The sequence below is a fragment of the Janthinobacterium sp. GW460-12-1-14-LB5 genome, assembly GCF_059423585.1.
Genome location: NZ_JBWKYD010000019.1, coordinates 1 through 56,491, shown reverse-complemented (window position 1 = coordinate 56,491; position 56,491 = coordinate 1). Strand labels below are relative to the sequence as shown.

Below are 56,491 nucleotides of genomic sequence, written 5' to 3'. Positions count from 1 at the left end.
CCAGGCGCGCCCACATCGGCCCCTTCTTCGGCTGGCTCAGCACGCGCCTGCCTGCCTATCCCGACACCCTGAACCTGAAAACCCGCGTGCACCTGCGCGACGACGGCCTGCGTCCGGCGATCGAGCTGGAGCCGACGGACCATCCGCTGGCGGTGGAGCAGCGCGACGGCATCACCGCCGAGCGGGTGGCCGGGCTGTATGCGCAGCTGATGCATGGCAGCTGACCGCCCGCCAGGTGCCGCTGCGGAGCTCACCGACTGCGCCAGGGGCTCATCGCGACGGCAGAAGCCGCCATGCATGCGAATGTGACAATGTGTGACTTTTTTTGCATGGCATTTCGTTATGCTCTCGTGCCGCCATCCCATACGGTGAATCATCCGCCACGCTGACGACCAGCCTGGCGGTACAGACATGCATGCAACTACAGGCGGAGAGCGATATGCTAGTGTTAAAGGGTATCTTGTTGTTGTTTATCATCTTTTTTGGCATTCCCAATCAGATCATCGACTACAAGCACCGCAAGAAAAAAGCCTATGAGCCAGGAGATGCGTGGGCTTATTATTCCAGGCTGAGCAAGGAGGGCAGCGCCGAGGGCAAGTTCATGATGTGGTCAACCTACTGCGGCATTGCCTTCATCGTAGTCGTTCTGGCGTATCTCGCCTTGGGTCTGTTTGGGACCCACCGGTGACCGCCTGCGGCCGGCAAGGCCCGGCCGCCCCGTGGTTCGACCAGCACGGCCCCGCCTGCCGTGGCGTTGCCTGCACGCGCATCGGGCATTTACCGCTTCTATACCCCCCTACGGCAAGCAGGTCATCCGCAAGAAGTACAACTCCGCTGCCCAGCTCATCATGCCGGGCATGACGGCGGCCGTTGCGCTGGAAGAAAAGAAGGAGTGCAAGCGGGCCGCGTACGTGCCGGCGAGCACGGAGCTGCGGGCCAGTCTGCCTTGCAGTATGGATAGTAGGTTCTTCCGACGGCATGCAAGCCGCCCTCGGCAACGAATGGGATGCCATATGATGATGCGAAATGTCTTGACCTTGCTGCTGGCGGCAGGGGTGATTGACGTGCATGCGCAGGGCGACAGCGGCGCGGTGACGGCCCGCAAGGCGCGCGTTGAGAGCGGCTTGCTGCAGCCCGTTGCCGTGCGCGGGGCGCCTGTCCATGCCATGCGGCTGGCCGAGCGGATGCAGGCCCTGAACGTGCCGGGCGTGAGCCTCGCCGTCATTAATGCCGGCGCGGTGGAATGGAGCGGCTCCTACGGCGTTGCCGACGCGCGGACGGGCCGCCCCGTCACCTCCGGCACGCTGTTTCAGGTAGCCTCGATCGGCAAGCCGGTGGCCGCCCTGATGGCGGTGCGGCTCGCGGCCGAGGGAAAGATCGATCTTGATGAAGACGTCAACCGGCGGCTGCGCCAGTGGCAGGTGCCCGGCGCGCAGCCGGCCGTGACGGCCCGGGCGCTGCTCAGCCATACCGCTGGCATGCCAACATTCGGCTTGCCAGGCTACGGCAGCGATGCACCGCAGCCGACGCTGCTGCAGGTATTGGCCGGCTCGCGCCCGGCGACGAATCCGCCCGTCACGGTAGATGCCCGCGTGGGCAGCCGCTACGCGTATTCCGGCCTTGGTTATGTTGTGCTTGAGCAATATCTGAATGACGCGACTGGCCGGCCGTTCGGCGTCCTGGCCGGTGAAACGGTATTTGCCCCGCTCGGCATGCGCGATACGCTCTATGCGCAGTCGCTGCCGCCAGCGCTCGCCACGCGCGCCGCATCTGGCCATGCGGCGGACGGCAGCGTTGTAGCGGCAAACTGGCGCGCCTATCCGGAACTGGCCGCAGCGGGGCTATGGAGCACGGCTCATGACCTGGCGCTGTTTGCGCTCGCCGTCCAGCGTGCTGCATCGGGACAGGATGGGCAACTGATCACGCCGCAGCAGGCAAGGGCGATGCTGACGCCCGTGCGCGGCAGTTATGGCCTCGGTTTCGAACTCGATCATGCGGCAGCTGAACCGGCATTCCATCACAGCGGCTCGAATGCCGGCTACAAGGCGCTGCTGTTTGCGTATGAGCGTACGGGGCAGGGCGCGGTCATTCTCGCCAATGGGGATAACGGCTGGATGCTGATAGAAGAAATCGCGCGCAGCATTGCTGCCGAGTATGGATGGGAAGACTATCGCCCGAGGGAACGCGTCGCCGCCCAGCCGAATGCCGCCTTATTCGCCCGGTTTGCCGGTGATTTTGGCGTGTCCAACACGACGCTGCGCGTCAGCCACGAGAATGGCCGTCTGTATATCGCCGGGCCGCCGGTCGGTCCGGTGCCAGTGGAATTGATCCCGGCAGGGGACTACGATTACTTCATGCGTGAAAAGGATGCTACATTGCATTTCGATAAGAATGGCGACGGCAGGATCCAGACCCTTATCTTTGTCGATGGCCGGCCGCGCCAGGGTACGCGGCTTGCCGAGGCAGTGCCGCGCGTCGATTAGCGGATCCAGGGCCAGGGCGGCCGTGCGGCAGGCGCCGCGAAATTGCCGCAACGCCATGTTGCTGCGGCCGCTCCCTGTCGGTACGGCCCCGTTTCCGGTATCATTCGGCATGAATAAGATTTCTTTCCAACCATTTGTCATCGGTGTCGCAGGCGGTAGCGGCAGCGGCAAGTCCACCGTATCCCAGCAAGTGCTCGCTTCGTTCGGCGCCGACATGGTCTCTGTCGTGATGCAGGACGACTACTACCGCGACCAGACCCACCTTTCCCCGGAAGTACGCCGCCAGCAGAATTACGACCATCCGCAGGCGTTCGAGTGGCCATTGCTGGTACAGCACATCCAGGCCTTGCGCAACGGCGAATCGATCGAGATGCCGGAGTACGACTTTACGCTGCACAACCGCTCCGACAGGACCATTCTGGTCAAGCCGGCCCCGGTGATCGTCATCGAAGGCCTGTTTGCCCTGTATGACGAAGACCTGCGCGACATGATGTCGCTGAAGATCTTTGTCGACACGGCCTCCGACGTGCGCTTCATCCGCCGCATGCAACGCGATATCACGGAACGCGGCCGTTCCGTGGAAAGCGTCATCGAGCAGTATCTGGAAACCGTGCGCCCCATGCACAAGCAATTCATCGAACCGACCAAGCGCAATGCCGATGTCATCTTGCCGCACGGCGCGAATGGCCCCGCGGTCGACATGATTACCGCTAAGGTGGCGAGCGTCATCGGCCGCCTGAAGCCGGCCGGCTGAAATTGGCCAGTTGCGGTAGCCCGCTGCCTTACCGCTCCCCCAGCGACTCCGAAAACGTCTTGGTGATCGGTTTTGTGAGGTAGCGCAAGACCGTCTTGCGGCCCGTGTTGATTTCGACGGTGGCCGTCATGCCGGGCTGGATCAGGATCGGCTCGCCATTCTTGCCCATCAGATTGCGCCCGCTGGTCTTGATCTGCACGCGGTAGTAGGGCTGCTCGTTGCCCTTGTTGTCTTCGCTCAAGGTGTCCGCGCTGATGTAGCTGACGGTGCCGCGCAGGCGGCCGTAGATGCCGTAGTCGTAGGCGTCCAGTTTCACGGCCGTGGGCAGGCCCGGCTTGATGAAGGCGATGTCGGCCGGTTTCACTTTCGCCTCGATGATCAGGTCGTCGTCCGTCGGCACGATCTGCAGGATTTCCTCGCCCGGCTTGGCCACGCCGCCCAGGGTGGTGAGCCGCACGTTGCGCACGATGCCGTCCGTGGGCGCGTAGATGTCGGTGGAACCCAGCTGCTCCTTGCGCTGCGTCACCGTCTGCAGCACGCCGGCCAGGTCTTCCTGGGCTTTCACCAGGTCCGTCTGGCTGTCCTGCAGGTATTTGTTGCGCCGGTTGGTGATCTGCGCCTGGATATCGACCACTTGCCGCCGCAGTTTCAGCACCTCGGCGCGGCTGACGTCCCCCGTTTCCAGCAGCGGCAGATTCATTTCCAGCTCTTCCCTGATCAGCTTCATGGCGCTGTCCAGCGAGCCCACTTCGGCCTGCACGGCGCCCTGGCGCTTGCTGAACAGGGCCAGCTGGTTGGCGCGAAATTCCGGAAACGCCTGCAGTTCGGGCGGGAACTTCGGCGCGCCGCCAAACACCTCCGCCTGCAGGCGCGCCACGGCCGCCTTCAGCCCGGCCGCCTTGGCCGTGCTTTCCAGGTAGCTCGTCTCGGCCCGCGTGCGGTCGAAACGGGCCAGCAGTTCCCCTTTTTTCACGACGCTGCCTTCATGCACGCGCAGCTCGGCCAGCACGCCGCCGTCGGCCACCTGGATGATCTGGTTGCGCGAACTGGCGATCACCTGGCCGTTGGCGCGCGTGACCTGGTCCAGCTCCGCCCACGACGCCCAGGCGATGACACCCGCCAGCGCCGCCGTGCAGCTCCAGATCAGCACCCGGCCCCGTTTGGCTTCTTCCCGCGCTTCGACCTTGGCCAGTTTCATGCGACGGCTCCTTGCGCCACGGGCGCAGTTGCGGCACTGGGTACGGCCTGCGGCTTGCCCGACAGCTTGGCCAGGACAAAGTCGCGCGGCCCGTCGAGCAGTATCCGGCCCGCCTGCAGCACCACCAGGCGGTCGAGCAGGGGCAAGAGGGCGTTCTTGTGCGTGGTGGCGACCATGGTCACGCCTTCGGCCGCCAGTTCGCCCAACAGTCCGACGATGCGCGCCTCCGTCTTCGCGTCCATGGCGCCCGTCGGCTCGTCGAGCAGCCAGATTTTCGGCTTGGCCAGCAGCAGGCGCGTGACGGCGATCAATTGCCGCTGGCCGCCCGATACGCCGCGCCCGCCCTCGGTGATGGCCAGCGCCAGGCCCCGTGGCTGGCCCAGTATCAGCTCGATCAATCCCGTGCGTTTGGCGGCCGCCAGGATCGCTTCCTCGCCCGGGTCGGCCAGCCCCAATAGCAGGTTGTCGCGCAGGGTGCCGCTGAACAGCCGCGTCTCCTGCGGCAGGTAGCCGATCATTTCGCGCACCACGGCCGGCGCCAGCAGGGCCATGTCGACGTCGCCCAGGTACACCTTGCCCTCGGCCGGCTGGTACAGCCCCGAGGCCAGTTTCAGCAAGGTGCTCTTGCCCGAGCCGATGGCGCCCACCAGGCCGACTCTCTCGCCGGGGCGGATGGCCAGGTTGTCCACTTCCAGCGCCACCTTTTGCGCACCGCCATACGTAAAACGGATGCGTTCGAAGCGCAAGCCCGTATCGAGGCTGCGCGGCGTCAGCGCGAACTGCGCGTTGTCCGCTTCATTGGGCAGGCTGATGACCTGTTCCAGGCCGTCGATCGAGGCGCGCGCATGCGCCCACTGCACCATCACGGCGGGCAGCTGCACGATGGGCATCAGGGCGCGGTTGCTGATGATGGTGCACGCCATCAGGGCGCCCATGGTCATCTGGTTCTCGGCCACGAACCACGCGCCCATGGAGATCAGCGCCACGTTGGTCAGCTGCTGGAAGGCGGCCGTGATGTTTTGCGACAGGGCCGCATAGTCGCGGATATTCTGCTCCGCGTGGCTGGTCTCGGCCACCAGTTCGGCCCAGCGCGCCTGCATCATCCATTCCGCGCTGCTGCCCTTGAGGGTTTCCACGCCATCGACGGCTTCCACCAGCAGGCCCGCCTTGCGGTTGCTGGCGTTGAGGTTCCTGCGCGTGTGATTCTCGATGGCGCGCTGGAACATCAGGCCGCACGCGAGGGCCAGCGGCAGGGCCACCAGCGGCACCACCACCAGCGGCCCGCCGATGATGGTGATCATGGCGAGAAAAATCAGCGCGAAGGGCACGTCCGTGAGCACGAACAGCGATGTCGACGTGAGCACGCCGCGCACCATTTCAAAGCCTTTTACCTGCGCCGCCAGGGTGCCGACCGAGGCGGGGCGCGCTTCCATGCGGATGCCCAGCATGCGCTGGAAAAACCACTCGGACAGTTCATGGTCGACGTCATTGCACGAGTGGTCGACGATGCGGCTGCGCACCTGCTTGAGGATGAATTCCAGGCCGATCGACAGCGCCACGCCCACCACCAGCACCCACAGGGTGCTGAAACTCTGGTTCGGGATCACGCGGTCGTACACCTGCATGGAGAACAGCGACGTGGCCATGGTCAGCAGGGTCACCAGCGTGGTGGCCAGCACGGCGTCGACAAACACGCTTTTCTTCAGCCACAGGGCGTTGCGCACCAGCCCCAGTGCGCCGGGACGCGCGGTGCTCTTTTCGGGACGGCGCGGCAGGCCCACGCAATCCAGGCCAGCCAGCGATGCCAGCTGCAAGGCGCGGCCATCGATGCCTTCGCCGCGCCAGGCGCCGTCGGCGCCGCGCGATTGCAGCAAGCCCCAGCCCGTGCTGGCGCTGTAGACGGCGAACGGCAGCTCGCCCGGCGTCGGCGCGTGCAGCGCGCGCGCCGCGCCCTCCAGTCCGGCCGCCTGCCAGATGGCGGTAAGGATCATCGCGGGCGCGCCGTTGTCGTCGACGTCATTGAGCTGGCGCTGCAGGTCGGCCAGGCGTGCGGCGGGCACGTGCTGGCCCTTCAGGCGGGCGGCCCGCTCGATGAGTGTCAGCAAGCCATGTTTGAGGGGGGTATCCACGCTGTCTCCCGGTTAGATTCTGCGGCGTCAGTTGACGCGCATCGACGCGGCGGGCGCCGTGCGCCCGGCCAGGGTGCCCGTTTGCGCCGCCAGGCGCAGGCTGGCGGCGATCGCCTGCGCGCGCGTGTCTTCCAGCGAAAATTGCGCCTGGGTCGCTTCGCGCACGGCGTTGAGCACATCGTTCCAGCTCTTGCGGCCGATCACGTACTGGCGCGCGTACGATTCGAATACCTGCGTCGAGGTGGCGCTGGCCTCGCCCGCGTTGCCCAGGCGCTGGCGGCTGGCCTCGGCCTCGTTCCAGTCCAGCGTGAAACGTTCGCGCACATCGCGCTCGGCCGCATCGTGCGCGGCGCGCGCGCCTTCGCGCCGGGCCACGGCGGCATCCACGCCGGCCTTGGCCGACAAGCCGGCGCCCGGCTGCGCCTGCAGCACCAGCATGGCGCGCGTGCGGTTGTCGGCATTCATGCCGCCCGTGGGCTTTTCCATGCGCAGCACTACTTTCGGCATGTAGGCCGAGCGCTGCAGGGTGATGTCCGAGTCGGCGGCCTGCGCCTCGAAAGCGAGGCGGTGCAGGGTGGGGGAGTAGTCGATGGCCTGGCGCATGACTCGCTCCAGGCTGGCGTCGGGCAGCGGTTCGCCCACGCCGATGCCGGTGGCGCTGACGAGGCGCACGGGTTTGCCGGCCAGTTGCGACAGCTGCGCCAGCGCGTTGTCCAGCGCCTGGCGCGCATTCGACACGTCGTTGGCGGCCTGGTAGGCGCGCGATTCGGCCAGGCGCTGATCCGTCTGCGAGCTGACCGACTGCGCCACGCGGCGCTTGATCATGTCCAGCAGGCGCTGGTGCTCTGCCAGGCCCGCTTCCGCCGAGCGCACGCGCGCCGTCTGGCGCAGCGCTTCCGTGTAGGCGGCAATCACGCGCAGGGATAGGCTCAGGCGTTCTTCCTCGATGGCCGCGCCCGCCGCGTCGACCCGGCTGCCGGCGGCATCGATGCCGGCGTCGATGCGCCCGCCGCTCCACAGCGGCTGCTCGATGCGCACCACGCCGCCCGTTTCCTGCGAACCGGCAGGCACTTCCGCCGACAGGCTGGGAAAGCGCTGCCATTGCGCGCCATCGAGCTCGGCGCGCGCGGCCGCCTGCGCCGAGCGCTTGCCCTGGACGGCCGGATGGCTTTGCAGCGCCTGCTGCAAGACCTGGTCGAAGCTCCAGGCGGTGGCGCCCTGGGCGCCGGCGAAAGGGGATGCCGATGCCATGGCCACGGCCGCCAGCAAGGCCGCGATGCGTGGCAGAGAGAATAATGCTGCGGAACCGCTTGATCTCATCCCGTATTTTTCCGGCACCAGGCCTGACGCATTTCAAGGTATGGGCGGGAGCGCGCTGCCGTGCGCTCCCGCTGCCGTGCCAGGCGCGGCGCCTGGCGTGGAACCACGGCGTCAGACCACGAAGTTGGCCGCCGTCAGCTGCGTGATGTTCACCCCGCTCAGCAGCACCAGCGCCGTGTCGATGGCGTTGGCGTTGCTCAGGTCACTCGAGTGATACACCGTCACGGCGCCGCTGTTTTGCGCATCGGCGATGACGATGTAGCCCTGGCCGGACAGGACGCTGTTGTCGGCCGCGATGGCGCTGGCGGCCGCGCCGATCGACACGGACGTGCCGTCGAAGATGAACAGGTTGTCGTTGCCAAAGTCGGTGCCCACGTTGACGTTCACCGCCACCGATGCCGTCAGGTGGGCGATGGCCGACATGTCGATCACGTCGCCGCCGGCGGCCGGCAGGCCCGTGCTGAAGTCGGCCACCGTCAGCGGGTTGTGCAGGGCGTTCTGGCTTAGCACGAACAACTGGCTCGCATCGGTCAGGTCGGCCTGGGCCTGGGCTGCCGCTGCCGCTGCGGCATCGGCGTTTGCCGCCGCCGTCAGCGCGTTGGCGTCCGTCAGGTCCGCCTGCGCCTGCGCTTGCAGGGCGGCGTTGGCGGCCGCGTCGGCTGCCAGGTGCAGGGCGTTGGCGTCCGTCAGGGCTGCCGTCTGCGCCGCCGCCAGCGCCGCTGCCGCTGCCGCATCGGCGGCCTGGGTGAGCGCCAGTGCGTCGGTCTGGTCGGCCAGCGCTTGCACGGCGGCGGCGTGGGCGGCGTCCGCATTCGACACGACGGCCAGGGCATTGGCGTCCGTTTGCGCGGCGATGGCATTCGCTTGCGCCAGGGCGATGTCGGCCGCCTGCGCGTCGGCATTGGCCTGGGCCGCCGCCGCGTCGTCCGCCTGCGCCGCGTTTGCATTGGCATGCGCTTGCGCCGCAGCCGCTGCCGCGCTGGCGGCGGCGGCATCGTCGGCTTGCGCCGCTTGCAGGGCCAGCAGGGACGCGGCTGCCTGTGCCTGCGCCAGCGGCGTGGCCGCATCGGCTGCATGGGCGGCCAGCGCCGCTGCCGCGGCGTTATTGGCGTTGAGGGTGGCCGCCGCCGCGGCCGCGTCGTCGGCCTGCGCCTGCTGCGTGAGGGCCAGCGAGGCGGCGGCCTGGGCGGCAGCTGCCGCGGCGGCGTCATCGTCGTTCTGTGCAGCGGTGGCCGCTGCCAGTGCGCTGGCCGCCGTCGCTGCCGTGCTGACGGCAAGGGCGTCGGCGGCGATGGCTGCCGTGTGCGCGGCGGCGGCGGCGGCGGCATTGGCCGCAGCCTGGTTGGCCGCCGTATCGTCGGCTTGCGCTGCCTGCGCGGCGAGCAGTGCGGATGCCGCTGCCGCGGCGCTGGCGGTGGCGGCCGCATCGGCGGCTGCTGCTGCCGTGGCTGCCGCTTGCGCGAGGGAGGCGGCAGCTGCGGCATCCGCTGCAGCCTGGTCGTCGGCGACGGCGGCGTTGTGCGCGGCCTGGGCGTTGGCGGCGTTGGCCGCTGCCAGCGCTGCCGCCGCGTCATCGGCTTGTGCCGCCTGCGTGGCGGCCAGGGTAATGGCGGCGGCCGTCGCTGCCGCTGCTGCAGCGGCATCGTCGGCATGCGCATTTTGCGCTGCCTGCTGGGCGGCGGCTGCCGCGGCGGCGGTGGCGGCGACGTTGGCGTCGGCGGCGAGGGCCGCGTCGAGCGCCAGTTGCGCATTCGCCGCTGCCGTGGCGGCCGCTGCCGCCGTGGCGTCGTCGGCCTGGGCATTGAGGGTGGCGGCAAGGGAAATGGCCGCTTGCGCCGCCGCGGCTGCCGCGGCGGCATCGGCATTTTGCGCCGCCACCGCCGCCGCATGCGCCGCAGCCGCATTCGTGGCAGCGGTGGCGGCCGCCGCATCGTCGGCCTGGGCCGCTGCCAGCGCCGCATGGGCCGCTGCCGCATTGGCATTGGCCTGGGCCGCGTCATCGGCCGCGCTCTGGGCGGCGAGGAGGAGGTTCAATTTCAGGGTCTTGTCATTGTCGGCATCCGTGGCGTTGGTATCGGCCGTCACGGCGGCGTTCAGGTTGGCGATGGCCGCGTTCAGCGCGGCATGGGCATCGAGGGCTGCCGTGTCGGCCAGTTGCGCGGCCAGGGTGGCGGCCGCCGAGAGGGCTGCCGTATGCGCGGCATTGGCGGCGGCATCGTCGGCGGCCAGCGCCGCGCTGGCGGCTGCCAGTGCGTTGTTGGCCGTCGTGGCAAGGGCCGCCAGGGCGCCATCGGCCAGCAAGGCCGCATCGGAAAGGAGCTGGGCCGCCGCTGCTGCCGCCGCCGTGCTTGCCGCCGTGGCGTCGTCGCCCAAGGCGGCATTGGTGGCAGCGAGCGAGGCGCTGGCAGTCAGTATCGCCGCGTTGAGCGTCGTCGTGGCGGCAGTCAGGGCCGCTTGCGCGTTGCTGGCCGCCGTCGCTGCGGCGCTGGCGGCGTTGTCGTCGGCCAGGGCCTGGTTCAGCGCGGCCAGCGCGCTCGCTGCCGTCGCCGCGGTCGTGCCGACGGCGAGATCGGCCGCCTGCGCGGCTTGCGTGGCTGCCAGCGAGATGGATGCCGTGAGGGCGGCCGCGGCGGCCGCGGCATCGTCCGCTTGCGCGTGCTGCGTGGCGGCGGCCGAGATGGCGGCCACGGCGGCGGCAGTGGCGGCAGCCGTGTCGGCGGCGGTAGCGGCGGCGGCGGCGGCCGTTGCATTGGTGGAGTTCAGCACGGCCGCGGCGGCGGCCGCATCGTCGGCCAGGGCCGCATTCAGCGAAGCGAGCGCGTTGGCGGCGATGGTGGCGGCGCTGGCGGCGGCATTGTCGGCGTTTTGTGCGGCCTGCGCAGCGGCCAGCGAGGTGGCGGCCAGGGTCGCTGCCGTCGCTGCCGCCAGGTCGTCGGCGATGGCGGCGGCGGTGGCTGCGTTTGCCGTCACGGCGGCAGCGGCCGTGGCGGCCGCATTCGCGTCAGCGGCCAGTGCCGCATTCAGGGCGGCCAGGGCATTGGCGGCCGTCGCGGCTGTCGCGGCGGCGGCCGCATCGGCCGCCTGCGCGGCCTGGGCCGCTGCCAGCGAGGTGGCGGCCACGCCGGCCGCTGTCGCCGCAGCCGTATCGTCCAGTTGCGCCGCCGTGGCTGCCGCCTGGGAAGTCAGGGCCAGGGTGGCCGCGGCGGTGGCGGCATTGTCGGCTGCCACCGCATTGTTCAGGGCCGTCAGCGAGGCGGCCGCCGTGGCCGCCGCCGAGGCGGCTGCCGCATCGTCCGCTTGCGCCGACTGTGCGGCGGCGAGCGACAAGGATGCCGTGGTGGCGGCAACGGTGGCGGCCAGCGCGGCCACCAGGTCGAGCGGGTGGGCCGCCGAATAGGCTGCCAGGGCAGTGGCATTCGCGGCGTCGTTGTTGGCAACGGTGGTCAGCGCGGCCGCATCCGTCAGGGCGGCCTTGGTGGCGGCCACGGTGGCGGCCGTGACATTGAGCGTATGTTGCGTGCCCAGCAAGACGGCGTCGGTGAGGCCGGCGACGCTGGCGGCGGTCGCGGCGGCGGTGGCATTGACGGTCGCCACCAGGCCCAGGGCGACGGCATCGGTCAGGCTGGCCGTGGTTTGCGCGGCGGTAGCGGCAGCCGCGTCGACGGTTGCCGTCAGCCCCAGGGCGACGGCGTCGGTCAGCGCGGCGGTGGCGGCAGCCGTGTTGGCGGCGGCCGTGGCGGCCGTCGAAACGGTGCCCAGGGCAACGGCATCGGTCAGGTTGGCGGTGGTGGCGGCCAGGCTGGCGGCCGTGCTGGCGGCCGTCGAGACGAGGCCCAGCGCAACGGCATCGGTGAGGTTGGCCGTCGTCTGGGCCGTGGCGGCGAGGGCGGCATTGGCCGTGGCGACCAGGCCCAGGGCCGTGGCATCCGTCAGCGCGGCGGTCGCCGCAGCCGTGTTGGCGGCGGTGGTGGCGGCCGTCGAGAGGGTGCCGAGGGCCACGGCGTCGGTCAGATTGGCAACATTGCTTGCCGTATTGGCGGCCGCAGCGGCAGCGGCGGCGGCCAGGCCCAGGGCGGCGGCATCCGTCAGGTCGGCCGTTGTCTGCAAGGCGGCAGCGGCGGCCGCATCGGCCGTGGAAGCAAGTCCCAGCACCGTGGCGTCCGTCAGCGCCGCCAGGCTGGCGGCCGAGGCGGCGGCCAGGCCATCGGCGGTGGAAATGAGGCTCAGCGCGGCGGCATCGGTCAGGCCGGCCGTCGTGACGGCCGCGGCGGCGGCCACATCGGCGGCCGACGATACCGCGCCCAGGGCCACGGCGTCGGTCTGGTTGGCAACAAATTGCGCCGTGGCCAGGGCGTTTTGCGCCAGCGTATTGGCGGCCGTCAAGGTGGTGACTGCTGTCTGCGCAGCAACTTCAGCGGCGGCGTCGGCAGTGGAGATGATGCCCAGCGCGCCGGCGTCGGTCAGCGCGGCCGTGGCGGCGGCGCTCGTGGCGGCGGCCTGAGCGGCGGCAGCCGCGCTGACGGCGGAGATATCGATTCCGCCCAGCTGGGCGGCCAGTTCCGCCGCCGAGACGGCGCTGGCGGCGGTGGCGGCAAGCGCTGCGGCGTCGGTCAGGTCGGCGGTGGCTTGCGCGATGTTCGCCGTCAGCGCATCGGCGGTGGAAATGCCGGCAAGGATGGTCGCATCGAACAGCGCGGCAGTGATATCGGCATTGTCGGCATCGAGCTGCAAGGTATTGACGGTGGCCGTCAGGTCGACGACGCTGGTCTGGCCAGCCGTGACGTTGGCGGCCAGGGCGGCGAGGTTGGCGAGATTGAAGGCATTCAATGCGACGTTGACGTCCAGCAGGCTGGCTTGCATATTGGCGGCGGCCGCATCGGCATCGGCCTGGTCGGCGGCTTGTTGAAGAGCAACGACATCGGTCTGGCCGGCAACGGTTTGTGCATTGGCGGCATCGCTGGCGGCCGCCGCATCGGCAGCGGCCAGGGCCGCCGCATCCGTCTGGTTGGCCGTCGTTTGCGCCGTCAGCGCGGCGGCGGCATCGGCGTCGGAAATCACTTGCAGCGCGGCCGCATCGGTCAGCCCCGCTTGCGTGGCGGCGCTGGCGGACGTGCTGGCGGCCGCATCGGCCGTGATTTGCAGGGCGGCCGCGTCGCTCAGACTGGCGGCGGCGACGGCATTCGCGGCCACGGTGGCGGCTGCTGCTGCGGCGGCGTCGAGTACGGCGGCATCGGTGGCGTTGGCGGTGACGGCCGCTGCAGCCGCGGCGGCGGCGTCGGCATCGGAAATCAGGGCCAGTGCCGCAGCATCCGTCAGGCCGGCCTGGAATTGCGCGGCGTCCGACGCCAGGGTGGCGGCATCGGCGATCAGCCCCAGGGTTGGCGCGTCGGTCATGTTCGCCTGCGTCTGCGCATTGGCGGCGTCCGTCGCGGCCGCATTGGCGGCGGCCTGCAGGGCGACGGCGTCCGTGGCGTTGGCGATCGAGGCGTCCTGGGCGGCGACGCCGGCAGCGGCGTCCGCTGCCATGCTCAAGGCGACGGCATCGGTCAGGCCCGCTTGCGTGCTGGCCGCGGCGGCGGCACTCGCTGCGGCGGTGGCGGCGATGCCCAGTGCGGCGGCGTCGGTGGCGGCGGCGAGGAGGGCGGCATTTTGTGCGGCGGTCGTGGCGGCATTCGAGGCGGCGGCCAGGGCGGCGGCATCGGTGGCGGCGGCCACGCCGGCGGCTGCGGCGGCATTGGCGGCATCGGCATCGGAGACGAGCGCCAGGGCGGCGGCATCCGTCAGGCTGGCCTGGATGCCGGCGGCGACGGCAGCGTTGGCGGCGGCGTTTGCCGCCAGGTCCAGCGCGGCGGCGTCCGTGGCATTGGCCAGCGCCGTGGCGGCGGCGGCAGCGGCGGCATCATTTGCCGAGATGACACCGAGCGCCGCCGCATCGGTCAGCGCTGCCTGGGTGTTGGCGGCGTTGGCGACGACGTCGGCCGCATCGGCGATGGCTTGCAGCGCCGGGGCGTTGGTCTGGTCCGCTTGCGTCTGCGCCGCATCGGCGGCGGCGTGCGCGGCGGCGGCGTTGGCGGCGGCCGTAGCGGCAGCCGCATCGGCGTTTTGTGCCGAGGTGGTGGCGGTCTGGGACGCGGCGGCGGCGTTGGTGGCAGTAGCGGCAGCAATGTCGTCATTCGTGGCGGCGGTAGCGGCCGCTTGTGCGCCGGGTACGGCGGCGGCCGTGCTGGCCGCCAGCATATCGTCGCTGGTGGCGTCATTGGCGGCGAGCAAGGCTGCCGCCGCGGCGGCGGCGGCCTGCGCCGCCAGCTGGTCTGCCTGGATGGCGGCATTCGCCGCGGCCAGCGATGCTGCTGCCGTGGCAGCTGCCGCGGCGGCTGCGGCGTCATCGGCCAGGGCATTGGCGGCGGCGGCGGCCGCTGCGGCGGCGGCCAGCACGGCGGCGTCGGTCACGACGGTGGTGCTGGACTGATTTCCTGTGCCGCCCTGGCCGCCGGTGGAGCCGCCCGTGCCCGTGCCCGTGCCACCGGTGCCGCCCGTGCCCGTACCCGTACCGCCGGTGCCGCTACCTCCTGTCCCCGTGCCACCCGAACCGGCACCGCCGGCCGCGGCACCGCCTCCGCCGCCCGCTGCCGCGGCAACCAGGCCAAGGCCGCCGAGTACGCCCAGCACGCCAAGTCTGCCCTGCCCATCTGTAACGCCGGCTCCGGCTCCGGCACCCGCGCCAGCCGATGTTCCGGCGACATCGACGACACTGCCGCTGGGGATGCCGGCGGCGCCCGCGCCAGTGCCCGCCGCGCCCGTGGCAGCACCGTTGTTATCGCTTTGCGGCGTGCCGAGGTCGGCGCCAGCCTGACCTGCGGCCGCGCCGCTGCCGCCTGCGGCCAGGGCCGCCGCTGTCACGGCCGCGGCCGTGCCCAGGGCGGCGGCATTGCCGTTATCGGCGCTTTCCGTGACTTCCACGACATTTTCAGGCGGCATGGTCGCACTGGCATCGGCCCCTTTTATCAGTTCATCTTCGTCATATTGCTTGCGGTCGCCATTTTTTGGATTGACGGCCTTTTTTGCGGGTGTCGCGATCTTGGCGGCAGCGCCTTCGGCATTGACGGGAACTTGTGCTGGATTCGGGGTGGTGGCCATTTGAAATTCTCCGGAATAGGTTATGTGTTCGTTCAATTTTTTAGGATATTAAAAATCAATAATGAAATTCTTTTCCTTGATTACTCCGGCGAGGCTTGGGCCGTGGTCGAACTTGGGTATTGCTGATGTGGGTGATGAAAGTAAAACATAACTGGAAAAAAAGCGCTGGCACAACAGAACACTTATCCAGAGATATTAAAAATATCATTTTTATAGTTGTTTCGCATGGTGCCATTTTTTCGTATGCTGTTTCGCCTGCAACTGGCTGGTCAGGCGATACTCAGCGGCAGGGAGCGGTGTTGGCATGTGGTCCCTAGCTGTATTCCCCTCTGATGATAGTTTTAATTTTGAAACTTTCAATTTCATTTTGATCACTTTTCATGCCACTATTTTGTCAAGCTTTGCGCAAGTGAATAATCACGAATTGTCACGAAATGGGACTTTGCGGCTGAATCTGCTGACATGCTCCGGTATTTCCGCATTGTTTGTTAAAAAAACATATCGCTATCGAATTGCAAGCTGTTGCTTTTTTGTATGGAAATTGTCAAATGTAATTGGGAATAAAATACGATAGAAATAATTATTTGTAATTTTTATATCGTATTATTGCTATCAATTGAATAGCCTGAATGCGGTAAGGGATCTTTCATAATAACTATCAGTGCGGTAGTTATTCTTTCAGGACGGGGATTGGGGCGGAAATGGAAAACGCCCCGACGGGCGGGGCGTTTTTTTTACGGGGCAGTGATGTTGCGCCGTCAGCCTTCCTCGCGCCAGCGGCGCAGGCGGATGGCGGCGTAAATCAGCGCGGCGCCCGCCGCCGCACCGAGCCAGACGGCTGGCAAGGCCAGGCTGGACCAGGAATTGCTGAATACATCGATGCGCGTCATGTGCGAGCCCCCCTCTGCCAGCGCGTGCATGTGCGGCAGCAGTTCCGGTTCGAACAGGTACCAGCTGCCGGGAAGAGTGCCCAGCAGGGCGCGTCCGATGACATTCATCTGTATCCACTCGACGCCGCTTTCCGTCTGCGTCAGCTTGCCGGCCCAGACCGTCAAGACGAGCAGCAGCAGCGGCACGCCGACGGCCCAGAGGAAGACTTTCGACCTGGCCCAGCTCGACACCATCAGCAGCCAGCCGACCGTCGGCAAGGCCCACAGGCAATACACGGGCAGCAAGCCGAACACGCGCAGCGGTCCCAGGTACAGGCCGGGCGAGGCCAGCAGTTCGGCAAACACGTGGATGCCGTTGGCCGCCAGCACGCCGCTGAGGATCAGGATCAGGGCCAGCGACGTCAGGCTGGCGGCGGCGGCCACGAGCAGCGGCGCGACCAGCAGGGCGATGGCCGCCTTCGACAGCACCGTCTGCGCATCCGAGACGGGCAGCGATTTCCAGAACAGCACGCTGCGGTCGCGGCGGTCGTCATGCAGTGCGCTCAGGCAATAGAAAAACACGAGGAATCCCAGTGCCAGGAACAGCGGCGCGGCCGCGTACGTGTAGTTATTGGCGACGGCGTCGATGATTTCCGCGCGGCGCGGGCCGAAGGTGCGGGTATTGAAGACCGTGCTCCAGGAAATTTCCTCGCCATTGACGATGAGCGCCGTGTGCATCTTGGTCCTGGCGACGGTCGCGGCCGCCATCAGGGCGCCCAGCACCGTCATGACGATGCCGATGATGGCGGGCGTCCACACCAGCATGCCCTTGTGTTCCCACAATTCACGCCGGAGCAGCCATTGCATCTTGTTCATGGGGGAAATACTCATTGGTACGATCCTTTCATGGTCGCGACAAACAGGTCCGCCAGGCTGGGCGTGCGGACTTCGCCCAGGGCGGCCAGCTGGGTGCGGGCGACGCCGTCGAACAGCATCACCGACTTGCCGAACACGCTGCGTTCACTGATCGGCTGCAGGGCGCGCGCGGGATTGACGTGCTGCGGGCCCACCATCACTTCGATGTAGCGCTCGCCGACTTCTTCCATGCTCGAGGCCAGCACGATCTGGCCGTCGCGAATGAACATCAGGTCGCTGAGGATGTGCTCCACTTCCTCGATCTGGTGCGTGGTGATGACGATGGTCTTGTTTTCATCGAAATAGTCTTCCAGCAAGTTCTGGTAGAACTGCTTGCGGTACAAAATGTCCAGGCCCAGAGTCGGCTCGTCGAGCACCAGCAGTTTGGCGTCGATGGCCATCACCAGTGCCAGGTGCAGCTGCACCACCATGCCCTTCGACATGGCCTTGACCTTCATTTTCGGCGACAGCTTGGTGTGCGCCAGATAGCGCTCGGCCTTGCTGCGGTCGAAACGTGGATGCACGCCGGCAACGAAATCGATGGCGTCGGCCACGCGCAGCCAGCCCGGCAGGATGGCCACGTCGGCGATGAAGCACACGTCTTCCATCAGCGCGTCGCGCTGCACGCGCGGATCGCGCCCCAGCACCGACAAGTCGCCATCGAAGCCCGTCAGGCCCAGAATAGCTTTCAGGGTGGTGGTCTTGCCGGAACCGTTAGGCCCGATCAGGCCGACGATGCGCCCCGGCGCGATATCGAAGCTGATGCCGGCGATGGCCGTCTGCTTGCCATACTGCTTGCGCAGGCCGCGCGCGCTGATGACGTTGTCCTTGTTCAATGCATTCATGCGCTCTCTCCGTGTGCGCCGCTGTCGCGGCTTGCTTGCAGTAGTTGATCGAGGTCAAGGCCCAGGCGGGTGATGTGTTCCAGCAAGGCCGGCCATTCTTCGCGCAGGAAGCGCTCGCGTTCGCTGGCCAGCAATTTGTCGCGGGCGCCTTCCAGTACATACATGCCGAGTCCTCTGCGTTTTTCCACCAGGGCATCGTCGACCAGTTCCTGATAGGCGCGCGAAACCGTGATGGGATTCAATTGATAATCGGCCGCCACCTGGCGCACCGACGGCAAGGCGTCGCCGGATTGCAGCACGCCATCGAGCATCATGCCCACCACCCTGGCCTTGAGCTGGCGGTAGATGGGGCTATTGTCGTTCCACTCCGCGCTCATGGGATGCGCTCCGACAAGGGCGGGGCGGTGCGGCGCGTAAAAAATGCTGTCGGCATGGTGGCTCCGTGATGTATTGAGTTGGTGTTGTAGTTAACTATAACAGTGAAAATGCAAATGTCAACATTTTGATGCTTTTCTATCCATGAGGAAACTATAATGTTGCGTGTTTGAGAATCTTACTTGATAACTTTTGGCGCAAACCGGCGCCAGCAACCATGAAAGCAGAAATGTTAAATTGCTTTGAAGAAGTGCAAAACCTGTTCAGGCGTGCCGGCTGCGGCGCCGCCCTGTTGGCGCTACTGAGCGCCTGTGGCGGCGGTTCCGGCGGTGGCGCGGCCACGCCCGTAGCACCTGTCGAAACGCCACGATACCTGCTGGGCGGCACGGTCAGCGGCTTGCTGCCTGGCACCAGCGTCGTGCTGGCGAACGGCGCGGATAAAGTGACCGTCACGGCCAACGGTCGCTTCAGCTTTGCCGGCAAGCTGGCGGCGGGCACTGCGTATCAAGGCAAGGTCGACAGCGCCTCCGCCGGCCTGGGCTGCAGCATCGCCCCAGGCGCGGCGACCATGGGCAACGCGGATGTCGATACCCTGGCCGTGCGTTGCCTGCCTGTCTTGCTGGCCGGGGTGCAGGAACAGATCCAGCGTGTCGATGGCATGGTGCAGGATGGCGCGGGCAATTCTTACTTCGCCGATTCGTCCACGCAGGTGATCCACAAGCTCACCCCTGACGGCAACATGAGTATCTACGCCGGCATGCCGGGCAAGGCTGGTGCCGTTGACGGGCCTGGGGCCAGCGCGACTTTCAACATGGGCGGCGGCCGTGCACCGCTGGCGATCGACGGCCAGTCCAATCTGTATGTGGCCGATAGCTGCAATGGCCTGGTGCGAAAAATTACGCCGGCCGGGGTGGTCAGTACACTGGCCGGCAAGCGCCGCGCCAATTGCGGCGCGACACCGGTCGCGCCGAATGGCACGCCTGTGTATGCCGATGGGCCGGCAGCGCAAGCGGGGTTCGGATGGATAAGCAGCATGGCCGTGGAGCGTAACGGCGATCTGCTGCTCGCCGATGATGGGCAGTCCACGCTTCGCCGGGTGACGCCAGATGGCGTGGTCAGCTCCATGTCTGTCATGTTTTTCGAACCGAACAGCCAGCCGCGGGCAGGGCAGGTAGGTCAGATAGCGGTCGATGCCATCGGCGTCATTTACTTGAGTAACTATGGCGGCAGTAAGATATATCGCCTTGACAATGGCCAGGCTTTCCTGATTGCTGGCAATGCGAGAACGACTGGCTATGATGGCAAGGGCGTCAATGCCAGCTTCAGGGGCGTGCGCAGCATGGTGTTCGAGCGCAGCGGCAATTTGTTGCTGGTCGACCGCGACGCCATCCGCCGCATGGCGCCCGATGGCGAGGTGACGACGATCGTGGGGCGCCTGGTGCCTGATGCTGCGGGGAAACCTGTCGACTGGAAAAACCTCGCGCTGATATTGCGCGAGGAGTCAGGCGCCATGCTGGTCTACGATGCCAGTCTGCCGCGCTTGAGCCGGGTGGATGCCGGCAACAGGATTGTGACCGTGCCTGTCATGCTGAGCGAAGCCGGGCCGGCGGACGGCGTGGGCGCTGCGGCCCGCGTGGGTACGGTCAGGGCGTCGGGCATGTGCGGCGACCCTGCAGGGAATGTCTATCTGCTCGATGCGGCCAACAAGGTATTGCGCCGGCTCGCGCCAAACGGCAAGCTTGAGGTCCATGCGGGGATTGCCGGCCGCGCCGGCAGCGATGACGGGCCACGGCTCAGCGCGACCATGTTCAGCCCCGTGGCCATTGCTTGCGGCGCGGATGGCGCCGTGTATGTGGCGGACAGGGCGCCGAATTCTGCTTCATTTAATTTGCGCAAGATCAATGCCGACGGGGTCATGTCCACCGTTGAGCCATTGCCAGCAGACGGTTTTGGCCTTCAGCAGTATATCCTGGCGGTTGACAAGGATGGCTATATCACCTGGACGGAGGCTTTGGACGGGGGGATTTACCGGCGCCCGCCCGGTGGCGTATTTTCCTTGTTTGTGTCCTTTGAGACCCTCGCGCGCTCCTTCAGCGACAGTGAGCTCGGCTTGCAAGATATTCTGCCCTACAGCATGGTATTTGACAGCAAGGGGAATCTGTATTTTGATGACTATTATCATCAAGTGATCTTCAAGGCGGATCGTTCCGGCGCCGTGACCGTGTTTGCCGGCACCCTGTACTCGACTAAAAATGCCGACGGTGCGCCTGGCGTGGGCAGCCTGTCCTTTGCCGGCATGCCCAGCCTGGCCATCGACAAGGCCGACAACCTGTACCTGAGCGGCCAGGATGGCGTGCGCAAGATCGATGCGGCCGGGGTCATTTCTACGCCACAACTGGCATGGGGCAATCCTATCGTGGAGGTTTTGGCTTTTGGCAACGGAACCTTGTATGGTTATACCGCCCGCGCCATCGTCCAGGCGCCGTTGCCTTAGGCGGGACTTTGGTCAGGCGCGGTTGGCAAGCCCATCAGCCGCGCCTGCAAGTCCAGTGCATTGAACAGGGCGGCCCCGGCCGCCGTATTGTCGAAGATGCACCAGCTGTTCGCTGGCGCCCGTGCGGCCAGTTCATTGGCCAGGGCCGCCAGGTAGTCGGCAGGGTAGTCCGAGTAGTAAATCCGCGGGCTGCCGTGCAGGCGCACGTAGGCGGCCTCCGTGGTCGGCACGTGCGGCCCCGGCTGGCCGGCGGGCGGGTCGGCGCGCACGCGCGTGATGCGCTGTATCGTCAAAAGCGTGGTCGCGGCTTCCTCGAACCAGCTGGGATGGCGCGCCTCCCAGGCCAGCATGCCGTCGAAGCGTTGCCTTAGCGCAGTCAGGAAGTCAAAGGCCACGTCCGCCTCGAAACGCAGGCTGGGCGGCAGCTGCACCAGCACGCAGCCCAGTTTATTCCCCAGTTGCATGACTTCCCCCGCAAAGCGTTCCAGCTCGGCAGTGCCATCGTGCAAACGCCGGTCGTGCGTGATGCTGCGCGGCAATTTCACGCTGAAGCGAAAATGCCCGGGTACGCTGTCGGCCCAGCGCGCGTAGGTTGACGGCTGGTGTGGGCGGTAGAAAGAACTGTTGATTTCCACGCAGTCCAGCACCTGGGCATAGCGCTGCAGGTGGCTGCCGTCGAGGGGGAAGTGGCGGGTGGCGGCGCTGGAAATACTCCAGCCGGCCGTACCGATGTAGCGAGTGTGCATGGCGCCATTACAGCGCAGGCCGGCCTATGGCGCTATCGGACTAAACCCCGTGGCGGAGTCAGCTTTTGCCTAGTCGACGATGTCGCCGTTCAGGTCGTGGCGCGTGATGTTGCCGCGTGCATCGATGGCGATCCAGCCGCCGCGTTGCGGCTCCACGTCGCATTCCCAGTCCGGCAAGACATAGCGCAAGGTTTCGTCAACTTTATGCAGGGCAGGGCGGTGCGTATGGCCGTGGATCATGACCGTGCTGGCGTTTTCGGCAAATACTTGGGCGACAGCGTTGGGCGTGACATCCATGATGTCCATGGATTTTTCGCCATTGTGCTCGCGGCTGCTCTTGCGCAAACCGTCGATGATGGCCTTGCGCTGCGCCAGCGGCATGGACAGGAACTGCTTTTGCCAGGCGGGCTGGCGCACCATGGCGCGAAACTCCATGTAGCTGACGTCTTTCGTGCATTCGGCGTCACCATGCAGCAAGACGATGCGCCGGCCGGCAATTGTGGCCACGTGCGGTTCGCTGAGCAGGGTAGCGCCGGCGGCGGCGGCAAAGCCGGAGCCGACGAGAAAGTCGCGGTTGCCGGCGATCCAGTAGACGTGCACGCCAGCATCGCTGACGGCGCGGATGGCGGCCGTCATGCGCGCATTGAACGGGTCTTCCAGGTCATCGTCGCCGGCCCAGTATTCGAACAGGTCGCCTAATAGATACAGCGCTTGCGCATATTGCGCATGGTGTTCCAGGAAAGAAAGAAACGCCGCGCTGGTGCGCGGATGCGAGCTCTGCAGATGCAGGTCGGAAATAAAGAGTGCGGCAGGCATTGTCATCGTTCAACGCTCCCAAAAAGTGAAGTGCATGGAGAGGCGCAAACGCTGCAATGCCTGTTATTCATGATGCAGTAGCCGAATTAAACTGCTTCGACTTTTTCGATGATGACATCGGTTACTGGCACATCGGCGAACATGCCGGCGCGCGAGGTTTTCACGGCGCGGATGGCGTCGACGACTTCCTTGCCTTCGGTGACTTTACCGAATACGGCGTAGCCCCAGCCGTCCTGGCCTGGGTAGTCGAGGAAGCTGTTGTTCTTGATGTTGATGAAGAACTGGGCCGATGCCGAGTGCGGATCCGACGTGCGGGCCATGGCCAGCGTGTACGTGTCGTTTTTCAGGCCGTTCTTGGCTTCGTTTTCCACGGTGGTGTCGGCAGGCTTTTGTTTCATGCCTGGCTCAAAACCGCCGCCCTGGATCATGAAGCCGTCGATGACGCGGTGGAAAATCGTGTTGTCGTAGTGACCAGCTTTCATGTAGGCCAGGAAGTTGGCAACCGTTTTCGGCGCTTTCTCGGCGTCCAGTTCAGCGGTGATCTTGCCCAGATTGGTGGTGATGATGACGGAGGTCATGATGATCCTTAATAAATTGGATGAATAATTGATTCAGCGGTGCCAGCCAGGCCGGCGCCGCAAAAACGCTATTTTACAGTTTTGCGGGCGCTGTCTTGAGTAAAGTCGCCGATTCGATCACCACGGGGGTGACCGGCACGTTCTGGTGCGGGCCCTTGTCGGCCACGGGCACGGCCTTGATCTTGTCGACCACATCCATACCACTGACGACTTTGCCGAATACCGTGTAGCCGAAGCCGTCGCGGCCAGGATAGTCGAGCGCGCCATTGTCGTTGACGTTGATGAAGAATTGCGCGGTGGCCGAATGCGGGTCGCCCGTGCGCGCCATGGCGATGCTGTAGGTGACGTTTTGCAAGCCGTTTTGCGCTTCATTCCTGATCGGCGCCTTGGTGGCTTTCTGTTTCATGTTCTTGTCGAAGCCGCCGCCCTGTATCATGAAGCCGTCGATGACGCGGTGAAACACCGTGCCCTTGTAGTAACCGCTGTTGACGTACTGCAGGAAATTGGCCACGCTTTTTGGCGCTTTTTCCTGGTCCAGTTCCAGCACGATCTCGCCCATGCTGGTTTTCAGGGCCACGTGGGGCGTCGGGTCGAGGGCGGTCGCCGGAGCGGCTGCCACGACGGCGCTGCCCAGGGTCAGGCCGGCAAACAGGGTGCAAAAGCGGGCCAGGAAAGACAGGCGTTTCGATTTGATTACTTGCATGAAGGCGTCCTTAATCGTTATTTTTCTTTAAACTTGCTTTAATTGTAAATAAATGAAAATTCGGTTGAACATCGTAAAAACCTGATTCATATCGGGCCAGTATGGTTTTTATCAATGTTATACTTGACCGCTAACGCCCTAATTCTAACAAACAAGAACAACAATATAGCGGGTCGTACAGTCTCGGCGCACACGGCAGTTCAGTGGCGCGGCACCCCTGGTGTCCGCGCCTGTCTGTCGTTTTGCCAGGCTGGCGGCCGCTCCACTTGCAAAGTACGATGAGCAATCTAAAGATTTACAACACCCTGGCTCGCGAGAAGCAGGTATTCGTCCCGATGGAAGCGGGCAAGGTACGCATGTACGTCTGCGGCATGACCATCTACGACTATTGCCATATCGGCCATGCGCGCATGATGATGGCCTTCGACGTCATCTACCGCTGGTTGAAGGCGTCCGGTTTCGACGTCACGTATGTGCGCAACATTACGGACATCGACGACAAGATCATCCGCCGCGCCGTGGAAAACGGCGAGACGATTTCCCAGCTGACGACGCGTTTCACCCAGTACATGGATGAAGACACGGCCGCGCTGGGCATCCTGACGCCCGACCACACGCCGCGCGCCACCGAATACGTGCCGCAGATGCTGCGCCTGATCGAGCAGCTGGAAGCCAAAGATTTGGCTTATCAGGGTGCGGATGGCGATGTGAACTATGCCGTGCGCAATTTCCCCCACTACGGCAAGCTGTCGGGCAAGTCGCTCGACGACCTGCGCGCGGGCGAGCGCGTCGATGTGAACACGGGCAAGCGCGATCCGCTCGACTTCGTGCTGTGGAAGTCGTCGAAGGAGTCCGAGCCGGAAGAAGTCAAATGGGACTCGAAGTGGGGCAAAGGCCGCCCGGGCTGGCATATCGAGTGCTCGGCCATGTCCTGCGCCTTGCTCGGCGAACAATTCGACATCCATGGCGGCGGCGCGGACTTGCAATTCCCGCACCACGAAAACGAGATCGCCCAATCCGAAGGCGCGTTCGGCCACACCAGCGTCAATTACTGGATCCATAACGGCTTCGTACGCCTGGACAATGAAAAAATGTCCAAGTCGCTCGGTAACTTCTTCACCATCCGCGAAGTGCTGCAAAAGTTCGATGCCGAAGTGATCCGCTTCTTCATCCTGCGCGCCCACTACCGCAGCCCGCTCAATTATTCCGACGTGCACCTGGACGACGCGCGCCTGTCGCTGACCCGCCTGTACACGGCGCTGGCCGACGTGGCGGTGGAAGCGGGCGCCATCGACTGGAGCGAAGCCCATGCCGTGCGCGTGCGCGACGCGATGGACGACGATTTCAATACGCCGCTGGCCGTGGCGGCCCTGTTCGACCTGGCGACGGAAGTCAACAAGAGCAAGTCGCCCGCGCTGGCGCGTCAATTGAAGGGCCTGGCGGGCGTGTTCGGCTTGCTGGAACGCACGCCGCAGCAATTCCTGCAGGCAACTGTCGGCGCGGCCGGCGGCCAGGACGAGGCGGCCGGCATCGAAGCGGCCATTGCGGCGCGCAGCGCGGCGAAAAAGGCGCGCGACTTTGCCCAGTCCGACAAGATTCGCGCCGAATTGTTGGCCGCAGGCATTATTCTTGAAGACAAGCCTGACGGCTCGACCAACTGGCGCCGCGCATGATGGCTACGTCCAGGGAAAACGGGGAAGCGCCCAAGGTGACGGACCTGGCGCAAGTGATCCAGGTGCCGCACTACTGGGAAGAGGCGAAGATCGAGCTGATGAAGCGCGACCGCATCATGAAAAAGCTCATCCCGCAATTTGGCGACCTGCACCTGGTCGGCCATAGCGACCCGTTTACCACCCTGGCCCGTTCGCTGGTGGGCCAGCAGATCACGCCCAAGGCGGCTGATGCCGCCTGGAAAAAGCTGCTGCTGGCTTGCCCGAAATGCACGCCTTCACAAGTCTTGAAGGCGGGCGCCGAGCAACTGTCCGCCTGCGGTTTGTCCAAACGCAAGACCGAATACATCCTCGACCTGGCCGACCATTTCAAGGCCAAGCGCGTGCATGCGAGTCAGTGGGACCAGATGGATGACGAAGCCGTCATCGCCGAACTGGTGCAGATCCGCGGCATCGGCCGCTGGACAGCCGAGATGTTTTTGATATTTAATCTGCTCCGGCCGAATGTCTTGCCGCTCGACGACCCGGGTTTGATCCAGGGCATCAGCGTCAATTATTTTTCCGGCGAACCAGTTTCCCGCAGCGATGCCCGCGAAGTTTCCGCCAATTGGGAACCGTGGCGCACCGTGGCGACGTGGTATCTGTGGCGCAGTCTCGACCCTGCAGCCGCCCCTGCCGCACCCGATGCAGCCCCCGGCGCACCAGCCGGTACGGTAAAATAAACATAGATGACGCCGCGCGCCCTGGCGCCGTGGCCGGTAAAACCTGGAGGTACAATGACTAAAACGACTTTCCTCAATTTTGAACAGCCGATCGCGGAACTCGATTCCAAGATCGAAGAGTTGCGCTTCGTGCAAGACGATTCGGCCGTCGACATCTCGGAAGAGATCGACCGCCTGGCCAAGAAGAGCCAGCAGCTGACCAAGGATATCTACGCCAAGCTGACGCCTTGGCAAGTGGCGCAGATCGCGCGCCACCCGCAGCGCCCCTACACCATGGATTACGTGAATGAAATCTTTACCGATTTCCACGAATTGCATGGCGACCGCAGCTACGCGGACGATCTGTCCGTCGTCGGCGGCCTGGCCCGCTTCAACGGCCAGCCGTGCATGGTCATCGGCCACCAGAAGGGCCGCGACACGAAAGAGCGCGCCATGCGCAATTTCGGCATGCCGAAACCGGAAGGCTACCGCAAGGCCATGCGCCTGATGAAAGTGGCTGAAAAGTTCAACTTGCCCATCTTCACTTTCGTTGACACGCCAGGCGCCTTCCCCGGCATCGACGCGGAAGAGCGCGGCCAGTCGGAAGCCATCGGCCACAACCTGTACGTGATGGCCGAGCTGAAAGTGCCGCTGATCGCCACCATCATCGGCGAAGGCGGTTCCGGCGGCGCGCTGGCCATTGCCGTGGGCGATGCCGTGCTGATGCTGCAATACTCGACCTATGCCGTGATCTCGCCGGAAGGCTGCGCCTCGATCCTGTGGAAGAGCGCCGAGCGCGCCTCCGACGCGGCCGAAGCGCTGGGCTTGACGGCGCACCGCCTGAAAGCCATGGGCCTGATCGACAAGATCATCAACGAACCGCTGGGCGGCGCCCACCGCGATCCGAAACAGATGGCCACCTTGCTCAAACGCGCACTGGCCGACACCCTGCGCCAGTTCCAGGGCATGAAAACCAAGGATCTGCTGGCCGCGCGCCATGAAAAACTGCTGAGCTACGGCAAGTTCAAGGAAACCACGCCGAGCGAGTAATTTGTTGAAACCCAACGGCAGAGTCTGGGGTCAGACCCTTAGGGTCTGACCCCGGCAGTTAAGGTCTTGGGTTAAAGCAAGCATCACACACCAGGGACAGGCAGGTAGCCGAACACATTCGGCTATCCACCTGTCCCTCTTTGCATTCCCGGAGTCCACATTGAAAAAGCAACAAACCGCCACCGTCGTCGACATCTTCGCCAGCGCGCTGGAAACCTGCGGACCGCAAGCCGGCGAGACGGTCGGCATCGCCCTCAGCGGCGGCCTCGATTCCGCGGCCCTGCTGCACCTGGCACATGCCTGGGCGCTGGAGCAGGGCGTGGCCTTGCACGCGTTTCACGTGCACCACGGCCTGAGTCCGAATGCGGATGCCTGGCTGGCGCACTGCGAGCAGGCGTGCGCCGGCATGGGTGTCGCCTTCGAGGCGCGCAAGGTCACCCTGGAAAAGAATGCGAAGACGGGCACGGAAGAGGCGGCCCGCAAGCGCCGCTATGCGGCCCTGGGCGAGCTGTGCGCCGCGCACGGCGTGCGCCTGCTGCTCACGGCTCACCACCAGGACGACCAGGCCGAGACGGTGCTGCTGCAATTGCTGCGCGGCTCCGGCACGGCAGGGCTGTCCGGCATGGATGGCGCCAACAGCGCGCCCGAACTGCTGGGCAACCCGGACCTGGTGATGGCGCGCCCCTTGCTTTCCGTGTCGCGCAGGCAACTCGAAGCGTATGTGGCGAGCCATGCGATTGCGCACATCCATGACGAGTCGAACGACGATCCCCGCTTTGCCCGCAATGCCCTGCGGCACCAGGTGATGCCCGTGCTGGCGCAGGCGTTTCCCGGCTTCCAGGAGCGCTTCGCCCGCAGCGCCCAGCACGCGCAGTCGGCGCAGCGCCTGCTGACGGAACTGGCGACACAGGATATGGCCGCTTGCCTCGACGGCGATTGCATCGAACTGGCGAAATTGCGGGAATTGAGCGCGGACCGCTGCTACAACCTGCTGCGCCACTGGTTCGGCACGCGCGGCTTGCGCATGCCGTCGACGGCGTGGCTGGCGGAAATGCTGGCGCAACTGCTGGAGGCGCGGCCCGATGCGCAACTGCTGGTCACGCATCCCGAATGCCACGTGCGGCGCCACCGCGACCGGCTGTACCTGACGCCCAAGCTGAATGACCTTGCCGGCATGCGCGACAAAAGCGATGCGGGCATTCCCGGCCTGGAAAAAGCCGGCCAGCAATTTACGTGGCAGGGCGAAGCCAGCCTGGCCTTTCCCGCGTATGGCGGCGTACTGCATTTCGATGCGGTGGAAGAAGGCGGGCAGGGTATCGATATTGCCTGGTTGCAAGCTCAAACCTTGACGATCGACTTCCGCCAGGGCGGTGAGCGCCTGAAACTGGCCCTGAACCGTCCCACGAAGAGCTTGAAATACCATTACCAGGCGTTCGACGTGCCCGCCTGGGAGCGCGAACGCCTGCCCCTTGTCTGTGCGGCGCAACAATTGCTGTTTGCGGCCGGTATCGGCCTCGATTGCCATTGCCTGAGTCTGCTGGACCGTCCCCGCGTGACTTTGCGCTGGGTCTCCTGCTGAGCGCAGGGGCAGCCGCCACGGCCACTCTCGGGGTGGCCGGCAAGTGGCTGCTCAAGCCGGCTGGACTGCATGGATTGGTTATTTCCATATGCGCAATCGGTATGAGCTAATGCGCTTTTTAGCTTGTTATTTTGCATTGCGGCATGTAGAGTAAAGCCCTCCTTTTTTATTCTTCTTGAGCGGAAACTTCACTCTTATGGCTTTAATCGTCCACAAATATGGCGGTACGTCGATGGGCTCGACTGACCGTATCAAGAATGTCGCCAAGCGCGTTGCCAAGTGGCACGACGCCGGGCATCAAATCGTGGTGGTGCCATCCGCCATGTCGGGCGAAACGAACCGCCTGATTGGACTGGCCAAGGAAATCATGGATCAACCCGATCCCCGTGAACTTGACATGATCGCCTCGACAGGCGAACAGGTGTCCGTCGGCCTATTGTCGATGGCATTGCTGGCGATCGGCAAACAAGCCGTATCCTATGCTGGCTGGCAAGTCGCGATCAAGACCGATTCCGCCTTTACCAAGGCACGCATCCAGTCGATCGATGACGAAAAAGTCAAACGCGACCTCGATGCGGGCAAGATCGTCATCATTACCGGTTTCCAGGGCGTCGACGAACACGACAACATCGCGACCCTGGGCCGCGGCGGTTCCGACACCTCGGCCGTGGCGATCGCCGCCGCCATGAAGGCGTCCGAATGCCTGATCTTCACGGACGTCGACGGCGTCTACACGACCGATCCGCGCGTGGTCTCCGAGGCGCGCCGCCTGAAGACCATCACCTTTGAAGAAATGCTGGAACTGGCTTCGCTGGGCTCCAAGGTGCTGCAAACGCGTTCGGTGGAATTTGCCGGCAACTACCGCGTTCCCACGCGCGTGCTGTCGTCGCTGACCGACCCGATGTTGCCGCTGGAAATAGAAGCCAATTCAGGCACCCTGATTTCGTTTGAGGAAGATACAAACATGGAACAAGCAGTCATCTCCGGCATCGCCTTCAACCGCGATGAAGCCAAAATCACCGTGCTCGGCGTGCCCGACCGTCCAGGCGTGGCGTACCACATTCTGGGACCGGTGGCGGACGCGAATATCGAAGTCGACATGATCATACAGAATCAGTCGGTCGACGGTAAAACGGACTTCACCTTCACCGTCTCGCGCGGCGAGTACACGCGCGCGCTGGCCGTGCTGGAAGCGAACCGCGAATCGCTGGGCGCGGCCAGCATCACGGGCGACGCGAAAGTGTCGAAACTGTCCGTCGTCGGCGTGGGCATGCGCAGCCACGTGGGCGTCGCATCGCAAATGTTCCGTACCCTGTCGGAAGAGGGCATCAACATCATGATGATCTCCACTTCCGAGATCAAGATCTCCGTGCTGATCGATGAAAAGTACATGGAACTGGCCGTGCGCGCGCTGCATAAAGCGTTCGAGCTGGAAAAAGCGTAAATATCCAAAAATATTGCCCCACGCCCTTGACCAAAGGGGGGGCAATCGATATTATGACGTTCGTCGCTGCAGCGCAGTTAGCTACAGAGACATAGTTGAGTAATCAGCTAGGAGACGTGGCCGAGTGGCCGAAGGCACATCCCTGCTAAGGATGCATACGGCTTATACCTGTATCGTGGGTTCGAATCCCACCGTCTCCGCCAGAATCAAATAAAAAAGCCTCCCCTGCGGGAGGCTTTTTTATTTGTCTGGACGGAACGGTGGGATTCGAAGACGGAGCGCCCTGAAGGGCGCGCAGGCTCTCCGAATCGCCCATCTGCCGCGCTGCGCGCGGCCCCGGTGGCCGCGCAGCGGCCAACCCCCAAACGCCGTCCCCTCATCTCAGGCAGTGGCGGCCAGCGCATGCGCTGGCTTATGCGAGCCCATGCGCCGACCGGCGCTCAGCAAGGGATTCTTTTTCACGGCATTCAGCCCAAACCCCTTAAAAAGTTGCATAATCTGCAAATGCCGCGCAGAACTTCATCCTGGCCAGCGTGGCCTATGCCAGCGGCATGGACGGCATGGTCCGCACAACCGAGGGGGTACGCACATGCAGCTGCTTCGCCAAGTCAAACTGTCGCGCCGGCTGGCCTTGTTGGTCGGCATCTTTTCGCTGGGCATGATCGTGTATGGCGGCTGGTCGCTGCGCGTGCTGCACGAACTGAAGGTCAACGGACCCGTGTATCACCGCATCGTGCAGGGCAAGGATCTGGTGGCCGACGTGCTGCCGCCGCCCGAATACATCCTCGAATCCTACCTGGTCGCCTTCCAGCTGATGGCGTCCGAAGAGCGGGGCGCGCAAGACAAGCTGGTCGAACGCCTGAAGGCATTGAAGGTTGAGTACGACACGCGCCACCAGTTCTGGCGTACCCAGGATCTCGATCACGATATCGCCGACACCTTGCTGACGCAGGCGCACGCCCCTGCAGTGGCATTCTATGAGATGGCATTCACGCGCCTCATTCCCGCGCTGCAGGGGCAGGACAAGGCTGGCGTGGCCACCGCCATGGCGGCGATGGCGGCCAGCTACGATAGCCATCTGGCGGCCATCAACCGCGTCGTCGACATGACCAGCAAGCGTTCCGGCGCATTCGAGACCGAGTCGGCCGACAGGGCGCGCTCGGCGACCGTGCTGCTGGCGGGCTTGCTGCTGGCATCGCTGGGCGTCAGCATCGCCGGTGCCGTGTTGATCAGCCGCAGCATTACCGGCCCCCTGCAGGAGGCGCTGCGGGCCGCGCAGAGGGTGGCGGCCGGCGATTTGAGCAATCGCCTCGACAAGCGCTTTTCCGATGAGCCCGGTCAATTGCTGCAGGCCCTCGAAGCGATGAATGGCAGCCTGTCGCGCACCGTGGGCCAGGTGCGCAGCAGCACGGAAAGCATTACGGTGGCTTCGCGTGAAATCGCGGCCGGCAATTTCGACCTGTCGTCGCGCACGGAGGCGCAAGCCAGTTCGCTGGAAGAAACGGCTTCCGCGATGAAGGAGCTGACCAGCACGGTAAAGCAGAATGCCGACAATGCCAGGCAGGCGAATCAGCTGGTGGTATCGGCGTCCGAATTTGCCGTGCAGGGCGGGCAGGTGGTCGGGCGCGTGGTCGATACCATGGGTGCCATCAATGCCAGCTCGCGCAAGATCGTCGATATTGTCGATGTGATCGACAGCATCGCTTTCCAGACGAATATCCTGGCCCTGAATGCGGCCGTGGAGGCAGCCAGGGCGGGCGAGCAGGGGCGCGGCTTCGCCGTCGTCGCCAGCGAGGTGCGCAGCCTGGCGCAACGTTCGGCCAGCGCCGCGCGCGAAATCAAGGCCATGATCGGCGACTCGGTCGAGCGCGTCGATGCGGGCAGCAAGCTGGTGGACGAGGCGGGCGCCACGATGGACAAGATCGTGACATCCGTCAAGCAGGTGGTCGACCTGATGAGCGAAATCGCCGCCGCCAGCCAGGAGCAGAGCTTGGGCATCGAACAGGTCAACCAGGCCATCACGCAGATGGACGAGGTCACGCAGCAGAACGCCGCCCTGGTCGAAGAGGCGGCCGCCGCTGCCGGCAGCCTGGAAGAGCAGGCGGCCAGCCTGGTGCGGGAAGTGGGGGTGTTCAAGCTTGACGCGGGCGCCGCTGCCGGCGTGCTTGCCGCGCCCGCGCATCCGGGCCGCTGACAGGCTGGCTGGCGGCCCGGATGCCGTTCGGCATGGCGTTTCGTGGGCGTTGCTGCGCTATGGCGCGTGAACCGCTGCAATGGCTTGCTTGTGGCACGTCGCCAGGCTGCCTGTGCAGGCGGAAAACGTTTCCAGATAGGTGATGGTTTTCTCGTACTCGTCGATCAGGTAGCGCAGCTGATATGTCGCCTCGACAGATTCGCCCGTGCCTTTGTCCCGCAGCCTGTACATATCTTTCAAGAAGCGTTTTCTTCGCACCAGTTCCGCAGCCAGGCGCGCCTTGCGCTCGGCGGCCGGTGGCAGGGGATACGGCTTGCCATTGATGGATTTGACGCCCTCGGGCGTCAGATCCAGGTCCTTGCCGGGAGCGCGAAATTCCACGCTCATGCTGCCATCCGCCTGCACCAGTATCAGCAGTTCGTCGGCGTCGCCGTAGGCCGGCAAGGTCAGGGCCAGCACTTCAGGCTTGCCCTTGGGCAGCCAGCGATATTCGAGCTTGACCTGCAATGGCGCGGCGGCCTGCGCCGGCAGGAAAAGGCAGCAGCTGGCGGCGCTGCTCATGTAAGGATGCAGGGGATCGGTATCGACAGCGTTGTCGGGATTGCTGGCGGAACTGATGCCCACCTGTATCATGCGCGGGCTGTAGTTCAAGGTGCTGACCGACAGCTGCCGTTCACCGGCGCCGGACGTGGAGCCGTCCCGGCCCCGCTCCCCGCGCTCGTCCGCAAGTAGTGGCCGGTGGAACAGGGTGGTAATGCCGAAGGCCGCGATATTGCTGATATAGCCGGTATCGGACGGGCCGACGCGTGAGTTCTTGTTTCCCGGCGTGTGGTAGAGGTAGCCGATCTCTCCCAGCGCTAGCGCGCTGACCATGCGGTCCTGCTGAAACAGTGGCGGCGACGCATAGCTGTCGCTGCTGCCCATGACTTTGGCGTAGATGGGGCCCGTCCATGGCCCGTCGCCGCCAAAACGCGCGCGTACCAGGTACTCGTTCAGCAACGGCACCACTTTCAGGACATCCTTGGTCTCGCCGGTGACAGGGTCGATGATGGAATAAATGCCCGGAAAGGGATCGGTGGCGACAGGCGACTGCTTGGGCAGGGCGAAGCAGAGTCCTGCAACCACGGTGACGGCGATGGCGATGCTGGCGCTGGTAGCTTTCATGCGCCGGGACCTTTCCCTTGCCTTTTGCAGAACGCCACCAGGTCGGCCGGATAGAATTCTGTGCCGCGATAGCCGCTGTCGTCGATATCGAGCACGCAGGTGATGGCGGCCGCTTCCCAGGACCAGTAGCCCCAGAACGAGGTGTCGCGCCGGTGGCTGTCGTAATAGGGCTCGCGGCGGCTGGCCTCATACCATTGCTGCAGATAAGCGTGCATCAGCGCAGGACGGACATCTTTTTCTGCCGCGAATATCTTGAGTGTGTTGACGTAGGGCAACTGGCGCGTGCACTTTGGCCAGGCGGCATCCCTGCCGGCGACGAAGCATGCCAGCAGCCGCTCCAGCAAGCCATCCTTTTCATGGTTATTGAAATCGATGACGGGCGCCAGCCGGGGCAGCAAACTGCCGCAGCCCAGCAAAATGCCTAGGCAGACCATGCGGTTGACCTGTTCGTAGCCGTCGCCGGGCAGGGCGAAGTGGGGAAATCCCTGTTCGGCTTCGCCGGCCTGAGCGTCAAATGCCATGTCATGGCGGGCAAACGCCAGCCAGTAAGCGAGTATCGTGGGATACGCGCCGTGCAGCTCGTCGAGCGGGTGGCCGGCGCTATAGGCGAGGGCCAGCTGGTCGACGCCATCCCAGGCCCGCTCACGCGTGGCCGTCATGAAATTTTCTGGTGGAATATGTTGCAGCACGTGCGCCGGCTGTTGCAAGCCGGCTGCCACCATGTCGTAGCACTCGTCCTGGCTTTCCTTGCTTTCAAGGTAGATGGCGTAGGACAGCCGCGCTTCCCTGCGCCGCGCCAAAAAATCCTGTTCGTTCAGCGTCTGCATTCTTGTCCCTTGCTGATTATGGTTGCGGCCATGCAACTTCACTGGTGTAGCGCGCTTCTTTTCGTAGCCGTCGCGCATGGTCAACCAGGTCCTTGGGATACACCAGGGATCTGTTCTGGCTATCGTCCAGGTCGAGCAGGAAAACCGTCGCCGCCGCTTCGAATGCCCAGTAGCCGTAATAAGGTGCATAACCTGCGTCCCTGACTCTCAAATGTCCGTCATGCCAGCGTGGATGATGTCGCATGGCTGGATACCACTGTTTCAGGTATTTCTGGAGCAGGGCGAGCGTGGCATGCTCGTCCTCTTCAAAGAAGACTTGCGCCAGGGTACTGTAGGGCTTGCCGAGGACGCAGGCGTGGAGATCCTGGCTGTCGTCGACATGGGCGCTGATCAATTGCTCGAACAGACTATCGCGGCCACGGTGGCTGCGCAGCACGTGGATGACGCGCAGCACCGAGCGCTGATCGCGCAGCAGGATGGCAATGCTGAGCAGTTGCAAGGTGTCCTGGTAGTCGGACAGGATGGAAAAGTCTGGCGCGCCGGAGTAGGCGTACGGCCCGTAATCTGGAAACTCAAGCGCCGCTTCCCGCTGACTGACCTGGTCGACCGTATTCCATTCTTCAAATTTGTCCACGATGTCCGCGATGCGCGGCGCCAGGGCCTCGATGGACTCGCCCGCCGTGTAGTCGAGCATCCAGAGCCAGAGCAGTTCCAGATACAAAAAATGATGAACGGAAGCATTTTCCAGCGCTGAATCGGCGACCTTTTTATGTTCCAGTCTTCCTGCAATCAGCGCAAATTGATTGTTGCGCGTTTTGACATACAGTTCTTCATCAAGAAATTGCTGGCGGCGCCGCTCGTGAAATGGCAAATCTTCCATGCCTGGATTCCTTTTTCGGGTGAAACTGGTCATGTGCTGGTGTGACGGTTTTCTGCGCGTAATTTTCGGGCATAGTCAACGAGGTCCCTGGGATAGACCATATGGTTGATGCCGTCGTCGTCGACATCAAAAACAAAGACCATTGCGCCGGCTTCAAATGCCCAATAACCATAATAGGGTGCGTAGCCTTTCTCGCTGATGCGCAGATGGCCGTCGTGCCAGCGCGGATGCTGTTTCATGGCCGGGTACCATTGCTGTAAATACTTCTCGATCAGCATGCGTGCCGCAGGTTCGTCGTCTGCATGAACTGCCTGCAGCAAGGTAGCGTAGGGTTTTGCAAACATGCAAGTGTCGAGCTCCATCGCATCGTCCACATACGCGCCAATCAGCTGTTCGAACAGGCCGTCTTGCCCACGGTGGCTGCGCAATATTCGGATAAGGCGCCTGACCGAACGTTGATCGCGTAATAATATGGCGATGCCTAATAATTGCAAGGTATCTGCATAATCGGAAAAATCCCCGAAATTCGCCGCTGCCCTGTATTTGTATGGGCCATATTCAGGATACTGCGACAGCGTTTCCTGTTGATGTTGCTGGCCGACTTCGTTCCATTCCGAAAATCTGTCCACGATGCCTGATAGCCGTGGTGCGAGTTCTTCGATAGGCACGCCGGCCGTGTAATCGAGCATCCAGAGCCAGAAATTTTCGAGATATAAGAAATAGTGCGCCAAACTGCTATCTCCAGCGGATTCAGCCAATTCCTTGTTTTTCAGCTGAACCTGTAGCAAGGCACGTGAATTTTCCAGGGTTTTTTCATATTGATCCTGATCAAGGAATTGTTGGCGACGACGAGTGTTGAATGGCGCATTTTCCATGCTATTCGCCGGCTTTTCGTTTTGCCGATGGATTCGCCGATGGATTCGTATACAGGCTGGTGTGGCGGCCTTCCTTGCGTAATTGGCGCGCATAGTCGACCAGATCCCTGGGGTACACCAGATGCCCGGCCTGGCTATCGTCCAGGTCGAGCAGGAAAACCGTCGCCCCCGCTTCGAATGCCCAGTAGCCGTAGTAGCCGGCATAGCCTTCCTCGCTGATATTGAGATGCTCGTTGTGCCAGCGCGGATGATGTTTCATGGCCGGATACCATTGTTTCAGGTATTTCTGGAGCAGGGCCAAGGTAGCTTCCTCATCCTCCTCATAGAACACTTGCAGCAGGGTGTCATAGGGCCTGGCGATGATGCAGGCGTCGAGTGCTTGTCCATCCTCCACATATCCGTCGATCAATTGCTCGAACAGGCCATCGCGGCCACGGTGGCTGCGCAGCACGTGGATGATGCGCAGTACCGAACGCTGATCGCGCAGCAGGATCGCAATGCTCAGCAGTTGCAAGGTGTCCTGATAGTCGGACAGGATGTAAAACTCTGGCGCTCCCTGATATTCGTAGAGTCCAAACTCTGGAAACTCAAGCGCCGCATCCTGCTGATAGAGTTGATCGACCGCATTCCATTCTTCAAACTTATCCACGATGCCCGCGATGCGCGGCGCCAGCGCATCAATCGGCTCGCCAGCCGTATAGTCGAGCATCCAGAGCCAGAATTCTTCTAAATACAAAAAATGATGGACGGAAGCATTTTCCTGCGTTGAGTCGGCGACTTTTTTGTTTTCCAGTCCTCCTGCAATCAGCGCAAATTGATTCTTGCGCGTTTTGACATACAGTTTTTCATCCAGAAATTGCTGGCGGCGCCGCTCGGTGAATGGAAGATTGTTCATCTTGTCCGGCTGCCGTCGTGATCGACGCGTAAGGAAGATGCGCTTGCATGGAGAAATGCGGACATTGTTTGGGACTCCGTGTGGTGAGGTAAACGTATCGGCATTTGATGTCATAACTTGTTTGCAAGATTACACACTAGAAATAGTGATCGAACAAGCGCGATTCAATTGAATCGTGTGCCAGAAAGAAAGATTCAAAATAGCTAATATGAGCGACGCGATGGCGTGCCGCAGGTGTTTTCGGCCGTCATCGTCTTTTTACGTGAACAGGAGCAAGCATGAGCAAGATCAAATACGCGGCCGCCGCGGCCTTATGGGCCAGCCTGTCGCCCGCCATGGCGGCGTCCACCGCGGCCGCACCGCCGTTCCTCGATGTGCTCGTCTATCAGTACGCCAATTGCGTCAAACCTGCCTACCATCAGGCCGACCTGCTGGTACAGGACGGGACGGGGCGCTACCAGATCGACGTCAAGGGCGAGGCCTACACGGTCGAACTGCAGGAACGCATGGGCTTTTCGCTGCAGGCGGGCATAGGCGGTCCCGTGGCGGCCGTCGTCAAGTTGGACCGTCCACCCAAGGGACAGTTCGAGGAGCAGGCGCGCTGGCGCGAGCGCTGGCTGCGCGACGTGGCCGAGCGCAGCGGCGTGGCGCTGGACGAGCGGGCGCTTGCGGGCGGCGCGCGCCTGCTGGCCGTCAACAAGGGCGAGATCAAGGGTAACTATGTGGGGCAGTCCCTGCTGATCGATCCGGCACGGCAGTTGTTCATCGACATGGCGTGGCCGAATACGCTGGATATCTATCGCGGCCCCGATGGCGTGCGGCATGTGCGGCAAGTGCAGGACGACGTCTGGCAACGCCTGCTGTCCTGCTTGCCCGCCGCGTGACGCCGGTGGCCAGCGCATACCCCTGCTGCGTGCATGTGCATACACAAATAATAATGATTCTCATTTATAATTCGTGGCTATGGGGGTGCAATGGGCTGGCGCCGTGGCGCCACGGGTGTGAAGGAGGGCATGATGGGCAGTGTGTATGGTAACGAGGACGCGATCGCGCATGAGCATCGCGTGCTGATGGGAGAATATGGGCGGGCGCAGGCCCGCTGCAGTGCGCAGCTGGCCGCGCAGGCGGCGCGCATCGCGCAGCTGGAGTCGGAATTGATGCGCGCGCGGGCGCAAGTCGTGATCCGCGATACGCGGCTGGCGCTGGCGCGTGACGAATTGGCCGAACTGGCGGCCGCCGCACCGGGCCTGCCTACGCGGGCACGGCTGGCGCGCAAGGTCGAGTGGCTCAGTGAGCGCGTGCAGGATCTGATGCGCGAGTTGCTGCGCCTGCAGTGGTTGCCCGCGCCGGGCTTGCGGGCCGACGTGCGCGAAAAGGCCGTGCTATACGTGGGCAACTATGCAAATCTGGAGCCGGGCCAGGCTGCGGGCGGCGTCCACGTGGCGCAGCAGGCCGTCGAGCAGGCCGGCGGACGCTTCCTGCACCATGCGGGCGGGGACGACGGCGCCGACGACGTGGCGGCGCTGGAAGCGGGGCTGGTGGCGGCCGACCTGGTGATTTGCCAGACGGGCTGCGTCAGCCACGATGCCTACTGGCGCGTGCATGACCACTGCAAGCGCACGGGCAAGCAGTGCGTTCTGGTGGACCAGCCGCAAGCCATGCATTTCGTGCGCAAGGAAGCGCTGGCTGCTTTTTGATTCCGGATTAATGCCGGCTTAATCCGCATGGGGCAGAATGGCCACCATTCGACGTCATAGAAAGCGCCCATGCTGTCCCTGCAAATCGGCCCCCTGGCCCTGCCCACGGGCCTGGTTCTGTTGTTCCTCTCCCTGTGCGCCGCCTACGGCGCGGCGTGGTGGCTGCGGCGCTACCGCCAGCTGCCCGACGCCGGCCCCCTCGTTTCCGACATGCTGATCGCCGGCCTGCTGGCGGCGCGCCTGGCTTTCGTGCTGCGCTGGCACGAACAATACTTCGCGGCTCCCTGGTCCATCATCAATATCCGCGACGGCGGCTTCCTGGCGCCGGCTGGCATCGCCGCCGCGCTGGCCATCGCCGCGTGGCGCTGCCGGCGTCCCGCCATGGCGGCCATGCGCCGTCCTCTCGTCATCAGCGTGGCGTCCGGCGCGCTGGCCTGGGGCGTGCTGAGCGCAGGGATGGGGCTGGCGTATGACAAGCCGACAGCCTTGCCGGCCGTGGCCCTGCAGGCGCTCGACGGCGCGCCAACGACCCTGGCGGCGCTGGCCGGCGGCAAGCCCATGGTGGTCAACCTGTGGGCCAGCTGGTGCCCGCCATGCCGGCGCGAGATGCCCGTGCTGGCCGCCGCGCAGCAGGCGCGCGCCGATATCGTCTTCGTCTACGCGAACCAGCGCGAGGATGCGGCGGCGGCCGGCGCTTTTCTGGACAAGAGTGGTGTGACCTTGCGCAATGTGGTGCTCGACAGCGAGGCGGCGCTGGGCAAGGCGGCCGGTTCCTCGGCCTTGCCGACCACCCTGTTCTATGACGCGCAAGGGCGCCTGGTCGACACCCACCTGGGCGAATTGTCCGACGCCTCGCTGGCCAGCAAGCTGCAGAAGATCGCGCCCGTTCCCTGAGGCGGGTATGCCTTTTGACGTAACCGTGGCGGCTTCTGATAGTATACCCCCCTATAGTATTTTTCGGGGTGAATCATGGGCCACACGGCACACAACAAGACCAGGCTGCTCAATCGCGTCAAGCGCATCAAGGGACAGGTGGAAGGCCTGGAGCGGGGCCTGGAAGAGGGCCGCGACTGCGGCGAAGTGCTGCAGCTGATCGCCGCCGTGCGCGGCGCCGTCAATGGCCTGATGGCGGAAGTCATCGAAGAGCACTTGCGCGAGCACATGGCCAGTCCCGATATCTCCGGCGAGGAGCGGGCCAGGGGCGCCGACGACATCGCGGGCATCCTGCGCACCTACCTCAAATAAGGAGATCGCCATGAAAACGCACTCCCTGAGCGAAGACCTCTCCGCCTGGCAGCACGAACACGTGTTTGGCGCAGCCAGCGACAAGGCAGAACGCCGCGCGCGCATCGTCATGTGGATCACCCTGGCCACCATGGTGCTGGAAATCGTCGCCGGCTGGTGGTACAACTCCATGGCCCTGCTGGCCGATGGCTGGCATATGAGTTCGCACGCGCTGGCCATCGGCCTGGCCGCCTTTGCGTATGCGGCGGCGCGCCGCTATGCGCGCGACCCCCGCTTTGCCTTCGGCACGTGGAAGATCGAGGTGCTGGCCGGCTACACCAGCGCCATCCTGCTGCTGGGCGTGGCCGTGCTGATGGTGGCCGCTTCCGTCGAGCGGCTGTTCTCGCCGCAGCCCATCCATTATCCGCAGGCGATGGCGGTGGCGGCCTTCGGCCTGCTGGTGAACCTCGTGTGCGCGCTGATCCTCGGTGGCCACCACGATCACGGGCATGACCACCACGGCGGCCATGACCACCACCACGACCATCACGGCCATGGCGAAGACCTGAACATGAAGGCCGCCTACATCCACGTGCTGGCCGACGCCGCCACCTCCGTGCTGGCCATCGTGGCGCTGGCCGGCGCGTGGGCTTACGGCTGGCGCTGGCTTGATCCCGTGATGGGCATCGCTGGCGCCGTGCTGGTGGCGCTGTGGGCGAAAAAGCTCATGCTGGACACGGGCAAGGTCTTGCTGGACCGCGAGATGGACCATCCCGTGGTGGACGAAATCCGCGAGGCCGTGGAAGTGGAAAGCGCCGGGGACACGCCGCGCATCGTCGACCTGCACGTCTGGCGAGTCGGCAAGCAGCTGTATTCGTGCGCTTTCTCCGTCGTCAGCCGCGATGCCAGCCTGACAGGCGCCGAGCTGCGTGCGCGCATCGGCATCCACGAGGAAATCGTCCACAGCACCATCGAGATTGTTCGCCGGCCTTGACAATGATGGTGAAAAAAGCCCGTTGATGCGGGGCGTAGGCCGTATAATGTCGGCTTTTACAGCACGCGCTGTTCACCAGACAGAGAAGAAAATGAGCACATTACCACCATGCCCGCAATGCCAATCCGAATTCACGTACGAAGACGGCAGCCAGTTGATCTGCCCTGAATGCGCGCATGAATGGTCGGCCACGGCTGCAGAAGCGGCGGAAGAGGGCGCGAAGGTGTACCGCGATTCGGCCGGCAATATCCTGCAGGATGGCGACACGGTCAGCGTCATCAAGGATTTGAAATTGAAGGGCGGCGGCGGTGTCGTCAAGATGGGCACCAAGGTCAAGAACATCCGCCTGGTCGACAGCGACCATGATATCGACTGCAAGATCGACGGCTTCGGTTCCATGAGCCTCAAAACCGAGTTCGTCAAGAAGGTGTAAGGCTTTTACCTGTAACACGGCGCGCCGGCTTCATTCCTGCGCGCCGTTTTTTTATTCAGACTCCATGCAAATCGATCATCTGCGCCAGCGCCTGCGCGCCCTGGGCGCCAAGCCCCTGCACGAACAGCGCGTGCTGCGCGACTGGATACAGGGCCAGCCGCACGACCAGGGCCGGCGCCGCGCCGAAGACTTTTTGCCGTTGCCCGTGCGCGAGGCCTTGCCTGCGCTCGACCTCGAACTGCAGGGCATGCTGAAACTGCTCAGCAGCCATCCGGGCGCAGACGGTTCCGCGCGCCTGCTGGTGGGACTGCACGACGGCCAGACGGTGGAAAGCGTGCTGCTGCCGCGCGATGGCCTGTGCGTGTCGAGCCAGGTCGGTTGCGCCGTTGGCTGCCAGTTCTGCATGACGGGCCGCGACGGTTTGATCCGGCAAGTGACCAGCGGCGAAATCGTCGCGCAGGTGGTGCTGGCGCGCACCTTGCGCCCCGTGAAAAAAGTCGTCTTCATGGGCATGGGCGAACCGGCGCATAACCTGAACAATGTGATGGAAGCGATCGAGCTGCTGGGCACCGAGGGCAATATCGGCCACAAGAACCTCGTGTTTTCCACCGTGGGCGACCCGCGCGCCTTCGAGCGCCTGCCGCAGGGGCGAGTCAAGCCGGCGCTGGCCCTGTCGCTGCACACGACCAAGCCGGCGCTGCGCGAACAGCTGCTGCCGCGCGCACCCAAATTATCCCCGCGCGAGCTGGTGGAGTTCGGCGAGTCGTATGCGCGCCTGACCGGCTACCCGGTGCAGTATCAATGGACCCTGATGGAAGGCGTCAATGATGGCGAGGACGAGATGGACGGCATCGTGGCGCTCCTGCAGGGCAAGTACGCGGTACTGAACATGATTCCGTACAACACCATCGACGACTTGCCGTTCAGGCGCCCCAGCTGGGACAAGGCGCGGGCGATTGCCGCCGCCCTGCATGCGCGCGGCGTGCTGACCAAGCTGCGCGATTCGGCCGGTCAGGACGTGGAAGGGGGATGCGGGCAGTTAAGGGCGCGCGAAGCGAAGGGCAGGAAAGTGATCGAGATACACGCAGCGTAGAACCGGGGTCAGACCCCCGGATACGTTGGCATCGAGCTTGACGCTAACAGCGTTGCGGGTCAGACCCCAGCCTTTGCCGTGGGGTTAAACTCCGCCCAGCAAATCGTTTTCATTCAAGATCGCAAACGCGATCTCGGGGTGCGCGGCCAGGCAGCGCCGCACGGCGGCCGGAATGGCCGCGCGCGTCTTGCGGCACAGGCCCGGTTGCTCCAGCAGGCGGATCTGGAAGCCGCGCACGCTGCGCACTTCGCCGCTGCCCGGTGCAATCTGCAATTCCACGCCCAGATTTTTCTTCAACAGCAGTTGCAGCTTCTGCAGCTGTGCATAGGTGGCGATGCCATCGATATGCGCCAGCAGGCGCTTTTCTTCCGCCAGGTTCAGGCGCAGGATGGACAAGTCCGCCTGCGCATCGTCGAGCAGCCGCTCGCGCTCGCAGTCGCACAGCTGCGGCGGGCACTCCTTGCGGACTTCAAAATCGACGATGCGCATGCTGGTGTTCCAGTGACGTTCCAATGGCGATCCGGGATAAATCCAGTATCGTCCGCCATCTGGCGCCTGTCAATCAGCGCGGGCTGACGATCAGCCGCCAGAGGATAGGCCCCTGCTCGCTGCTGTGCTGATGGTGGTTTTGCGGCGGCATGACATGGCCTTCCGTCGACACGATTTCGTGCGCGCAGCCGTCGCAGCGGTAGATGCCCGAATACGGCACGGCTTCACCGGGCGACGTCAATTCATCGAAACGCGGGTGCATGGAGCGGGCCACGTAGCTGGGGTTTTTGTAGTCGGCCATGGCTTCCTCGGGGAGTGGATAATGGCCCATTTTGGCACACAATCGTGCACGGCCTTGACGGCGTGTCTTGGCGCGCGCGCCGCGCTGTGTTGTAATGTTGATCATTTCATTTGAACACGCAAGGCCATGAGAACCCGCATCAAGATCTGCTGCATCGCTTCCATCGACGAAGCACAACTGGCCATTGCCGCCGGCGCCGACGCGCTGGGCCTGGTGGCCGCCATGCCGTCCGGTCCGGGCCCGATTCCCGACGCGCGCATCGCGCAGATCGCCGCCTGGACGCCACCGCCCGTGGCCACCTTCCTGCTGACGTCCGAGACGACGGCGGCAGCCATCGCCGAACACGTGCGCGCCACGCAGCCGTCCACCGTGCAGATCGTCAGCCATATCGATCCCTGCGAAGTGGCGCAGCTGGCGCGCTTGCTGCCGCACGTGCGGCGCGTGCAGGTGATCCACGTGGAGGGACCAGAGGCGTTGGCGCTGATCCCCGCCTATGCGCCCCATATCCACGCTTTTTTGCTCGACTCGGGCCGCCCCGGCGCGGCTGTGCCGGAGCTGGGCGGCACGGGCCGCACGCATGACTGGTCCGTCAGCGCGCGCTTCGTGCGCGCCAGCCCCCGTCCCGTCTTCCTGGCTGGTGGCCTCGATGCGAACAATGTGATGGAGGCGCTGCGCCAGGTACGCCCCTACGGCATCGACCTGTGCTCGCGCGTGCGCACGGACGGCCAGCTCGATGTCATGAAGCTGGCCTTGCTGATGGCGGCCGTGCGCGACGTGGATGCGGCGCTGTATGCGGAAGGCTAAGCCGCCGTTGCCGACGCGTTCATCTCGCGCACGAACGCTTCCGTAAACGCGGCCACCATGCCGCTGGCCGCGCGCGGCGAGATCAGGCCCACGACGGAATGCGATTCCTCGTCCGGCAGGGCGATAAAACGCACGCCGGGCGGCGCCACCAGGCGCATGCTGTCGGGGACGATGGCGATGCCCATATTGGCTTCGATCAGGTTCAGTTGCGACGTCTTGCGCGACAGCGCGCGCGCCGCCTTCGGGAAGAATCCCTGCGCCAGGCACAAGCCCGCCACCAGGTAGCTCAGGCCCCCCCGGTCCTTGTGCGGGATCGAGACGAACGCTTCGTCGCGCAGGGCGGCGATCGTCGTGCGCTCCAGCGCGGCCAGCGGCGAGGCCGACGACACGGCCACCACCAGCTTTTCCGCGTACAGTTCGCGCACGACGATGTTGGCGTGCTTGCGCAGGGTGGGCAGGCGCACGAGGCCCAGGTCGGCGCGGCCTTCTTCGATGTCGGCCGCCTGGTTTTCCGACGAGCCTTTCGATACGTCGAGCGAAACGCCGGGGAATTGCGCCAGCAGCCGGTTCAGCACGGCGCCGATGGCGGGCGTGAGGGTGACGGAGCTCGAATGCAGCAGGCGGATGATGCCTTGCGCGCCCTGTCCCACGTGGCGCGTCTGGCGCACGGTTTCCTCGATGTCGTCGAGAATGCGCCTGGCGCGTTCATAAAACAGCTGTCCCGCGGGCGTCAGTTCGATATGGCGCGCGTCGCGCGTGAGCAGCAGGGCCTGCACTTCGCTTTCCAGCTCCTTGATCTGCCGGCTCAGGGCCGACTGCGCGATATATAACTTTTCCGCCGCGCGCGAGTAGCTGCCCGCATCGACGACTTCGACAAAGTAGCGGAACTGTTTGATGGAAATCAATCGTATGCCTTTTCGAGATCGGAGACTGCCTGATTTGATATTAGCCTTGCCCCGGCGTTCACGCTACAGTGGATTGATCTGCCGTCACTGCAAAGGAAAGACCATGCTGGAATTGCTCGGGGTGCTGGGACTGCTCGTCAGTATTATCGTAAAACTGATTTTCGTCCAGATCGGCGGGGCGGCCGAGGGCAAGGAGGACTAATATGCCAGCGTCGCCACATACGGTGCCGACAAGCTCAAAGCTTGCAGGCGGCAAGCTGGCGCGATCCCGTCCCATTCCGCCAGCGGCAAGCCGGCGCACTTGAGCGCCGCCTCGCGCGCCGTCCACGCCCGCGCCAGCGCCAAGGGCCGCTGTTCGGCGGGGCTGGCGGCCAGTTCCGCTACTACCTGCGGCCCCAGGTAATCGCGCGCCAGATTGAACCAGTCGGCAATATCCTGCGCGCGCATCACGTCGATGCCGACGGCGCCATGCAGGTGGACGGCAGCCAGCGAGATGCCCTCGTCATGGCTGAACGACAGGCTGGCTATACGTCCGGCCAGCAGCAAGCGGGGAGGGGCGCCCGGCGTCGATTCCACTGAAATCGCCTCGATGTCCAGGTTTCGCCATTGCGCCGCCGCCTCGCGTACGGCCTGGCGCAGGTGCGCGCGTGCTTCGATACGTGACGGCGGCGGCACGATGCCGATCGCCAGCACGCCGTCGCCCGACCAGAGCACCGTAAAATCCATCAGCTACAATCAGCTACGCAAAGGCGCGGCCGGACATCCGGCCCAGTTGCTGCCGGCGGGGATGTGCTCGCCCTTCATCACCAGGGTCAACGGTCCCAGGCGCGCGTTGTCGCCCACCTTGGCGCTGTATAGCACGGAGCTGCGCGGGCCCATGTAGACGCGCTGGCCGATCTCCACGTGATCGATCTTCATCACGCGGTCTTCGAACAAATGCGTTTGCGGGCAGGTCAGCGCATTCAATTCGCTGTAGTCGCCGATATGCACGCAGTCGAATTCCGTGATGTCCGTCGTATCCATGTAGACGCCGCGGCCGATCTTGCAGCCGAACAGGCGGAAGGCTAGCGGCAGCCACGGCGTGCCGCGCAGGTAGCGCATGAAGTTGGGCACGGCGATGCCTTCGTACAGATTGGTCACGCCTTCCGAAATCCACACGAACGGCGTCCACATAGGCGCTGCATGCTTGCGGTAGCGTCCCAGCAGCAGCCACTTGAACAGCACGACCACCAAAAAATTGCCGATGCCGTAGGCCAGGCCGGCGATGGCCAGGTCGCCCACCACTTCGCCCCAGCGCCCGGCGCCGGCGATCGGCATCACGTCCAGCACCAGGGTGTAGCCGACGGCGATCACCACCGCGTGCGGCGCGACGATGCGGAACGCTTCGATCAGGCTGCGGCCCAGGCGGCGCAGCAGCGACGGCTTGAAGGTCAGGTGCTCGGCAAAGCCGCTGACCTGTTCGCGCGCGGGCAAATGCATCGGGGGAGAGCCGAGCCAGGTGTCGCCGCCGTGCATCTGCTCATTGCGCGGCGCGTGCGTGTGCACGCCGATCAGCACGTGTTCGGGCAGCACGGTGCCGTCGGGGATATAACTGCCGTTGCCGACAAAGCTGCGGTGCGAGACGACGGTGGGGCGCATGGTCATCCAGCCGCCGTCGATCTGCTCGTCGCCCAGCATGACGGCGTCGGCGATGAAGGTGTCGTCGCCCAGGGTCAGCATGTCGGGCACCACGCCCAGCGCCGTGGAAATCTCCGCGCCCTTGCCCACCTTGGCGCCCAGCAGGCGGTACCAGTACGGCGCGTACACGGTGGCGTAAATGCCGTGCAGGACGTTCAGGCTCGATTCCTGGATATGGCTGACCAGCCACTTGGCGCAATACAGATTGCTGTGCACGGGCGAGCTGCCCGGCTTCAGGCGCGGCAGCGCGCCCCAGCGGATGGCGGCCGACAGCAGGGCCGTGAGCACGATCAGCACGGCGCTGGCGGGGAAGGCCAGCAGGAAGTAGCGGGCCAGCTGGGTCGTCACGTCGCGGCCCTGCAGCCACGGCATCATTTCGCGCTCGTCGAACCAGTCGATCAGCACGAAGCTGGGGAACACCGGCATGAAGAACAGCACGGCGATCAAGACCATGCCGAAGCAGAAGAACACGGTTTCGCCCGTCAGGCGCAGGCGCGAGACGGCGGGGCGCGGCGGCCGGCTGGCCACGTCAAACGGGCCGATATCGCGCGCGGGCGAGCCAGTCCAGACCCTGCCGGCCAGCACCGAGGCGCCGTCGGCCAGCGCCGATTGTCCCTCCAGGTGGCCAAACGCGCCTACTTTGGTATTGCCTTCCAAAATCGCGTAAGAGCTGATGCAGGCATCGTCACCGATGCTGATCCGGCCCAGCAGCAAACGGCCCCGTTCAACGCGGGCGTTTTCAAAGTTGACGGCATTGCCCACGCTGACGTTGTCGCCGATGGACAGCAGGTCGGGCGCGCGCAGGGTCATCGAGCCGATGACCACTTCCTTGCCCACTTTCGCGCCCAGCGCGCGCAGCCACCAGCTGTTCAGCGATGAACCGCTGAGCAGATACGCGGGTGCCGATTCGACCAGACGGTCGGCCAGCCACCAGCGGTAATACGTGACGCCCCAGAGCGGATAGCTGCCCGGCTTCAGACGCCCGGCGATCAGCCACTTGCCGGCAATCGCAATGGCAAATTCGGCCAGCGTCGCGAGCAAGAACACGCCGATCGAGGCGGCGATGGCGCGCGGCACGGTGTCGCCCGTGTCCCCCGTGAAGAAGTGGTAGGTGAAGAACGGCGCCATCCACTGCGCCATGCGCAGGGTGACGAGGCCCGGCACGGCCGCCGCCTGGGCCGCGCCGCAGATCCAGCGCTTCCAGGCCGACGGCGGCGTCCAGTCCGCTTCCGGCGTGGCCAGCGCGGGCACTTCGTTCAAGATGGCGGCGATCTTGCCGATCTGCCGGTTCTGGTAAATGTCGCGCACCGTCATGTGGGCGTAGGCCGGATCGGCGCGCAGGCTTGATGCCAGGCGCGCGGCCAGGAAGGAGTGGCCACCGAGGTCGCTGAAGAAATCCAGCTGGCGCAAGATCGCCTGGCCGGGAAACAGCTTGGCCAGGGCGGCGAACAGGGCCGCTTCGGCCGGCGTTTCCGGCACGTCCGATACACCTGCCTCGCCGGCCGGCGGCGCGGACAGGGGCATGGCTTTCAAGGCTTTCCTGTCGATTTTCCCGGAGGTCAGGCGCGGCATCAGCGGCAGCAATTCGAAACGGCCCGGCACCATGTAGGGCGGCAAATGCAGGTTCAGCGCGGCGCGCAGGGTTTTCGCCGCCAGGGCGTCCTTGGGCGCCTCGTCGCTGCCGACGATGTAGGCCACCAGCTGGTCGATGCCGTCATCCTTGCGCAGCAGGACGGCCACCGTGCCCACGCCCGGCTGCTGCGCCAGCACGGCTTCGATCTCGCCCAGTTCCACGCGGAAGCCGCGTATCTTGACCTGGTCGTCGGCGCGGCCCAGGCACAGCACCTGGCCGTCCGCATCGATGCGTGCCAGGTCGCCCGTGCGGTACAGCCGCGCGTCGTCGTCGCTGCTCGCCCAGGGATTGGGCAGGAATTTTTCCACCGTCAGGTCGGGCCGGCCCAGGTAGCCCTCGGCCAGGCCGGGGCCGATGATGCACAATTCCCCCGTTTCGCCGCGCGCCAGCAATGTCAAGGGACGGTTTTCTCCGGACTCGGCTACCTGCAGCACCAGCAAGCCGTAGTTGGGCAGTGGCGTGCCGATGGTGACGGGTTCCCCGGGCCGCAGCCGCGCCAGGCTGCACGAGACGGTCGCCTCCGTGGGGCCATAGGTGTTGAACATGGCGCGGCCCGGGCGCGACCAGCGCTCGACGAGCGATTCCGGGCACATCTCGCCGCCCAGGTTGATCAAACGCAAACTGGGCACTTCCTCGGCGAACAGGGCCAGCAAGGTCGGCACGGCGTGGAGAACGGTGACCTTGTTCTCGGCCAGCGCGCGCGGCAAGGCTTCCGGGTCGCCCGAAATCTCCTTGGGACCCAGCCACAGGGTGGCGCCCACCAGGTAGGCGATCCAGATTTCCTCGAACGACATGTCGAAGGCGACGGAAAAGCCCTGGTAGACGGTATCGGCTTGCGTGACTTCCAGCACGGCGTTTTCGCTGCGCAGGAAGTGGCAGATGCTGCGCTGATTGATCAATATGCCTTTCGGCTTGCCCGTGGAGCCGGACGTGTAGATCACGTACGCCGGGTGTTCGGGCAAGACTGTGCCGCGCGCGGGCAGCAGTTCGCCCGGCGCGGCGGGGGCCAGCAGGCTTTCCGCCGTCCACACGGGACGCTGGACGCCGGCCTGCTCCAGGCGCGGCGCGAACTGGGCACAGCTGACGACGCCGGCACCGTTGGCGTCATCGAGGCACACCTGCAGGCGCTCGACGGGCGTGTCTTCGTCGACGGGCAGCCAGGCGGCGCCCGCCTTGGCGATGGCCGCCTGCATCAGCAGCAAATGCGCGCCGCGCGGTAGCCACAGGCCGACGATGTCGCCGGGCTGGACGCCGGCCGCCACCAGGCGCGACGCGGCCAGGCCCGCCTGCGCATCGAGTTCGGCATACGTGATGCGGCGTTCGCCATCGATCAGGGCGATTTGCTGCGGGCAGCGGCGGGCCGTCGCTTCCAGCAGGTCGGCCAGCACTTCCTCGCGCAGCAAATCCGGTCGCGGCGGGCCGTACAGGATGTCGGCGTGGGTGGACGGGGTGCCTGGACTGACTGCGGTGAAATCGTTCATGGATGACGCTTATCTGTAATGCTGTAGGAGGAATCTGCTGTGCTGCGCATGGTGCGCGGCACAGTTGATACATTACAGCACGCAAGACATTTCAGCGTTGCAGAACGGGGAATTTTGTGGATCTTTCAGCAATTATGTGGCGGCAGGCTCAACTGCCATGATTACGGAATGTAAATCGCGGAAACATGGCGCCGATTTGCGCCACAGTAGCCGCCGCCGGATAGCCGTGCAGGGGCCGGCCGGACAGCGCCGCATCGACGCAGCCGTCGGCGCGGAATTGCTGCAGCACGTAGTTGTCGACGCCTTTGGCGGCCAGGGTGGCGGCCAGGGCCAGCAGTTGTGCGTCCGGCAGCAGGTCGGGATGCGTCGTGGTGCGGCATTCGTAGGCGACGCCGCTGGCGAGGATGGCGTCCAGGCAGGCGCGCGCCGGGTCGCCGCTGCCGGCCACGCGGGTCACATGGCGATAGTCGGCAAACGGCGCCTTGATGTCGAAGCCGACCCAGTCGACCAGGGGCAGCACTTCCTGCAGGCGCTGCGGATAGATGCAGGCCGTGTGCAGACCGATGCCGAAACCCAGCGCTTTGACGTCCAGCATGGCGCGCCCCAGCGCCGGGTCCATGCACGCCTCGCCGCCGCTGAAGACGACGGCGTCGACCAGGCCCACGCGGCGGCGCAGCCAGGTCAGGACGTCCTGCCACGGCATGGCGCCTTCCGGCGTGCGCCCCTGCAAGTGCGGATTGTGGCAATAGCCGCAACGCCAGGGGCAGCCCTGCACGAAGACCACGGCCGCCAGCTTGCCCGGGTAGTCGGTGGCGGAAAAGGGCGTCAGGCCGCCCACTTTCAACTCAGCCATGGCAGGCGGGCAGGCCTACCCGGGCGCTCGCTTCCGTAAAGTACTGGCGCTCGTGGAATTCGCCCTGCTTGCCGATGTTGAACGAGGCGACGGGGCGGTGGTAGCCCATCACGCGGGTCCAGATTTCGCAGCGCTGGCGTTCGGTGTCGAGCAGGGTGATGGCGGGAGTGAAGTCGGGACGTGCATTCATGGCGTTTCCTCAAGTGATGGAGCAATGTGGGCCTGCTTGCGGGCGATCAGCTCCGCGTCGCAGGTGGGGCAGAATTCATGTTTGCCGGCCAGGTAGCCGTGGCGCGGGCAGATGGAAAACGTGGGCGTGACGGTGATATAGGGCAGCGAGAAGCGGCTCAGGGCGCGCTTTACCAGCTCGCGGCAGGCGTTCGCGTCGGACAGCGCTTCCGTCATGTACAAATGCAGCACCGTGCCGCCCGTGTACTTGCGCTGCAGCGCGTCCTGCAATTCCAGCGCCTCGAACGGGTCGTCCGTATGCCCGACGGGCAGCTGCGACGAGTTCGTGTAATACGGATTGTCCGGCGTGCCCGCCTGCAGGATGGCGGGATAGCGCTTGCGGTCTTCGCGGGCGAAGCGGTACGTCGTGCCTTCGGCCGGCGTCGCTTCCAGGTTGTACATATGGCCCGTCTCTTCCTGGAAGGCCACCATGCGGGCGCGCACGTGGTCGAGCAGGCGTATCGCCAGCGCGTGGCCCTCGGCGGACGTGATGTCCCAGGCGTCGCCGCTGAAATTGCGGATCATCTCGTTGATGCCGTTCACGCCCAGGGTGGAAAAGTGGTTGCGCAGGGTGCCCAGGTAGCGCTTCGTGTACGGGAACAGGCCTTGCTGCATCAATTCCTCGATGGTGCGGCGCTTGATTTCCAGGCTGGTCTTGCCCAGTTCCAGCAGGCGGTCCAGGTCCGCCATCAGGGCCGCTTCGTCGCCGCGCCACAAATGGCCCAGGCGCGCGCAGTTGATGGTCACCACGCCCAGGGAGCCCGTCTGCTCGGCGGAACCGAACAGGCCATTGCCCCTTTTCAGTAGTTCGCGCAAGTCCAGCTGCAAGCGGCAGCACATGGAGCGGATCATGTTCGGCTTGAGCTCCGAATTGATGAAATTCTGGAAATAGGGCAGGCCGTAGCGGGCCGTCATCTCGAACAGGCGTTCCGCGTTTTCGCTATGCCAGTCGAAATCCTCGGTGATGTTATAGGTGGGGATGGGAAAGGTGAAGACTCTGCCCTTGGCGTCGCCCGCCATCATGATCTCGATGTAGGCGCGGTTGATCATGTCCATTTCCGCCTGCAGCTCGCCATAGCTGAAGTCCATTTCCTGGCCGGCGATGACGGGAATCTGCTCGCGCAGGTCGTCCGGGCAGACCCAGTCGAAGGTGAGGTTGGTGAATGGCGTCTGCGTGCCCCAGCGCGATGGCACGTTGAGGTTGAAGATCAGCTCCTGCATGTACTGGCGCACGTCTTCGTAGCGCAGGCTGTCCTTGCGGATGTAGGGCGCCATGTAGGTGTCGAAGGAGCTGAACGCCTGCGCGCCGGCCCACTCGTTTTGCAGGGTGCCGAGGAAGTTGACGATCTGGCCGATGGCGCTCGACATGTGCTTGGGCGGGCCCGATTCGATCTTGCCCGGCACGCCATTCAAGCCTTCGTGCAGCAGGGTGCGCAGCGACCAGCCGGCGCAATAGCCGGCCAGCATGTCGAGGTCGTGGATGTGCAGCGCCGCTTCGCGGTGCGCGGCGCCCACTTCCGGCGGATACACCTGGTCCAGCCAGTAGTTGGCGATGACCTTGCCCGACACGTTGAGTATCAGGCCGCCCAGCGAGTAACCCTGGTTGGCGTTGGCGTTGACACGCCAGTCGCGCCGGTCCAGGTATTCATTGATGGACGCGGCGACGTCGACCTGGCCGCGCATGGATGGAACTGCATTTGTCGTCATGAAACCTCCAATAAACACAACATGCGGTGTTTTTATGGAGATTAATCACTAAATATAGTGGCGTCAAAGGGCGCGTGCAGTTGCGTGGCGAATCCTTGATGCAGGTGAAAAAACCACCTCAGCCGGTTTTGTTCCAGCGCGTTTCGCGCAGGATCAGCCAGCTCGCGAAAAAGAACGCGGCGCCGCAGGCGGCGACGCTGGCGACGGAGGCGGGCAGCACGTGCGTCCAGATTTCCAGCGGCGTATAGGTGCTCCAGCTGGCCACGCGCGCGTCGAAGGTGACGTAGTTCGCCAGCAGCCAGTAGACGGCCAGCAGGCCCGTGCAGATGGCGGCCTGACGCAGCAGCGGCATCTTGCTGCGCGCGAACACGGCCAGCAGGAACAGCAGCAGCACGCCCGGATACGCGCCCAGTACTTCGGGCGACAGCACGGAGAGGGTTCCCGCGTCATAGCCATCGGCCGGGCTGGCCCACTGCACTTGCAGCGCGGTGAGGAACAGGGTGAGCAGGAAAATCAGCAGCGGTTTGCGGGTCATGGCGGGCAATCGGAGGGAAGAAAAGTGGGGCATTTTACAGCCAGGTCAAGCAAGTTGAACGCGCGCCAGCCATGCATGCATTCCTTCACCTGCGTCAAGGACTGGGCGGCATGGGCGGGGCTATAGTCTGCACCCTGAGCCGATACAGGACTGAGAACACCATGATGCTTGAATCAACCACCGCCACCCGCGTGGCCGGACCGCTGGAACTGGTCTGCCCCGCCGGCAGCCTGCCCGCCTTGAAAGCGGCCGTCGACAATGGCGCCGACACCGTTTACCTGGGCTTTCGCGACGCCACCAATGCGCGCAATTTCGCCGGCCTCAATTTCGACGAGAAGGCCATTGCCGAGGGCGTGCGCTACGCCCATCAATATGGACGCAAGGTGCTGCTGGCGCTGAACACCTATCCGCAGCCGCACAACTGGGCCGTGTGGCGCAGCGCCATCGACCGCGCCGCGCAGGCCGGCATCGACGCCATGATCGTCGCCGACCCGGGCTTGATGGCCTACGCGGCCCAGCACCACCCGCAGCTGCGCCTGCACCTGTCCGTGCAGGGCTCGGCCACCAACTACGAAGCCATCAATTTTTACCACGAACATTTCGGCATCGCCCGCGCCGTGCTGCCGCGCGTGCTGTCGATGGCGCAGGTCGAGCAATTGATCAGCAAGACGGAAGTCGAGATCGAGGTCTTCGGCTTCGGCAGCCTGTGCGTGATGGTCGAGGGGCGCTGCGCGCTGTCCTCGTATGCGACAGGCGAGGCGCCGAACACCCACGGCGTGTGCTCGCCGGCGAAATCCGTGCGCTGGCTGGAAACGCCGAACGGCCTCGAATCGCGCCTGAACGGCGTGCTGATCGACCGCTACGCACCCGGTGAAAACGCCAGCTACCCGACCCTGTGCAAAGGGCGCTTCGAAGTCAACGACGAAGAGTATTACGCCATCGAGGAGCCGGCCAGCCTGAACACGCTGGCGCTGCTGCCGCAACTGATCGCCATGGGCGTGCGCGCCGTGAAGATCGAAGGGCGCCAGCGCAGCCCCGCGTATGTCGCGCAGGTGACGCGCGTATGGCGCGAGGCGATCGACGCCTGCCGCGAAGGCAATGCGCGCTACGCCGTCAAGCCAGGCTGGATGGCGGCCATGGACAAGCTGGCCGAGGGTCAGCAGCACACCTTGGGCGCGTATCACCGCTCCTGGAAATAGCAAAACCTGCTGCGCGTCCCGGGGCGCGGCCTGCGATGCTCACCGTGCTGGAGCACGGCTGCGCTTCTCGGCCCCGCCGCGAGCCGCTCGCTACGGTTTTGTCACTTTAAAAATATTGGAAAAGGCATGCTAAAACTCTCTTTGGGCCCCTTGCTGTACTACTGGCCGCGCGCCACCGTCTTCGAGTTTTACCAGCAGATCGCCGGCACCGCCGTCGATATCGTGTACCTGGGCGAAACCGTCTGTTCGCGCCGGCATGAGCTGCGCCTGGCCGACTGGCTCGATATTGCCGACATGCTGGCCGCCGCCGGCAAGGAAGTGGTGCTGTCGACGCAGGCGCTGATCGAGGCGGGCGCCGAACTGGCGACGCTGCGCCGCATCACGGGCAATGGCCGCTACAGCGTCGAGGCCAACGACATGGGCGCCGTGCACTGCATGGAAAAGGGCACGTCCTTCGTCGCCGGTCCCCATCTGAACCTGTTCAATGGTCCCAGCCTGCAACTGCTGGCGCGCCTCGGTGCGCGGCGCTGGGTGATGCCGCTGGAAATGGGGCAGACGGCGCTGGCCGAGATGCAGCGCCAGAAACCGGAAGGGCTGGAGACGGAGGTGTTCGCCTACGGCCGCATGCCGCTGGCGTTTTCCGCGCGCTGCTTCACGGCGCGCAACCGCAACCTGCCGAAGGACGATTGCGGCTACAGCTGCCTGGAAGAGCCGGACGGCCTGCTGCTGCGCACGCGCGACGAAGTGCCCTTCCTCGTATTGAACGGCACGCAGACGCAGTCGGCGCTCGTCTACAACCTGGTGCGAGAACTCGACGCCATGCGCGACATGGGCGTGTCGGTGGCGCGCATCAGCCCGCAGGCCATGCATACGGAACAGGTGATCGCCATCTTCGACCGTGCCCGCCGAGGGCAGGTCAGCGGCGTGGGCGCCCAGGCCCAGCTGGCGGCCTGCCAGCCAGCTGGCGCCTGCGACGGTTACTGGCACGGCCAGCCCGGCATGGAACAGCACGCCGCCCATTGAACGCCTCGAAAGGAAGCACCATGCAAGATCAACTGGAAAGATTGCCCGTCCCGGCCCCGGTTCCGGCCAAACCCGGCATGAGCAAGCCCGCCATGTCGTACCGGCTGCCTGAACCGCTGGCCGAATTGCTGTCCAAGCTGCCGCCATATCCCGCCTCGTGGCTGTTCGTGCAGGGTTTGAACCGCTTGCTGGCGCCGCAATTGCCCGACGACGTGCGGCGCAGCCTGGAGGGGCGCAGCCTGCGTTTGCGCCTGCTGGACGCGGGTATCGCCTTCGATTTCGAGTGGCAGGGCACGGTGTTCGTGGCCGAGCGCTATGTCGACGTGCCCGACCTGTGCATCGCCGCCAGCGTGCATGACTTGATGCTGCTGGCGCGGCGCCAGGAAGATCCTGACACCCTGTTCTTCAGCCGCCGCCTGAGCCTGGAAGGCGATACGGAACTGGGCTTGCTGTTCAAGAACACGCTCGACGCCATCGAATTGCCGCCGTTCGACCTGCAGGCGCTGGGACCGCGCCGCGTGCTCGCGCATCTGCGCGACCGGGGCGCGCGGGAAGGCTGAGCGGGGAATTGCCGGCAGGGCGTTCAGTGGCGGCAGTGGCCGCAGGCGCCGCTGCACGAGGCCAGCTGTTCCTCATCCGTTGCTTCGCCCATGAAGCCGGCATCGTTGACGGCGGCCAGCAAGCGTTCCTGCGTGGCCAGCCGTTCGTCGAATTGCACCGTGGCGCCGTGGCGCGCCAGCGAGACGCAGACGGTGGCCACGCCCGTGACCGCCTCAAGCGCGCCCGTCAACCTGTCGGCGCAGCCTTCGTGATCCATTCCAATAATATTCAAGCGCGCTGTCTGCATGGGTTCCTCTTGTTTTTCAGATAAAAAAACAGCGTAGGCGAGGGGTGCGCATGCCGTCCAGAGCAGCACGCAGGATTTATTTTGTATTTGCGGTTTTATTGATCTGGATTAATTCCTGCCCCTCCAGTACTGCCTGAAACTGCTGTTGTTTTATACACAGTTTCCCTATTCCAGTCGACAAGCGTACTCTGCTGCGTGATACTGTCATTCTGATAAGAACGCTGAGGAAAGCGCTGGAAAGGAGGGGCCATGCAGCGCCGCACCCTGCTCATGCTGGCCGGCCTGTGGCCGTTGGGCGCTGCCGCCGGCACGCCGCTGCCGCTCGTGTATCCGCGCCATCAGGCGCTCGATGATCCGCAGCAAGGTTATGTGACGGCCCTGCTGCAACAGGCGCTGGCCCGTTCGGGCCAGGCATATGCCTTGCGCCGCTCCGCACTGCGCATGGTGCAGGCGCGCGCCATGCAGGAAATCGCCACGGCGTCGGGCAGCGTCGATGTCGTCTGGGCCATGACGAGCCGGGAGCGCGAAGGCCTGTTCCAGCAACTGGCGGCGGGGCGCATCGACTACTTTCCCCGCTCCGTGATCGAGGCGCAAAGCGAACTGGCCAGCCACGCGCAATTGCCGCTGGCGCTAAGTAATCCTCAGGAAATTATTGTAAATTTATGACGAACAGAACCGGATGCTATGCAAGGCGCCCGCTGCGACGCAGTGCGAGCACTGCTAGCAG

General features: G+C 64.5%; 49 protein-coding genes and 1 tRNA gene (1 of these 50 cut by a window edge). 24 read left to right on the top strand and 26 right to left on the bottom strand.

The window, feature by feature from the left end; all coding sequences use genetic code 11:
• The 4 genes from AC07X6_RS19700 to udk form a co-directional block, all read left to right on the top strand.
• Positions 1-224 carry the final stretch of a DUF2199 domain-containing protein gene (locus AC07X6_RS19700; RefSeq protein ID WP_494792101.1) on the top strand. 280 nt of this gene lie to the left of the window's left edge, so only the last 224 of its 504 coding nucleotides appear in the window; its start codon lies beyond the left edge, outside the window; the stop codon is at positions 222-224.
• Between the two features lie 215 nt (positions 225-439).
• A complete protein-coding gene (locus AC07X6_RS19695) occupies positions 440-688 on the top strand; it encodes a hypothetical protein (RefSeq protein ID WP_474290545.1) in 249 nt (82 codons plus the stop codon).
• A gap of 343 nt (positions 689-1,031) precedes the next feature.
• Positions 1,032-2,483: a serine hydrolase domain-containing protein gene (locus AC07X6_RS19690; RefSeq protein WP_494792100.1), complete on the top strand. Its 1,452-nt coding sequence runs from the start codon at positions 1,032-1,034 to the stop codon at positions 2,481-2,483.
• A gap of 109 nt (positions 2,484-2,592) precedes the next feature.
• Entirely contained in the window at positions 2,593-3,237 is a 645-nt protein-coding gene (udk, locus tag AC07X6_RS19685; protein ID WP_230540971.1) for a uridine kinase, read from the top strand.
• 28 nt (positions 3,238-3,265) lie between these two features.
• On the opposite strand, the gene AC07X6_RS19680 is transcribed toward udk, so the two are convergent.
• The 7 genes from AC07X6_RS19680 to AC07X6_RS19650 all read right to left on the bottom strand — a co-directional run bounded on the left by AC07X6_RS19680 (position 3,266) and on the right by AC07X6_RS19650 (position 18,027).
• On the bottom strand, positions 3,266-4,435 hold the full coding sequence (locus tag AC07X6_RS19680) for an HlyD family type I secretion periplasmic adaptor subunit (protein ID WP_494792099.1): 1,170 nt from the start codon (positions 4,433-4,435) through the stop codon (positions 3,266-3,268).
• Positions 4,432-6,564, bottom strand: coding sequence for an ATP-binding cassette domain-containing protein (locus AC07X6_RS19675; RefSeq protein WP_494792098.1), 2,133 nt, complete (start codon positions 6,562-6,564; stop codon positions 4,432-4,434). The genes AC07X6_RS19680 and AC07X6_RS19675 overlap by 4 nt, the downstream gene beginning before the upstream one ends.
• Positions 6,565-6,591: 27 nt before the next feature.
• Positions 6,592-7,815 carry a TolC family protein gene (locus AC07X6_RS19670; RefSeq protein WP_494792097.1) on the bottom strand — a complete coding sequence of 408 codons (1,224 nt, stop codon included), beginning with the start codon at positions 7,813-7,815 and terminating at the stop codon, positions 6,592-6,594.
• Between the two features lie 180 nt (positions 7,816-7,995).
• Positions 7,996-15,021 carry a hypothetical protein gene (locus AC07X6_RS19665; protein ID WP_494792096.1) on the bottom strand — a complete coding sequence of 2,342 codons (7,026 nt, stop codon included), beginning with the start codon at positions 15,019-15,021 and terminating at the stop codon, positions 7,996-7,998.
• A 758-nt stretch (positions 15,022-15,779) separates the two neighbouring features.
• Positions 15,780-16,781, bottom strand: coding sequence for a hypothetical protein (locus tag AC07X6_RS19660; protein ID WP_494792095.1), 1,002 nt, complete (start codon positions 16,779-16,781; stop codon positions 15,780-15,782).
• Positions 16,778-17,650 carry an ABC transporter ATP-binding protein gene (locus AC07X6_RS19655; protein WP_494792094.1) on the bottom strand — a complete coding sequence of 291 codons (873 nt, stop codon included), beginning with the start codon at positions 17,648-17,650 and terminating at the stop codon, positions 16,778-16,780. Before AC07X6_RS19655 ends, AC07X6_RS19660 begins: the two co-directional genes overlap by 4 nt.
• A complete protein-coding gene (locus AC07X6_RS19650; protein WP_494792093.1) occupies positions 17,647-18,027 on the bottom strand; it encodes a GntR family transcriptional regulator in 381 nt (126 codons plus the stop codon). Before AC07X6_RS19650 ends, AC07X6_RS19655 begins: the two co-directional genes overlap by 4 nt.
• 416 nt (positions 18,028-18,443) lie before the next feature.
• Between AC07X6_RS19650 and AC07X6_RS19645 the strand changes: the two genes are divergently transcribed.
• Positions 18,444-20,519, top strand: coding sequence for an NHL repeat-containing protein (locus AC07X6_RS19645; protein ID WP_494792092.1), 2,076 nt, complete (start codon positions 18,444-18,446; stop codon positions 20,517-20,519).
• On the opposite strand, the gene AC07X6_RS19640 is transcribed toward AC07X6_RS19645, so the two are convergent.
• The 4 genes from AC07X6_RS19640 to AC07X6_RS19625 form a co-directional block, all read right to left on the bottom strand.
• The gene (locus AC07X6_RS19640) at positions 20,516-21,265 is read right to left on the bottom strand and encodes a DUF72 domain-containing protein (RefSeq protein WP_494792091.1); all 750 of its coding nucleotides are present in this window, start codon (positions 21,263-21,265) and stop codon (positions 20,516-20,518) included. The genes AC07X6_RS19645 and AC07X6_RS19640 overlap by 4 nt on opposite strands.
• 69 nt (positions 21,266-21,334) lie before the next feature.
• Positions 21,335-22,081, bottom strand: coding sequence for a UDP-2,3-diacylglucosamine diphosphatase (locus AC07X6_RS19635; RefSeq protein WP_494792090.1), 747 nt, complete (start codon positions 22,079-22,081; stop codon positions 21,335-21,337).
• Positions 22,082-22,167: 86 nt separating this feature from the next.
• Positions 22,168-22,659, bottom strand: coding sequence for a peptidylprolyl isomerase (locus AC07X6_RS19630; RefSeq protein WP_034784044.1), 492 nt, complete (start codon positions 22,657-22,659; stop codon positions 22,168-22,170).
• Between the two features lie 73 nt (positions 22,660-22,732).
• Complete coding sequence (locus AC07X6_RS19625) at positions 22,733-23,362, bottom strand: peptidylprolyl isomerase (RefSeq protein ID WP_494792089.1); 630 nt, start codon at positions 23,360-23,362, stop codon at positions 22,733-22,735.
• A gap of 278 nt (positions 23,363-23,640) precedes the next feature.
• Between AC07X6_RS19625 and cysS the strand changes: the two genes are divergently transcribed.
• The 7 genes from cysS to AC07X6_RS19590 all read left to right on the top strand — a co-directional run bounded on the left by cysS (position 23,641) and on the right by AC07X6_RS19590 (position 32,000).
• Entirely contained in the window at positions 23,641-25,035 is a 1,395-nt protein-coding gene (gene cysS, locus AC07X6_RS19620; RefSeq protein ID WP_494792088.1) for a cysteine--tRNA ligase, read from the top strand.
• Entirely contained in the window at positions 25,035-25,754 is a 720-nt protein-coding gene (locus AC07X6_RS19615) for a DNA-3-methyladenine glycosylase family protein (protein WP_230541027.1), read from the top strand. Before cysS ends, AC07X6_RS19615 begins: the two co-directional genes overlap by 1 nt.
• A 54-nt stretch (positions 25,755-25,808) precedes the next feature.
• Positions 25,809-26,783 (top strand): acetyl-CoA carboxylase carboxyltransferase subunit alpha, encoded by a 975-nt coding sequence (locus AC07X6_RS19610; protein WP_034784047.1) that lies wholly within the window; start codon positions 25,809-25,811, stop codon positions 26,781-26,783.
• Positions 26,784-26,943: 160 nt separating this feature from the next.
• A complete protein-coding gene (gene tilS, locus AC07X6_RS19605; protein ID WP_494792087.1) occupies positions 26,944-28,362 on the top strand; it encodes a tRNA lysidine(34) synthetase TilS in 1,419 nt (472 codons plus the stop codon).
• Between the two features lie 196 nt (positions 28,363-28,558).
• Complete coding sequence (locus AC07X6_RS19600) at positions 28,559-29,806, top strand: aspartate kinase (protein ID WP_034756957.1); 1,248 nt, start codon at positions 28,559-28,561, stop codon at positions 29,804-29,806.
• A 110-nt stretch (positions 29,807-29,916) separates the two neighbouring features.
• A tRNA-Ser gene (locus tag AC07X6_RS19595) sits at positions 29,917-30,009 on the top strand.
• Between the two features lie 386 nt (positions 30,010-30,395).
• Positions 30,396-32,000, top strand: coding sequence for a methyl-accepting chemotaxis protein (locus tag AC07X6_RS19590; protein ID WP_230540957.1), 1,605 nt, complete (start codon positions 30,396-30,398; stop codon positions 31,998-32,000).
• A 57-nt stretch (positions 32,001-32,057) separates the two neighbouring features.
• On the opposite strand, the gene AC07X6_RS19585 is transcribed toward AC07X6_RS19590, so the two are convergent.
• From AC07X6_RS19585 to AC07X6_RS19565, 5 genes are read right to left on the bottom strand one after another with little or no spacing between them, the layout of a single operon-like run.
• Complete coding sequence (locus AC07X6_RS19585; protein WP_494792086.1) at positions 32,058-33,164, bottom strand: hypothetical protein; 1,107 nt, start codon at positions 33,162-33,164, stop codon at positions 32,058-32,060.
• On the bottom strand, positions 33,161-33,991 hold the full coding sequence (locus AC07X6_RS19580) for a PoNe immunity protein domain-containing protein (RefSeq protein WP_494792085.1): 831 nt from the start codon (positions 33,989-33,991) through the stop codon (positions 33,161-33,163). The genes AC07X6_RS19585 and AC07X6_RS19580 overlap by 4 nt, the downstream gene beginning before the upstream one ends.
• 16 nt (positions 33,992-34,007) lie before the next feature.
• On the bottom strand, positions 34,008-34,871 hold the full coding sequence (locus AC07X6_RS19575) for a PoNe immunity protein domain-containing protein (protein WP_494792084.1): 864 nt from the start codon (positions 34,869-34,871) through the stop codon (positions 34,008-34,010).
• A gap of 29 nt (positions 34,872-34,900) precedes the next feature.
• Complete coding sequence (locus AC07X6_RS19570; protein ID WP_494792083.1) at positions 34,901-35,746, bottom strand: PoNe immunity protein domain-containing protein; 846 nt, start codon at positions 35,744-35,746, stop codon at positions 34,901-34,903.
• Position 35,747: 1 nt separating this feature from the next.
• The gene (locus AC07X6_RS19565) at positions 35,748-36,641 is read right to left on the bottom strand and encodes a PoNe immunity protein domain-containing protein (RefSeq protein WP_494792082.1); all 894 of its coding nucleotides are present in this window, start codon (positions 36,639-36,641) and stop codon (positions 35,748-35,750) included.
• A 278-nt stretch (positions 36,642-36,919) separates the two neighbouring features.
• Here AC07X6_RS19565 and AC07X6_RS19560 point away from each other — a divergent pair, with 278 nt between their 5' ends.
• The 7 genes from AC07X6_RS19560 (at position 36,920) to AC07X6_RS19530 (ending at position 42,082) form a co-directional block, all read left to right on the top strand.
• Positions 36,920-37,525 (top strand): hypothetical protein, encoded by a 606-nt coding sequence (locus AC07X6_RS19560; RefSeq protein ID WP_494792081.1) that lies wholly within the window; start codon positions 36,920-36,922, stop codon positions 37,523-37,525.
• 90 nt (positions 37,526-37,615) lie between these two features.
• Entirely contained in the window at positions 37,616-38,338 is a 723-nt protein-coding gene (locus AC07X6_RS19555) for a DUF2325 domain-containing protein (protein WP_494792080.1), read from the top strand.
• Positions 38,339-38,407: 69 nt separating this feature from the next.
• A complete protein-coding gene (locus AC07X6_RS19550) occupies positions 38,408-39,232 on the top strand; it encodes a TlpA family protein disulfide reductase (protein ID WP_494792079.1) in 825 nt (274 codons plus the stop codon).
• 75 nt (positions 39,233-39,307) lie between these two features.
• Positions 39,308-39,583 (top strand): metal/formaldehyde-sensitive transcriptional repressor, encoded by a 276-nt coding sequence (locus AC07X6_RS19545; RefSeq protein WP_494792078.1) that lies wholly within the window; start codon positions 39,308-39,310, stop codon positions 39,581-39,583.
• Positions 39,584-39,593: 10 nt separating this feature from the next.
• Positions 39,594-40,556 (top strand): CDF family Co(II)/Ni(II) efflux transporter DmeF, encoded by a 963-nt coding sequence (dmeF, locus tag AC07X6_RS19540; RefSeq protein WP_494792077.1) that lies wholly within the window; start codon positions 39,594-39,596, stop codon positions 40,554-40,556.
• A gap of 91 nt (positions 40,557-40,647) precedes the next feature.
• Positions 40,648-40,989 (top strand): zinc ribbon domain-containing protein YjdM, encoded by a 342-nt coding sequence (locus AC07X6_RS19535; RefSeq protein ID WP_077402365.1) that lies wholly within the window; start codon positions 40,648-40,650, stop codon positions 40,987-40,989.
• A 64-nt stretch (positions 40,990-41,053) separates the two neighbouring features.
• Positions 41,054-42,082, top strand: a complete 1,029-nt coding sequence (locus AC07X6_RS19530) for an RNA methyltransferase (RefSeq protein WP_494792076.1) — start codon at positions 41,054-41,056, stop codon at positions 42,080-42,082.
• 84 nt (positions 42,083-42,166) lie between these two features.
• Here AC07X6_RS19530 and AC07X6_RS19525 read toward each other — a convergent pair whose 3' ends face one another.
• Together AC07X6_RS19525 and AC07X6_RS19520 are read right to left on the bottom strand one after the other, a co-directional pair.
• A complete protein-coding gene (locus AC07X6_RS19525; protein WP_474290567.1) occupies positions 42,167-42,571 on the bottom strand; it encodes a hypothetical protein in 405 nt (134 codons plus the stop codon).
• 73 nt (positions 42,572-42,644) lie between these two features.
• Entirely contained in the window at positions 42,645-42,872 is a 228-nt protein-coding gene (locus tag AC07X6_RS19520; protein ID WP_086138321.1) for a hypothetical protein, read from the bottom strand.
• A gap of 126 nt (positions 42,873-42,998) precedes the next feature.
• Between AC07X6_RS19520 and AC07X6_RS19515 the strand changes: the two genes are divergently transcribed.
• Positions 42,999-43,676 (top strand): phosphoribosylanthranilate isomerase, encoded by a 678-nt coding sequence (locus tag AC07X6_RS19515; protein WP_099408754.1) that lies wholly within the window; start codon positions 42,999-43,001, stop codon positions 43,674-43,676.
• Here the strand turns inward: AC07X6_RS19515 and AC07X6_RS19510 are convergent.
• The 7 genes from AC07X6_RS19510 to AC07X6_RS19480 form a co-directional block, all read right to left on the bottom strand.
• Positions 43,673-44,581: a LysR family transcriptional regulator gene (locus AC07X6_RS19510; RefSeq protein WP_494792075.1), complete on the bottom strand. Its 909-nt coding sequence runs from the start codon at positions 44,579-44,581 to the stop codon at positions 43,673-43,675. The genes AC07X6_RS19515 and AC07X6_RS19510 overlap by 4 nt on opposite strands.
• 198 nt (positions 44,582-44,779) lie before the next feature.
• Positions 44,780-45,307: a 4'-phosphopantetheinyl transferase family protein gene (locus tag AC07X6_RS19505; protein ID WP_230540943.1), complete on the bottom strand. Its 528-nt coding sequence runs from the start codon at positions 45,305-45,307 to the stop codon at positions 44,780-44,782.
• 9 nt (positions 45,308-45,316) lie between these two features.
• Positions 45,317-49,372, bottom strand: coding sequence for a Pls/PosA family non-ribosomal peptide synthetase (locus tag AC07X6_RS19500; protein WP_494792074.1), 4,056 nt, complete (start codon positions 49,370-49,372; stop codon positions 45,317-45,319).
• Positions 49,373-49,520: 148 nt separating this feature from the next.
• Positions 49,521-50,225 (bottom strand): anaerobic ribonucleoside-triphosphate reductase activating protein, encoded by a 705-nt coding sequence (locus AC07X6_RS19495; protein WP_494792073.1) that lies wholly within the window; start codon positions 50,223-50,225, stop codon positions 49,521-49,523.
• Positions 50,218-50,415 (bottom strand): anaerobic ribonucleoside-triphosphate reductase, encoded by a 198-nt coding sequence (gene nrdD, locus AC07X6_RS19490; RefSeq protein ID WP_268993931.1) that lies wholly within the window; start codon positions 50,413-50,415, stop codon positions 50,218-50,220. Before nrdD ends, AC07X6_RS19495 begins: the two co-directional genes overlap by 8 nt.
• Positions 50,412-52,160 (bottom strand): ribonucleoside triphosphate reductase, encoded by a 1,749-nt coding sequence (locus AC07X6_RS19485; RefSeq protein WP_494792072.1) that lies wholly within the window; start codon positions 52,158-52,160, stop codon positions 50,412-50,414. Before AC07X6_RS19485 ends, nrdD begins: the two co-directional genes overlap by 4 nt.
• A gap of 118 nt (positions 52,161-52,278) precedes the next feature.
• A complete protein-coding gene (locus tag AC07X6_RS19480; RefSeq protein ID WP_494792071.1) occupies positions 52,279-52,695 on the bottom strand; it encodes a hypothetical protein in 417 nt (138 codons plus the stop codon).
• A 161-nt stretch (positions 52,696-52,856) separates the two neighbouring features.
• Here AC07X6_RS19480 and ubiU point away from each other — a divergent pair, with 161 nt between their 5' ends.
• The 3 genes from ubiU to ubiT all read left to right on the top strand — a co-directional run bounded on the left by ubiU (position 52,857) and on the right by ubiT (position 55,477).
• Complete coding sequence (gene ubiU / locus AC07X6_RS19475; protein WP_442908080.1) at positions 52,857-53,894, top strand: ubiquinone anaerobic biosynthesis protein UbiU; 1,038 nt, start codon at positions 52,857-52,859, stop codon at positions 53,892-53,894.
• 126 nt (positions 53,895-54,020) lie between these two features.
• Positions 54,021-54,917 (top strand): ubiquinone anaerobic biosynthesis protein UbiV, encoded by an 897-nt coding sequence (gene ubiV / locus AC07X6_RS19470; protein ID WP_230540939.1) that lies wholly within the window; start codon positions 54,021-54,023, stop codon positions 54,915-54,917.
• A gap of 20 nt (positions 54,918-54,937) precedes the next feature.
• Positions 54,938-55,477: a ubiquinone anaerobic biosynthesis accessory factor UbiT gene (ubiT, locus tag AC07X6_RS19465; protein ID WP_474290577.1), complete on the top strand. Its 540-nt coding sequence runs from the start codon at positions 54,938-54,940 to the stop codon at positions 55,475-55,477.
• 23 nt (positions 55,478-55,500) lie between these two features.
• Here ubiT and AC07X6_RS19460 read toward each other — a convergent pair whose 3' ends face one another.
• On the bottom strand, positions 55,501-55,764 hold the full coding sequence (locus AC07X6_RS19460) for a heavy-metal-associated domain-containing protein (RefSeq protein ID WP_077402408.1): 264 nt from the start codon (positions 55,762-55,764) through the stop codon (positions 55,501-55,503).
• Between the two features lie 249 nt (positions 55,765-56,013).
• On the opposite strand from AC07X6_RS19460, the gene AC07X6_RS19455 reads away from it, so the two are divergent.
• Positions 56,014-56,430, top strand: coding sequence for a hypothetical protein (locus tag AC07X6_RS19455; protein ID WP_494792070.1), 417 nt, complete (start codon positions 56,014-56,016; stop codon positions 56,428-56,430).
• Positions 56,431-56,491 lie beyond the last annotated feature (61 nt).

What these genes read in the sequence shown, in the direction of transcription:
- AC07X6_RS19695 (WP_474290545.1), top strand. Translation starts at nt 440, where the DNA reads ATGCTAGTGTTAAAGGGTATCTTGTTGTTGTTTATCATCTTTTTTGGC.
- udk (WP_230540971.1), top strand. Translation starts at nt 2,593, where the DNA reads ATGAATAAGATTTCTTTCCAACCATTTGTCATCGGTGTCGCAGGCGGT.
- AC07X6_RS19680 (WP_494792099.1), bottom strand. Translation starts at nt 4,435, where the DNA reads ATGAAACTGGCCAAGGTCGAAGCGCGGGAAGAAGCCAAACGGGGCCGG.
- AC07X6_RS19670 (WP_494792097.1), bottom strand. Translation starts at nt 7,815, where the DNA reads ATGGCATCGGCATCCCCTTTCGCCGGCGCCCAGGGCGCCACCGCCTGG.
- AC07X6_RS19665 (WP_494792096.1), bottom strand. Translation starts at nt 15,021, where the DNA reads ATGGCCACCACCCCGAATCCAGCACAAGTTCCCGTCAATGCCGAAGGC.
- AC07X6_RS19660 (WP_494792095.1), bottom strand. Translation starts at nt 16,781, where the DNA reads ATGAGTATTTCCCCCATGAACAAGATGCAATGGCTGCTCCGGCGTGAA.
- AC07X6_RS19655 (WP_494792094.1), bottom strand. Translation starts at nt 17,650, where the DNA reads ATGAATGCATTGAACAAGGACAACGTCATCAGCGCGCGCGGCCTGCGC.
- AC07X6_RS19650 (WP_494792093.1), bottom strand. Translation starts at nt 18,027, where the DNA reads ATGAGCGCGGAGTGGAACGACAATAGCCCCATCTACCGCCAGCTCAAG.
- AC07X6_RS19640 (WP_494792091.1), bottom strand. Translation starts at nt 21,265, where the DNA reads ATGCACACTCGCTACATCGGTACGGCCGGCTGGAGTATTTCCAGCGCC.
- AC07X6_RS19635 (WP_494792090.1), bottom strand. Translation starts at nt 22,081, where the DNA reads ATGCCTGCCGCACTCTTTATTTCCGACCTGCATCTGCAGAGCTCGCAT.
- AC07X6_RS19630 (WP_034784044.1), bottom strand. Translation starts at nt 22,659, where the DNA reads ATGACCTCCGTCATCATCACCACCAATCTGGGCAAGATCACCGCTGAA.
- AC07X6_RS19625 (WP_494792089.1), bottom strand. Translation starts at nt 23,362, where the DNA reads ATGCAAGTAATCAAATCGAAACGCCTGTCTTTCCTGGCCCGCTTTTGC.
- cysS (WP_494792088.1), top strand. Translation starts at nt 23,641, where the DNA reads ATGAGCAATCTAAAGATTTACAACACCCTGGCTCGCGAGAAGCAGGTA.
- AC07X6_RS19615 (WP_230541027.1), top strand. Translation starts at nt 25,035, where the DNA reads ATGGCTACGTCCAGGGAAAACGGGGAAGCGCCCAAGGTGACGGACCTG.
- AC07X6_RS19610 (WP_034784047.1), top strand. Translation starts at nt 25,809, where the DNA reads ATGACTAAAACGACTTTCCTCAATTTTGAACAGCCGATCGCGGAACTC.
- AC07X6_RS19600 (WP_034756957.1), top strand. Translation starts at nt 28,559, where the DNA reads ATGGCTTTAATCGTCCACAAATATGGCGGTACGTCGATGGGCTCGACT.
- AC07X6_RS19590 (WP_230540957.1), top strand. Translation starts at nt 30,396, where the DNA reads ATGCAGCTGCTTCGCCAAGTCAAACTGTCGCGCCGGCTGGCCTTGTTG.
- AC07X6_RS19585 (WP_494792086.1), bottom strand. Translation starts at nt 33,164, where the DNA reads ATGAAAGCTACCAGCGCCAGCATCGCCATCGCCGTCACCGTGGTTGCA.
- AC07X6_RS19580 (WP_494792085.1), bottom strand. Translation starts at nt 33,991, where the DNA reads ATGCAGACGCTGAACGAACAGGATTTTTTGGCGCGGCGCAGGGAAGCG.
- AC07X6_RS19575 (WP_494792084.1), bottom strand. Translation starts at nt 34,871, where the DNA reads ATGGAAGATTTGCCATTTCACGAGCGGCGCCGCCAGCAATTTCTTGAT.
- AC07X6_RS19570 (WP_494792083.1), bottom strand. Translation starts at nt 35,746, where the DNA reads ATGGAAAATGCGCCATTCAACACTCGTCGTCGCCAACAATTCCTTGAT.
- AC07X6_RS19565 (WP_494792082.1), bottom strand. Translation starts at nt 36,641, where the DNA reads ATGAACAATCTTCCATTCACCGAGCGGCGCCGCCAGCAATTTCTGGAT.
- AC07X6_RS19560 (WP_494792081.1), top strand. Translation starts at nt 36,920, where the DNA reads ATGAGCAAGATCAAATACGCGGCCGCCGCGGCCTTATGGGCCAGCCTG.
- AC07X6_RS19555 (WP_494792080.1), top strand. Translation starts at nt 37,616, where the DNA reads ATGGGCTGGCGCCGTGGCGCCACGGGTGTGAAGGAGGGCATGATGGGC.
- AC07X6_RS19550 (WP_494792079.1), top strand. Translation starts at nt 38,408, where the DNA reads ATGCTGTCCCTGCAAATCGGCCCCCTGGCCCTGCCCACGGGCCTGGTT.
- AC07X6_RS19545 (WP_494792078.1), top strand. Translation starts at nt 39,308, where the DNA reads ATGGGCCACACGGCACACAACAAGACCAGGCTGCTCAATCGCGTCAAG.
- dmeF (WP_494792077.1), top strand. Translation starts at nt 39,594, where the DNA reads ATGAAAACGCACTCCCTGAGCGAAGACCTCTCCGCCTGGCAGCACGAA.
- AC07X6_RS19535 (WP_077402365.1), top strand. Translation starts at nt 40,648, where the DNA reads ATGAGCACATTACCACCATGCCCGCAATGCCAATCCGAATTCACGTAC.
- AC07X6_RS19530 (WP_494792076.1), top strand. Translation starts at nt 41,054, where the DNA reads ATGCAAATCGATCATCTGCGCCAGCGCCTGCGCGCCCTGGGCGCCAAG.
- AC07X6_RS19525 (WP_474290567.1), bottom strand. Translation starts at nt 42,571, where the DNA reads ATGCGCATCGTCGATTTTGAAGTCCGCAAGGAGTGCCCGCCGCAGCTG.
- AC07X6_RS19520 (WP_086138321.1), bottom strand. Translation starts at nt 42,872, where the DNA reads ATGGCCGACTACAAAAACCCCAGCTACGTGGCCCGCTCCATGCACCCG.
- AC07X6_RS19515 (WP_099408754.1), top strand. Translation starts at nt 42,999, where the DNA reads ATGAGAACCCGCATCAAGATCTGCTGCATCGCTTCCATCGACGAAGCA.
- AC07X6_RS19505 (WP_230540943.1), bottom strand. Translation starts at nt 45,307, where the DNA reads ATGGATTTTACGGTGCTCTGGTCGGGCGACGGCGTGCTGGCGATCGGC.
- AC07X6_RS19500 (WP_494792074.1), bottom strand. Translation starts at nt 49,372, where the DNA reads ATGAACGATTTCACCGCAGTCAGTCCAGGCACCCCGTCCACCCACGCC.
- AC07X6_RS19495 (WP_494792073.1), bottom strand. Translation starts at nt 50,225, where the DNA reads ATGGCTGAGTTGAAAGTGGGCGGCCTGACGCCCTTTTCCGCCACCGAC.
- nrdD (WP_268993931.1), bottom strand. Translation starts at nt 50,415, where the DNA reads ATGAATGCACGTCCCGACTTCACTCCCGCCATCACCCTGCTCGACACC.
- AC07X6_RS19485 (WP_494792072.1), bottom strand. Translation starts at nt 52,160, where the DNA reads ATGACGACAAATGCAGTTCCATCCATGCGCGGCCAGGTCGACGTCGCC.
- AC07X6_RS19480 (WP_494792071.1), bottom strand. Translation starts at nt 52,695, where the DNA reads ATGACCCGCAAACCGCTGCTGATTTTCCTGCTCACCCTGTTCCTCACC.
- ubiU (WP_442908080.1), top strand. Translation starts at nt 52,857, where the DNA reads ATGATGCTTGAATCAACCACCGCCACCCGCGTGGCCGGACCGCTGGAA.
- ubiV (WP_230540939.1), top strand. Translation starts at nt 54,021, where the DNA reads ATGCTAAAACTCTCTTTGGGCCCCTTGCTGTACTACTGGCCGCGCGCC.
- ubiT (WP_474290577.1), top strand. Translation starts at nt 54,938, where the DNA reads ATGCAAGATCAACTGGAAAGATTGCCCGTCCCGGCCCCGGTTCCGGCC.
- AC07X6_RS19460 (WP_077402408.1), bottom strand. Translation starts at nt 55,764, where the DNA reads ATGCAGACAGCGCGCTTGAATATTATTGGAATGGATCACGAAGGCTGC.
- AC07X6_RS19455 (WP_494792070.1), top strand. Translation starts at nt 56,014, where the DNA reads ATGCAGCGCCGCACCCTGCTCATGCTGGCCGGCCTGTGGCCGTTGGGC.